The organism is Streptomyces rhizosphaerihabitans, from assembly GCF_025399795.1.
GTDB lineage: Bacteria > Actinomycetota > Actinomycetes > Streptomycetales > Streptomycetaceae > Streptomyces > Streptomyces rhizosphaerihabitans.
The window spans coordinates 1-51,118 of record NZ_JAODTZ010000058.1 but is presented as its reverse complement, the minus strand read 5'-3'; the positions used below and the strand labels follow the sequence as shown (position 1 = coordinate 51,118).

47 protein-coding genes, 7 pseudogenes and 1 riboswitch are annotated in these 51,118 nt (G+C 68.7%); of the genes and pseudogenes, 32 read left to right on the top strand and 22 right to left on the bottom strand.

Translation table 11 applies throughout. The annotated features are described in order from the left end of the window. Positions 1 to 330 precede the first annotated feature (330 nt). Entirely contained in the window at positions 331 to 786 is a 456-nt protein-coding gene (locus tag N4G66_RS38165; protein ID WP_261708883.1) for a transposase, read from the top strand. Between the two features lie 29 nt (positions 787 to 815). Further along, positions 816 to 1,979 carry a transposase gene (locus N4G66_RS38160; protein ID WP_261708882.1) on the top strand — a complete coding sequence of 388 codons (1,164 nt, stop codon included), beginning with the start codon at positions 816 to 818 and terminating at the stop codon, positions 1,977 to 1,979. Between the two features lie 86 nt (positions 1,980 to 2,065). Here the strand turns inward: N4G66_RS38160 and N4G66_RS38155 are convergent, their stop codons facing one another. Further along, positions 2,066 to 2,509: a hypothetical protein gene (locus N4G66_RS38155; RefSeq protein WP_261708881.1), complete on the bottom strand. Its 444-nt coding sequence runs from the start codon at positions 2,507 to 2,509 to the stop codon at positions 2,066 to 2,068. Positions 2,510 to 2,910: 401 nt separating this feature from the next. Between N4G66_RS38155 and N4G66_RS38150 the strand changes: the two genes are divergently transcribed. The 4 genes from N4G66_RS38150 to N4G66_RS38135 all read left to right on the top strand — a co-directional run bounded on the left by N4G66_RS38150 (position 2,911) and on the right by N4G66_RS38135 (position 9,820). Further along, entirely contained in the window at positions 2,911 to 4,167 is a 1,257-nt protein-coding gene (locus tag N4G66_RS38150; protein WP_261708880.1) for a competence protein CoiA family protein, read from the top strand. 874 nt (positions 4,168 to 5,041) lie between these two features. Then, on the top strand, positions 5,042 to 6,469 hold the full coding sequence (locus N4G66_RS38145; protein ID WP_261708879.1) for a hypothetical protein: 1,428 nt from the start codon (positions 5,042 to 5,044) through the stop codon (positions 6,467 to 6,469). 235 nt (positions 6,470 to 6,704) lie between these two features. Next, on the top strand, positions 6,705 to 9,248 hold the full coding sequence (locus N4G66_RS38140; protein ID WP_261708878.1) for a type II toxin-antitoxin system prevent-host-death family antitoxin: 2,544 nt from the start codon (positions 6,705 to 6,707) through the stop codon (positions 9,246 to 9,248). Further along, positions 9,248 to 9,820 (top strand): hypothetical protein, encoded by a 573-nt coding sequence (locus tag N4G66_RS38135; protein WP_261708877.1) that lies wholly within the window; start codon positions 9,248 to 9,250, stop codon positions 9,818 to 9,820. Before N4G66_RS38140 ends, N4G66_RS38135 begins: the two co-directional genes overlap by 1 nt. Positions 9,821 to 9,865: 45 nt before the next feature. Here N4G66_RS38135 and N4G66_RS38130 read toward each other — a convergent pair whose 3' ends face one another. Together N4G66_RS38130 and N4G66_RS38125 are read right to left on the bottom strand one after the other, a co-directional pair. Beyond that, entirely contained in the window at positions 9,866 to 10,114 is a 249-nt protein-coding gene (locus N4G66_RS38130) for a hypothetical protein (protein WP_261708876.1), read from the bottom strand. A 227-nt stretch (positions 10,115 to 10,341) separates the two neighbouring features. After that, on the bottom strand, positions 10,342 to 11,730 hold the full coding sequence (locus N4G66_RS38125) for a YibE/F family protein (RefSeq protein WP_261708885.1): 1,389 nt from the start codon (positions 11,728 to 11,730) through the stop codon (positions 10,342 to 10,344). 908 nt (positions 11,731 to 12,638) lie between these two features. On the opposite strand from N4G66_RS38125, the gene N4G66_RS46290 reads away from it, so the two are divergent. Next, the gene (locus N4G66_RS46290) at positions 12,639 to 13,100 is read left to right on the top strand and encodes a hypothetical protein (RefSeq protein ID WP_449343325.1); all 462 of its coding nucleotides are present in this window, start codon (positions 12,639 to 12,641) and stop codon (positions 13,098 to 13,100) included. 76 nt (positions 13,101 to 13,176) lie between these two features. Then, positions 13,177 to 13,482: pseudogene (locus N4G66_RS46285) on the top strand (hypothetical protein); the annotation flags it as partial. 10 nt (positions 13,483 to 13,492) lie between these two features. Here N4G66_RS46285 and N4G66_RS38115 read toward each other — a convergent pair. Further along, positions 13,493 to 14,758: an IS110 family transposase gene (locus N4G66_RS38115; RefSeq protein ID WP_261708875.1), complete on the bottom strand. Its 1,266-nt coding sequence runs from the start codon at positions 14,756 to 14,758 to the stop codon at positions 13,493 to 13,495. A gap of 761 nt (positions 14,759 to 15,519) precedes the next feature. On the opposite strand from N4G66_RS38115, the gene N4G66_RS38110 reads away from it, so the two are divergent. Both N4G66_RS38110 and N4G66_RS38105 read left to right on the top strand, forming a co-directional pair. Continuing rightward, positions 15,520 to 15,852 carry a hypothetical protein gene (locus N4G66_RS38110; RefSeq protein WP_261708874.1) on the top strand — a complete coding sequence of 111 codons (333 nt, stop codon included), beginning with the start codon at positions 15,520 to 15,522 and terminating at the stop codon, positions 15,850 to 15,852. 313 nt (positions 15,853 to 16,165) lie between these two features. After that, the gene (locus tag N4G66_RS38105; RefSeq protein ID WP_261708873.1) at positions 16,166 to 17,404 is read left to right on the top strand and encodes an IS110 family transposase; all 1,239 of its coding nucleotides are present in this window, start codon (positions 16,166 to 16,168) and stop codon (positions 17,402 to 17,404) included. Positions 17,405 to 17,472: 68 nt separating this feature from the next. On the opposite strand, the pseudogene N4G66_RS38100 reads toward N4G66_RS38105, so the two are convergent. The 7 genes and pseudogenes from N4G66_RS38100 to N4G66_RS38065 form a co-directional block, all read right to left on the bottom strand. Beyond that, positions 17,473 to 18,252: pseudogene (locus N4G66_RS38100) on the bottom strand (GTP-binding protein); the annotation flags it as partial. A 9-nt stretch (positions 18,253 to 18,261) separates the two neighbouring features. Continuing rightward, positions 18,262 to 18,432, bottom strand: coding sequence for a 50S ribosomal protein L32 (gene rpmF / locus N4G66_RS38095; RefSeq protein WP_261708872.1), 171 nt, complete (start codon positions 18,430 to 18,432; stop codon positions 18,262 to 18,264). A 75-nt stretch (positions 18,433 to 18,507) separates the two neighbouring features. Beyond that, on the bottom strand, positions 18,508 to 19,389 hold the full coding sequence (locus N4G66_RS38090; protein WP_261708871.1) for a metal ABC transporter permease: 882 nt from the start codon (positions 19,387 to 19,389) through the stop codon (positions 18,508 to 18,510). After that, positions 19,386 to 20,219 (bottom strand): metal ABC transporter ATP-binding protein, encoded by an 834-nt coding sequence (locus N4G66_RS38085; RefSeq protein WP_261708870.1) that lies wholly within the window; start codon positions 20,217 to 20,219, stop codon positions 19,386 to 19,388. Before N4G66_RS38085 ends, N4G66_RS38090 begins: the two co-directional genes overlap by 4 nt. Positions 20,220 to 20,294: 75 nt before the next feature. Then, the gene (locus N4G66_RS38080) at positions 20,295 to 21,230 is read right to left on the bottom strand and encodes a metal ABC transporter solute-binding protein, Zn/Mn family (protein WP_261708869.1); all 936 of its coding nucleotides are present in this window, start codon (positions 21,228 to 21,230) and stop codon (positions 20,295 to 20,297) included. 649 nt (positions 21,231 to 21,879) lie between these two features. Further along, a complete protein-coding gene (locus tag N4G66_RS38070; protein ID WP_261708868.1) occupies positions 21,880 to 22,272 on the bottom strand; it encodes an SCO5389 family protein in 393 nt (130 codons plus the stop codon). A 44-nt stretch (positions 22,273 to 22,316) separates the two neighbouring features. Then, positions 22,317 to 23,276: an ATP-binding protein gene (locus N4G66_RS38065; RefSeq protein ID WP_261708867.1), complete on the bottom strand. Its 960-nt coding sequence runs from the start codon at positions 23,274 to 23,276 to the stop codon at positions 22,317 to 22,319. Between the two features lie 543 nt (positions 23,277 to 23,819). Between N4G66_RS38065 and N4G66_RS38060 the strand changes: the two are divergent. From N4G66_RS38060 to N4G66_RS38050, 3 genes and pseudogenes are all read left to right on the top strand, one after another. Continuing rightward, positions 23,820 to 23,963: pseudogene (locus tag N4G66_RS38060) on the top strand (30S ribosomal protein S14); the annotation flags it as partial. A gap of 396 nt (positions 23,964 to 24,359) precedes the next feature. After that, positions 24,360 to 25,370, top strand: a complete 1,011-nt coding sequence (locus N4G66_RS38055) for a permease (RefSeq protein ID WP_391858955.1) — start codon at positions 24,360 to 24,362, stop codon at positions 25,368 to 25,370. Continuing rightward, entirely contained in the window at positions 25,367 to 26,134 is a 768-nt protein-coding gene (locus N4G66_RS38050; RefSeq protein WP_261708866.1) for a TIGR03943 family putative permease subunit, read from the top strand. Before N4G66_RS38055 ends, N4G66_RS38050 begins: the two co-directional genes overlap by 4 nt. An 81-nt stretch (positions 26,135 to 26,215) precedes the next feature. On the opposite strand, the gene N4G66_RS38045 is transcribed toward N4G66_RS38050, so the two are convergent. Then, complete coding sequence (locus N4G66_RS38045) at positions 26,216 to 26,575, bottom strand: ArsR/SmtB family transcription factor (RefSeq protein WP_261708865.1); 360 nt, start codon at positions 26,573 to 26,575, stop codon at positions 26,216 to 26,218. A 79-nt stretch (positions 26,576 to 26,654) separates the two neighbouring features. Next, positions 26,655 to 26,865, top strand: a riboswitch (cobalamin riboswitch). A gap of 58 nt (positions 26,866 to 26,923) precedes the next feature. Between N4G66_RS38045 and N4G66_RS38040 the strand changes: the two are divergent. The 4 genes and pseudogenes from N4G66_RS38040 to N4G66_RS38025 all read left to right on the top strand — a co-directional run. Further along, positions 26,924 to 27,800: pseudogene (locus N4G66_RS38040) on the top strand (IS256 family transposase); the annotation flags it as partial. Next, positions 27,797 to 27,964, top strand: a complete 168-nt coding sequence (locus N4G66_RS38035; RefSeq protein ID WP_261708864.1) for a hypothetical protein — start codon at positions 27,797 to 27,799, stop codon at positions 27,962 to 27,964. The pseudogene N4G66_RS38040 and the gene N4G66_RS38035, both read left to right, overlap by 4 nt. Next, positions 27,934 to 28,266, top strand: coding sequence for a hypothetical protein (locus N4G66_RS38030; protein WP_261708863.1), 333 nt, complete (start codon positions 27,934 to 27,936; stop codon positions 28,264 to 28,266). The genes N4G66_RS38035 and N4G66_RS38030 overlap by 31 nt, the downstream gene beginning before the upstream one ends. 24 nt (positions 28,267 to 28,290) lie before the next feature. After that, entirely contained in the window at positions 28,291 to 28,521 is a 231-nt protein-coding gene (locus N4G66_RS38025; protein ID WP_261708862.1) for a hypothetical protein, read from the top strand. A 430-nt stretch (positions 28,522 to 28,951) separates the two neighbouring features. Here the strand turns inward: N4G66_RS38025 and N4G66_RS38020 are convergent, their stop codons facing one another. Further along, a complete protein-coding gene (locus N4G66_RS38020; RefSeq protein ID WP_261708861.1) occupies positions 28,952 to 29,140 on the bottom strand; it encodes a hypothetical protein in 189 nt (62 codons plus the stop codon). Positions 29,141 to 29,242: 102 nt separating this feature from the next. On the opposite strand from N4G66_RS38020, the gene N4G66_RS38015 reads away from it, so the two are divergent. Further along, the gene (locus N4G66_RS38015; RefSeq protein WP_261708860.1) at positions 29,243 to 30,166 is read left to right on the top strand and encodes a hypothetical protein; all 924 of its coding nucleotides are present in this window, start codon (positions 29,243 to 29,245) and stop codon (positions 30,164 to 30,166) included. Here the strand turns inward: N4G66_RS38015 and N4G66_RS38010 are convergent. Beyond that, the gene (locus N4G66_RS38010) at positions 30,145 to 30,735 is read right to left on the bottom strand and encodes a hypothetical protein (protein WP_261708859.1); all 591 of its coding nucleotides are present in this window, start codon (positions 30,733 to 30,735) and stop codon (positions 30,145 to 30,147) included. The two genes, N4G66_RS38015 and N4G66_RS38010, sit on opposite strands and share 22 nt — an antisense overlap. A 143-nt stretch (positions 30,736 to 30,878) precedes the next feature. Here N4G66_RS38010 and N4G66_RS38005 point away from each other — a divergent pair, with 143 nt between their 5' ends. The 5 genes from N4G66_RS38005 to N4G66_RS37985 all read left to right on the top strand — a co-directional run bounded on the left by N4G66_RS38005 (position 30,879) and on the right by N4G66_RS37985 (position 33,430). Then, positions 30,879 to 31,127, top strand: coding sequence for a hypothetical protein (locus tag N4G66_RS38005; RefSeq protein WP_261708858.1), 249 nt, complete (start codon positions 30,879 to 30,881; stop codon positions 31,125 to 31,127). Positions 31,128 to 31,479: 352 nt separating this feature from the next. Beyond that, the gene (locus N4G66_RS38000; RefSeq protein WP_261708857.1) at positions 31,480 to 31,821 is read left to right on the top strand and encodes a PIN domain-containing protein; all 342 of its coding nucleotides are present in this window, start codon (positions 31,480 to 31,482) and stop codon (positions 31,819 to 31,821) included. A gap of 111 nt (positions 31,822 to 31,932) precedes the next feature. Then, a complete protein-coding gene (locus tag N4G66_RS37995; protein WP_261708856.1) occupies positions 31,933 to 32,595 on the top strand; it encodes a competence protein CoiA family protein in 663 nt (220 codons plus the stop codon). Positions 32,596 to 32,819: 224 nt separating this feature from the next. Then, the gene (locus N4G66_RS37990; protein ID WP_261708855.1) at positions 32,820 to 33,113 is read left to right on the top strand and encodes a hypothetical protein; all 294 of its coding nucleotides are present in this window, start codon (positions 32,820 to 32,822) and stop codon (positions 33,111 to 33,113) included. Positions 33,114 to 33,226: 113 nt separating this feature from the next. Next, positions 33,227 to 33,430, top strand: coding sequence for a helix-turn-helix domain-containing protein (locus tag N4G66_RS37985; protein ID WP_261708854.1), 204 nt, complete (start codon positions 33,227 to 33,229; stop codon positions 33,428 to 33,430). Between the two features lie 273 nt (positions 33,431 to 33,703). Here the strand turns inward: N4G66_RS37985 and N4G66_RS37980 are convergent, their stop codons facing one another. After that, on the bottom strand, positions 33,704 to 34,873 hold the full coding sequence (locus tag N4G66_RS37980; RefSeq protein WP_261708853.1) for a hypothetical protein: 1,170 nt from the start codon (positions 34,871 to 34,873) through the stop codon (positions 33,704 to 33,706). 230 nt (positions 34,874 to 35,103) lie between these two features. On the opposite strand from N4G66_RS37980, the gene N4G66_RS37975 reads away from it, so the two are divergent. Continuing rightward, positions 35,104 to 35,328, top strand: coding sequence for a hypothetical protein (locus N4G66_RS37975; RefSeq protein ID WP_261708852.1), 225 nt, complete (start codon positions 35,104 to 35,106; stop codon positions 35,326 to 35,328). Between the two features lie 481 nt (positions 35,329 to 35,809). Continuing rightward, positions 35,810 to 36,505 (top strand): alpha/beta hydrolase, encoded by a 696-nt coding sequence (locus N4G66_RS37970; RefSeq protein WP_261708851.1) that lies wholly within the window; start codon positions 35,810 to 35,812, stop codon positions 36,503 to 36,505. Positions 36,506 to 36,778: 273 nt separating this feature from the next. Here N4G66_RS37970 and N4G66_RS37965 read toward each other — a convergent pair whose 3' ends face one another. Next, on the bottom strand, positions 36,779 to 37,345 hold the full coding sequence (locus N4G66_RS37965; protein ID WP_261708850.1) for a snapalysin family zinc-dependent metalloprotease: 567 nt from the start codon (positions 37,343 to 37,345) through the stop codon (positions 36,779 to 36,781). 1,802 nt (positions 37,346 to 39,147) lie between these two features. On the opposite strand from N4G66_RS37965, the gene N4G66_RS46075 reads away from it, so the two are divergent. Then, positions 39,148 to 40,311 carry a hypothetical protein gene (locus N4G66_RS46075; protein WP_449343324.1) on the top strand — a complete coding sequence of 388 codons (1,164 nt, stop codon included), beginning with the start codon at positions 39,148 to 39,150 and terminating at the stop codon, positions 40,309 to 40,311. Positions 40,312 to 40,576: 265 nt separating this feature from the next. Next, the gene (locus tag N4G66_RS37950) at positions 40,577 to 42,340 is read left to right on the top strand and encodes an amidohydrolase (RefSeq protein ID WP_261708849.1); all 1,764 of its coding nucleotides are present in this window, start codon (positions 40,577 to 40,579) and stop codon (positions 42,338 to 42,340) included. Positions 42,341 to 42,896: 556 nt separating this feature from the next. Here N4G66_RS37950 and N4G66_RS37945 read toward each other — a convergent pair. The 3 genes and pseudogenes from N4G66_RS37945 to N4G66_RS46070 form a co-directional block, all read right to left on the bottom strand. Beyond that, a complete protein-coding gene (locus N4G66_RS37945; protein WP_261708848.1) occupies positions 42,897 to 44,420 on the bottom strand; it encodes a hypothetical protein in 1,524 nt (507 codons plus the stop codon). Positions 44,421 to 45,140: 720 nt separating this feature from the next. Next, a pseudogene (locus N4G66_RS37940) lies at positions 45,141 to 45,432 on the bottom strand (transposase); the annotation flags it as partial. Further along, a complete protein-coding gene (locus N4G66_RS46070; RefSeq protein ID WP_391858953.1) occupies positions 45,410 to 45,640 on the bottom strand; it encodes a hypothetical protein in 231 nt (76 codons plus the stop codon). The gene N4G66_RS46070 and the pseudogene N4G66_RS37940, both read right to left, overlap by 23 nt. Positions 45,641 to 46,275: 635 nt before the next feature. On the opposite strand from N4G66_RS46070, the gene N4G66_RS37935 reads away from it, so the two are divergent. After that, positions 46,276 to 46,479: a hypothetical protein gene (locus tag N4G66_RS37935; RefSeq protein ID WP_261708847.1), complete on the top strand. Its 204-nt coding sequence runs from the start codon at positions 46,276 to 46,278 to the stop codon at positions 46,477 to 46,479. 381 nt (positions 46,480 to 46,860) lie between these two features. On the opposite strand, the gene N4G66_RS37930 is transcribed toward N4G66_RS37935, so the two are convergent. Next, complete coding sequence (locus N4G66_RS37930) at positions 46,861 to 47,502, bottom strand: uridine kinase family protein (protein ID WP_261708846.1); 642 nt, start codon at positions 47,500 to 47,502, stop codon at positions 46,861 to 46,863. Positions 47,503 to 47,851: 349 nt separating this feature from the next. On the opposite strand from N4G66_RS37930, the pseudogene N4G66_RS45750 reads away from it, so the two are divergent. Continuing rightward, positions 47,852 to 48,166: pseudogene (locus N4G66_RS45750) on the top strand (transposase); the annotation flags it as partial. On the opposite strand, the pseudogene N4G66_RS46280 reads toward N4G66_RS45750, so the two are convergent. Further along, positions 48,129 to 48,242 (bottom strand): annotated as a pseudogene (locus N4G66_RS46280) (IS630 family transposase); the annotation flags it as partial. The pseudogenes N4G66_RS45750 and N4G66_RS46280 overlap by 38 nt on opposite strands. A 274-nt stretch (positions 48,243 to 48,516) precedes the next feature. On the opposite strand from N4G66_RS46280, the gene N4G66_RS37920 reads away from it, so the two are divergent. The 3 genes from N4G66_RS37920 to N4G66_RS37910 all read left to right on the top strand — a co-directional run bounded on the left by N4G66_RS37920 (position 48,517) and on the right by N4G66_RS37910 (position 50,234). Continuing rightward, positions 48,517 to 48,807: a hypothetical protein gene (locus N4G66_RS37920; RefSeq protein WP_261708844.1), complete on the top strand. Its 291-nt coding sequence runs from the start codon at positions 48,517 to 48,519 to the stop codon at positions 48,805 to 48,807. Positions 48,808 to 48,885: 78 nt separating this feature from the next. Further along, positions 48,886 to 49,827, top strand: coding sequence for an FHA domain-containing protein (locus N4G66_RS37915; protein ID WP_261708843.1), 942 nt, complete (start codon positions 48,886 to 48,888; stop codon positions 49,825 to 49,827). Positions 49,828 to 49,841: 14 nt separating this feature from the next. Then, entirely contained in the window at positions 49,842 to 50,234 is a 393-nt protein-coding gene (locus N4G66_RS37910; RefSeq protein ID WP_261708842.1) for a hypothetical protein, read from the top strand. A 680-nt stretch (positions 50,235 to 50,914) separates the two neighbouring features. On the opposite strand, the gene N4G66_RS37905 is transcribed toward N4G66_RS37910, so the two are convergent. Then, a partial coding sequence (locus N4G66_RS37905) for a GNAT family N-acetyltransferase (RefSeq protein ID WP_261708841.1) occupies positions 50,915 to 51,118 on the bottom strand: 204 nt, incomplete at its 5' end.

Below are 51,118 nucleotides of genomic sequence, written 5' to 3'. Positions count from 1 at the left end.
AGTTGTTTCTGAACCTGAGTAGTTGACGCTGTCGGGGATCTTGGAGATTGGCAGGTCGGGTGCATGGGTGGCCGTCGGATCCCGTCTTCCCTCACAGAGCCTTTTCTGCAGCTCAACGCGGTGTTCGTGGTTTCCGTGAACCCGTGATCACGCCCCCTGTAACGGTTTCGCGAACGCCAGAACTGTGCCCTGCGATGTTGCAGTGGCGGGTGGTGCTTACGTCAACCCGCACCAGGGCGTAGCCCTTGCGGTGTCAGTTCGAGCGAACTGTGCTCTGCGTTGTGGGTGCGGCTGCGACGGTGAGTCTCCGTCCCACCGGAGGAGACCGAGTTGTGCATTCAGCCCCGTTCCGGCTCAGAGGTCCCGGAGCTGACCGTGAAGGTCGCCCGCGCCAGCAACCCCCACGGCACCACCGCCATGGCCATCCGCGACCATCTCGACGGTCTTTGGCGGGACGAGGACTTCGTCGAGTGGTACCCGCGGGACGGCAAGCCGGGGCTCTCACCGGCCCAGCTGGCGACCGTGTCGGTCCTCCAGTTCCTCCTGAAACTCTCCGACCGCCAGGCGGCCGAGACCGTCCGCTGCCGGATCGACTTCAAGTACGCGATGGGCATGGAACTGGACGACCCCGGCTTCCACCACAGCGTCCTGACGGACTTCCGTGAGCGCCTGGCCGAAGACGGCAGGGCGGACAAGCTGCTCGACCTCGTCTCCTTGAACGGATCAAAGCCGCCGAACTGGTCAGGGAACGAGGAAGACAACGGACCGACTCCACCCACATCCTGAGTGCCGTCCGGGACCTGACACGCCTTGAGATGGTCACCGAGGCCATGCGGGCCGCCCTGGAGGAAATCGCACGTCAGGCACCACAGGAGCTGGTCGGGCTGGTCACGGACGAATGGGGCGAAGGCTACGGACGAGCAGCCCGGCTCGGCAAAACCCCGACCAGGCCGAAGACCCGCATCAAGAACACCGGGGACGACGTCTACCTCCTGCTGCGCTACGTCCGCACCTACCTACGCGTTCTGTGGCAGGGGCCGCAGGTCCAGGCACTGCGGCAGGTCTTTCTCCAGAACTACTGCGTCGACGAGCGAGCACGAGTCCAGTGGCGTGAACCCGACGAGGCGCCCTACGACCTGACCGCCCGGTACTCCCGCCGGAACGACACACGCTGGAAGGGGTTCCTGGCCCATGTCACGGAGACCTGCGACGACGACGCGGTGAACATCATCACGAACGTGACCACCACCCCGGCCACGCTCTACGACATCAGGGCCCTGCCCACCATCCATGACCGGCTGGCCCAGCGAGACCTGCTGCCCGACGAGCACCTGGTCGACGGCGGCTACACCTCGATCGTCCAACAGGACCAATCCGCCCGCGAGCACGGGATCACGCTGATGGGACCAGTCCGGAAGAAGCGCACCCGCCAGTCACGCCAGGGCAACGTGTTCGACCGCGACGCCTTCACCATCGACTGGGACCGACAGCAGGTCGTCTGCCCGCAGGGCAAGCAAAGCCGGGAATGGTCGACGCCGCTGTCGATCGCCCCCTATACCCGGGTCAGGTTCGCCAAGGAGGACTGCGGCCAGTGCCCTGTCAAGTCCAGCTGCACCCGCGGCGACCGACGGCAACTGAACTTCCTGCCCCTGCAGCTCTACGAACGGCAGGCTGCCGCGCGAGCCGCACAGCAGACGACTCCCTGGAAGGCGAACTACGCGATGCGCGCCGGCATCGAGAGCACCGTCAACGAGTTCGTCAACGGCCACGGCATGCGACAAGCCCGCTACCGCAGTCAGACCAAAACCCACGTCCAGCACATCCTCACTGCCATCGCCGTCAACATCGAGCGCGTCAACGCGGAACTCACTACACCAGCGGCTGAACGGCGACCTCGAACACCCACCGCCCTCCAGAACTTCCTGGACTGGCAACGCATCCCACGGCCGACCGCATGGCGCACCGCAGGGAAACCCTGACCCCAAAATCACCGACAGCGTCACCTACTTAGAGCCAAAACCGGCACTAAAAGCCTCGCGGTGGGGCACGCAGCCCCGCCCCCCAGTCAGTCGTGGATCGACGGGACGGGTTTCGTGATCCGCATTGGTACGAACAAAGCCATGTAGTACCCGACGAGCACGAACACGGTGAATCCCACCTGCATCGCTACACCGCTCCCGTTGAAGGGACCCGCAGGCCACCACACGAGGCCCAGCGCAGCCGCCAGGCAGCCAATCCACCACCACATCAGCCTCCACCAGGCCTGCAACTTCTTCCGGTGCTCCCGCCCCTCGGCGGCCCGCCTCTCTGGGGTGTCGGACCAGATGCGGGCGTTCCAGTCGAGATAGACCATGCGCTGTTCGCGCTCCATGTCGTCCCAGTCCGCCGGGCGCAGTGGTACCTGGAAGCCGTGCTCTTCCAGGTACGCCCTACGGCGTGCGCTGCTCATCTCGCGCCAGCCGTCGGGCGGCTGCCACGCCATGAGTTCCCTGCTGCTCTTGGGCGTCATGGCTGGATACGGTACTGACCGGCTGTTCGCCCGTGGGCTCGTTCACCCCGAACCGGTTTCGGGGGAGGAACATCGACGTCAAAACCACAGGTCGCGCCTCTGGGTACCGCTCCTGGTCCCCGTTCTGGTCGCAGCGGAGCTCCGCCACCAAACGGCCGCGCGGCCCTGCGACCTGCGCCATTGTGCCGCCTCCCAGCGACGTCGCGCGCCGACTACTTGTCTGCAGCGCCCTCTCTCCGGCGGACTGGAGTGCCTGGCGCGCGAGGTTTCTAGACTTTCTGGACCGTCCTTCGCACGCACGCGCGTGCGGCAAGTGCTCACACGTCCGAGTTCCGCGGCGTGCGATGTCAGTGCCCGGGCGCATCATGACCGCGGAACCGGAGGCGGTGGGGGAGGGGCCAGTGCAGTTGACTGCCGAGCACGCCGAGTGGGGGCGGCTGGACGTCACCTTGGACGATCTGGGCTGCGACAGGTCGTGGGAGGAGATCCACCGGGTGCGTGGTGTGGAGCTGACGTGCCCGGAGTGCGGCGGTCAGGTACACGCCCGTCTCTCCAAGTTGGACACCCGGCACTTCTACCACCGGACCAAGCCGCCCTCGTGTTCACTGGCGAACGAGTCGCTGGAGCATCACTTGCTCAAGTTGGAGCTGGTGACCTGTGCGCGCGCTGCGGGCTTCCAGGCCGAACTGGAGGTCGCCGCACCCACCGGGGAATGGCGTGCGGATGTGATGGTCTTTGGCTCCGACGGCACCCGGCTGATGGCGTTGGAGGCGCAGCTGTCGCCCATCACCGTGGAGGACATCGCAGCACGCACCGGTCTGTACGAGCGGGACGGGGTGCGGGTGTGCTGGTTCGGCTTCAGGCCGCGCCCGTGGGTGGGCACCGTGCCCACGCTCCTGGTCCAAGCCCCCGAGGACCGGGGCCAGGTGTGGACGGTGACCGCCGGCCTGGCTCGCTTATCAACGCGGCCGATGAGCTGGTCGCCAGTCAGTACGGCACTGAGCGACGCGGTGTCCTGGATGCTGACGGGCCAGATCGTGCCGCACAAGCCCCTCTCCAGCGCCCGGCAGGTCACCGCCGAAGACAACGGGTACGAGTGGGCACAGGGCTGGACCAGGTCCTGGAACGACGTATGGCGTCTGTGGTGGACGGCCTCCACCTACGCGGCCTTGGACGCCGAGTGCGCCCGGGAAGAGGCGGAGGCCAGGCGTCGGCAGCAGGCGGAAGAGGAGGACGCGGCGCGGCGGTGGGCAGTCGAGGAAGAGGAAAAGGCCAGGAAGAAGGCGGTCAAGGACCAGGCGTATGCCACGTTCTGGGGCCGCACGGGTCTGGACCAGCGGCAGTGGAAGTACTTCTGGGCTCTGGCCGAGTTGTTCTTGGACCGGAACCTGGTCTTCGGCGCTCCGGATTCCCGGTACGGCGACGGCAGGCCGGTCTACGAACGCGGCGGACCCGACGGCAAGCAGTGGACGCTGGTGGGAGTCGCCTGCCCTGATCCACGTCGGCTGAGGGCCTGGGCGGAAGAACTGCCCCTGCTAGTCGCCTCCTACAGGGAACTGGACACCCTTGCTGGCCGGGCGTGGGCGCCTTTTCAGGTCTATGTCTTCGACCCGGACACCGGCGAGATGGACCAGGAGCGCGTGCTGCCGACAGAGTGACCACCCCCGTACCAGCCGGTCCGCGGTTACAGCGGGTCTTCACGCTTCCCGAGGCTCGGGGCGGGCTCCTTGCCAGCCCGTTCGCTGGTAGCGGCTGACCGGGCCGCGGTCGGTCTCATGGACGACGCGGCGGCCTTCCAGCAGCTGGTCGATCCGGTCGAGCACCGCCCCTCGCTCCGGGGTGCCGTACGTCGTGGCCGGGCCCGCGTGCAGCAGTTCCTGGTCGTGGGTGCAAAGGACCGCGACGGTCTCGGGCTACACGTACTCGCCGGGGGCGGCCGCGACAACGAGGAGTGTCGCGGCGGGCCGCTGACGAGTTCGCGAGCGAACCGCCGGGCTTTCGCGGCACCGACGGCAAGTTGACCAATAACACCCTTTGGCGAGAGGTCAGCGTCAGCCGAGCCCGAGTGGCAACCGGCAAGCCAACGACTCCAGCAGCAGGTTGACGCCGCAGCGAGCGTCATCGCGACCCTTCTCGCTGAGAACGCCGCCCACCGTGAGCAACTCGCCAAGTGCTCTGGCGTCATCGTCCCACTGCCGCTCGAACCGTCGAAGGTGACCGGATTTGAGGGACGGGACAGGCGGGTGTCAGCCCAACGCGGGCAGTTTCAGTCCTCGGCTTCGGAGGTGGTGGCGGGCCGGTAGGCTGCGGTGCAGAGGCCGACGTATCGGCCCAAGCCAGTGCCTTGGCCCATGACCGGGGCGCATCACGGCAGAGGTGCCCGCGGGCTCCCGAAGACGGGGTTCGGACTGTGAGCATCAGTGCGGGGCGTACACCAACTCCGGACAGCCGTAACGCTGTTGAAGCCTTCCGCATGCTGCTCTTTGTCGCGCATCGGGTCATGGGGCCGGGCGCGGGAAATGCGAGAGCCGTATGACCAGCAGCCACGGCCGAAAGAGCCGGGCGAGAAACAAGAGCCGGAGCCGGAGCGCCGCGTACGCCGCCGCCAACGCCGGCACCCTCCACCGGCACGACAGCGGCCCGTCCGGCAAGGACCTCCAGCCGGCCGACCCCACCCGGTGGGGAGTGGCGAGCACGCCGGACATGCGGACCGCGGCCGCGCTGATCGGCGCGTGCATCGAGCGGTGCGCACCGTGCCGGGAATCCCTTACGGCGAAGCTCCTCGACGGCGAGGCCCCGGTCGCGCTCGCGATGGCAGCCGGGGCCGTCTACAACCTGCGGGTGATCCACGAGCCGGACGCGGAGGATCCTGCCGCCAGGCCCCGCCGGATCTTCTACCTCCTCGTCCAACATGCCCGCCTGCACGCGGGCGACGCCCGGCTGTTGACGGAGACGGTCGAGAGGATGCCCCGCGCGGACCGCGGGGTGCTTCTGGAGGCCGCGCTGGAGCGGTGGACCTACTACGGGCCCGAGGGCCTCGGCCTCATGCGTGGGCCGGGGGGCTTGTCGGACCTCACCGCCATCAGCGATCCGGCCACGGCGCGACCCGGCGCTGAAGCAGATGTCCACCACGCGAGCGGAGACCGCCCAAAGGCGGAGACGGATCCTGCTGATCAGGCCGCCGTTCGGCGCGAGCGGGACAGCGCCGGGCCCTGCGCCACTTCGCCTGTCAGTCCGGCCCAGCTGCCTGTTCACCGGCCGTCCGTGAGCCGCCACCCCAGCAAGGAGATCCGGATCCACATGAGCGAGAACACCGAGGACATCGCCCAGAACGCGGAGAACGCGGCCCGCTCCCTCGCCGAGCTCGTCTGCGACCTCCAGCACCAGGGGATCGCGCACCCGCTGCAGGCCCACCACCTCTACAGCCTCCTTGGCCGCTGCGCGGGAGAGATGAAGACGACTCTCATCCTGCTCAGAACCTTCGTGGAGGAACTCCGGGACCAGGGTCTTCTGATGACCGACTACCGGGGTGAGCTGCTCGGCGATGTGCTCCAGCGCTATGCCGAGTCCTCCGCCGCGGCGGAGCAACTCGCGGGAGTGCTGGGCGAGGCCGGCTCCGTCGGCGAGGTGCCCGCCGGGAACGGGTCGACGACTGCGGACCACTTCTTGGCCGTGCTCGCTGCCGACCTCCAGCACCGGGGGATCGAGTATCCGCTGGAGGCCTATCGGATCTACAGCTTCCTAACCCGCTGCGCGGGGGAGATGCGGACCGCTCTGGCACTGCTCGAGGCCTCCGGGGAGGTGCTTCAGAGCGACGACGAAGTCCAGCGGTATGCCGAGTCGTCCTTGACGGCCGTGCAGCTCGCGGGAGTGCTGGGCAAGGCCTACTCCGCCGTCGGACACCTCGCGTACAAGGAGACGTCCAGCGAACGAGAGCCGGCACCACAGGCCTTGGCCTGACCGTTCGACGGGTGGCGATCGTTCGTCTGCGGACGCGGTGATCGCAGGCCGGGGCCAGGAGGTGGCTTCGGCCTCCGCTGTGTCTCACGGCTGGTGGCCCGAGAGTGTCCGGACTGTCAATCCACTCCGAGAAGTCACACTAGTGAGTGAGACTGATTCGAAGAATGTGTGACTTTGGCCTAACGGATGAGTGGAGTCGGGTATTCTGGAGGGGAGTTGAGTATCGGGAGGGTGAGTGAGCCAGCCACCGCAGGCAGAGAACATGATGAACGTCAGTGAAGCCCGCAGCGATCTGTACGGCCTGGTCAAGAGCGCCGAGGACGACGGGATCACGACGCTGATCCACAAGCACAAAGAACGCGTTCTTCTGGCCCCGCTGGACCGGTTCCCTGCCGCACGGAAGGCCGGCACCTTCCCCACCTGGACGCTGAGCGCGGCGCAGAAGGACCTCGGCACCCTCATCAGCCGGGCGGCCAGCGGCGAGCCTCAAGTCCTCCGCCGGAACAGCACGCCCGTCGCGGTACTGCTCCCCGCCGACCCCAACTCGATTGCCCTCTCATCCGACACGGCCGCGCACCCCGGCGCGGCGCCCGCAGGAGGTGCGGTGAACAGCCAGCCCACTCCCACCCGTGAGCGCGGCCGTCGCCTCGCCACCCTGGGCGACGCCATCGGCGACGTCCTCTCCTCCGGATCCGCCCCGGGCCTCTCCTTCGGCCTGGCGGGCCTGGACGAAGCCACCGGCGGCCTGCACCCCGGCCGTCTGGTCCTGGTCGCGGCCGAACCGCAGGTAGGCGGCAGTCTGATCGGTCTTGCCGCCGCCCGCACCGCGCTCGCCCGCAACGCCCGCGTCCTGTACGCCGCATCGGGCCCCAGCAGCGCCGACATCACCCGCCGGATCATCGCCGCGGAGGCCGACGGCGACTACGCCCGCCTCAAGACCGGCATGCTGACCCCGCACGAGCAGGACGTCGTCGAACGGCTGCGCCACGCACCGCTGCTCATCGACGACGGCAGCGACCTGACCGCCGAAGCCATCGCCGACACCGCGCCCCTCGCCGACAACCTGGCGCTCGTGGTCGTGGACCGGCTGCAGCGGGCCCGCAACCCGCGCCTGCCGCTGTCCGGCGAACACCTTCCCGAGGCCAGCCAGATCCTGCGGGAACTGGCCCGCACCCAGCAGGTACCGGTCATCGCGGTCCTGGACACCGACGACCCGGCCATCGTGAACCTTCTGGACGCCGACGTCATCCTCACCCTCACCACCGCGCCCGGCCAGCAGGTGACGACCGTGACCGTCGCCGAACGCGACCTGGGCATCATCGCCAGCACACAGCTGTGGCCCGACCTCGCCCACGCTCGTTTCCTCGACATCACGCCCGCGCCCCCGGGGACCACCACTCCTGAGGCCGGCAGTGGTCTGCCGGACAGCGTGGGCACTGCGGCTGACCGTGAACTGGCCGACGCCGCTCTGCCCTTCACCTCCGGGGCCGTCAAGGGACTGGCCGCAGAGGCCGCCCACCTGCTCGCAGCCCTGCGCACGGCGCTCGCAGGCGGCCACGTGAAGGACCTGGACGAACTCCACACCCAGCTCAAGGCGATGGCCGCGGCCGGAGTGCAGACACCCGACAGTACTGAGGGCCGTCGTCTCACCGCAGCACTGCACGCCTATAACGCCCCCGTCCCGGCCGCTGCACTCACACAGTCGCTGGCCGAAGCCACGGTCAACGGCACCCCGTCGGCCGGGGTCGACACCGACGCCGAAGACGACGACGAAGACGCGGACGACGATGACGGCCTGGCCCCGGGCGATGAGGAAGACGAGCCCGAGGGTGCCGTCTTCCCCGGTCTGAAGATCCTCAAGGACGCGGTGAAGCGTTCGAAGATGCACCCGATCCCGGTCATCCGCGCCGAAGACCGAGACAGCGGGCCGTGGCCGCTGATCAGTGAGGACATGTCCGGCGAACCGAAGTGGGTCCACCCGGATGTCACCAGCACCCGCGTCGCGCACATCCGGGACAACGGCAAGCGGGTACGCCGCGACAAGTTCGATGTACCCGCCTCCTTCGGGGACGGGCTGATGTGCCTGATCGACCGCAACGGCTCCTTCCCCTCCGCCTGCTCAGCCGTTCCGCTCGCCCCGAACAAGCTCCTGCACACCGGCCCCCTCGACGCCTTCGACAAGAGCCAGGCCGGCATCTACCTCATCGACATCCCGGACTGGAACTTCCCCGGCATGCCGCACCCGCTCGGACGGCTCATCGATCAGCCGGACGACAAGGGCCGGGTGTGGGTGACCACCTCGCACATCAAGCAGCTCGAACGCCTGCACCGCGAAGGCCACCTCACCAAGCGGGTCACAATCCACGACTCGTGGACCGGCCGGGCCAACGAGAGCCTGTTCAAGCCCTTCTACACTGCGGCCCGCGAGGCCCGCACCGAACTCGTCCAGGTCGGCGGCGAGTCGTACGCGAACTACAAGACGCGCGTGTCCATCGCCTTGCGTCTGCTGTGGCCGAAGAGTGAGGAACAGCGGTCGCCGTTCTGGCGGCCGGACTGGCGCATGAGCATGGTCGCCGAAGCCTCCGTCCGCCACTGGACCGTGGCCTTCAAGGCCGTCCAGGAAGGCCACACCCTCATCGCCCTGCGCAAGGTCGACGCCGCGATCTTCTGGACCCCGGACCAGACCCCGCCCGACACGTACCGGATCGGAACCGGCTTCGGCGAAGTCAAGGCCAAGTTCATCCAGCCCGGCACGTTCATCCCCGAAGGTGACGACTGATGGCCGGACCCACAGGCCGCGGAGACTCCTTCGGCGCCGCACTCAACGACCTCCTGCGCGCCCAGGTCACCCCACGCCACCGACTGTCCACCTACAACGCCAAACACTGGCACGCCCAGCTCAGCCAGCTCACCGGAACCCACCGCGGCTACCAGGCCCTCGAAAGCGCCGGCCTCGACGTCCAGCCCGACACCCTCTTCAAGTGGCTGTCGGATCCGGAGTACAACGTCCGCCGCAGCTACCGGGACCTCATCCACACCGCCTACGAGAACGTCGCCATCGTCCCCGCCGAACCCCTCCCCGATCTCGTCAAGGACGGCCAGTTCGAGATCAGCGGCAAGGTCAAAACCGGCAACGACGAACGCGACCGCGGCACCCGCCGAGCCGCCCCCCTGCGCATCGACGGACGCCGCGGAGACTGGAGCGAGATCGAGACGCTCTGGCTGGCCGGCGACCTGCGTGATGACGACTTCGAGGACCGCTTCATCGACGACGTCATCGTCGCCGACATCGGCGAAGGCACCGACGGCTGGGAATTCAGCGGCAGCTCGTACTCCGTCGAGCTCCGGTAACGCCAGAAAGGAGCGCGTACGAGCACCGGCCCGGAACGTCCCGTGTCACCACCGATCGTCGTGCACGCAGTGGCGGCCGCGAGCGCCCGGCAGCGTGTGGCCGCTCTCCTTGAAACCGCAGGCGCAACTCCGGGAGAGGCGCAGCACCTCCTGGCGGTGATTGAGGCCGGCGCTGTGGAAGGCGCCCATGGCGAAGTCACCGAGCTGGACGCGCGGTCGCCCGTCGGCAGCAGCGACGAGTTCGGGGCGGGCTGGCTCGGTGCCGTGCATGCGGTCGCGAGCAGACTCACCCATATCGCCGACCGCACCGTGCATCAGGCCCGCGCGGCCGCCGCGGCGGAACCGCAGCCGGCCGTATCAAGCCCGACTCGGCGCCTTACGTCCACGGCGGTCGACGCTGTGGGGGAGGAGCAGGTGAACCGGGTACTCGAGGCAGCCTCCAGGACGAGTGCCGCCTCTCCATGCCGCGGCGGACCAGGCGATGGACTACGCGGCCCGGGCCCACCTTGAAGAGATCGATCTCAACGCTTCCGTCGACGTCCGCCCCGGCCCGCAGTCGCGCCGTCGGCCGCCGCCGCGCCCGCAGTCGCTGATTCCGTCTGCGGCCCGGGCCGGTCCGCCGAGACCACCAGTGCCGCAAGGGCTGTGGTGACCGGCACCGAGGCGACCAGGCCGATGGATCCGACGAGCGTGCGCACGATCTCCTCGGCGACCAGCTCGCTGTTGGCCACCGTGCCGACCCCGCTCTGGGCGATGGAGAAGAGCAGCAGCAGCGGCAGCGCGGCGCCGGCGTAGGCGAGGACGAGGGTGTTGACGACGGAGGCGATGTGGTCGCGGCCGATGCGGATGCCCGCCCGGTACAGCTCGCGCCAGCCCATTGTCGGGTTGGCCTCGTGCAGCTCCCAGACCGCCGATGTCTGGGTCACTGTGACGTCGTCGAGCACGCCGAGGGAGCCGATGATGACGCCGGCGAGCAGCAGTCCGCTCATGTCGATCGATGGATACAGGCCGTGGATCAGGCCGGTGCTGTCGTCCGTGTTGCCGGTGAGGGCGGCCCAGTCGATGAACTGTGAGCCGAGGATGCCGATCAGCAGCAGCGAGACCAGTGTGCCGAGCACCGCCACCGAGGTGCGGGCCGACAGGCCGTGGCACACGTAGAGGGCGATCAGCATGATGGCGCTCGATCCGATCACGGCCACGAGCAGCGGATTCGCGCCCTGCAGGATCGCCGGCAGGATGAAGAAGTTGAGCACCCTGAAGCTGATGGCCAGTGCGACCAATGCCATCACGCCGCGCAGCCGGCCGACGACCACGACGGCGAGTGCGAAGATGCCGGCCAGCAGACCCATCGGGAATCGGCGGTTCACGTCGGCGACCGAGTACTGCAGGTCCTTGGGCGCGGAGGGCTCGTAGGCGGCCACGACCTTCTCGCCCTGGTGCAGCTGCCGCGACTGGTCGGGCTGCACGATCTCGTTGAACGTACGGCCCTTGTCCTTGCCCGTGTCGACCTGGATCGTGGCCTTGTGGCAGGTGCCGTTCGCCTCCGCCACCGCCGAGTTGCCCTCGGCGGTGGCGGTGTCGCCGGTCGGGGTCTCGCCGGAGGCGTTCACCGACTCGCAGCTCACCTCGAGGACCTTGGTGACCGTCGCCTGCTGCGTCTGGCGGTCGAAGCCGACCCCCGTGCGCGCGTGGGACGGGGCGCCGCCGGGCCAGAGCACGACGAGCCCCACCACGACCGCGGCGGTGAAGGGGATCAGGATCGCCGCGATGACCTTGCGCAGGTGCCGCGAGACGGGGGCGGCAGGCCCGTGACTGTGACTGTGCGCGTGTCCGTGGCTGGTGGCGCCAGCTTCGGGGCCGTGGTCGGAGCCATGCCCGGTGCCAGTCACCGCGGCGCGCCCGTTGCCCATCACAGGGGTGTGCTCGTGGCCGACAGCCGGAGAGGGGATATGGCCCGCGCCGCGATGGGGTCCGTAGCCGGGGGAAGCCGCCGACTCGGGCAGATCCCCGTACTCGTAGTCATGGCCGTACTCGCTTTCGCGACCACCCCTGGCTATGGGCCGGTTGCCTGCCCCGTTCCAGTCGCCGGCAGTCTGCCGGTCAGCGGCTCCCATGCTGTCTCCCTCGCGGTTGTCCGTGCCCCCTCCGGACCGGGCCTGCGCGGCGGCTCTGGGGAAGGGTACGGGAACGGCTGTGTCGTAGTCTCAGCCCGATCTCCGCGAGACCGTCGGGACCCTCTTTGCATCGCGTGTGGATCACGAACCTGTTCACCGGCCGCATTGTCCGCACCACCCACGGGTGTGTGCTGCGAGACTTCCCGTCGCCATGGTCGCGATGCCGGTCCCGAGGTGGCGCGGCGGTGCGGGACGGCTGACGTCGTCCGGCTCGTCGAGGGTGCCCAGGCGCTGACACGTCGGTGAAAAGAGCGCTTGCGGTTGCTTTACGGCCGCGAGGGGTGTTCAGGCTCGTCGGCGGACTGAGCCACCACGGAAGAGGGCCATCGAGACGCCGCAGGGTCAGCCTCCGGGGTCCGGTTCGGTTTCACTCTTCCTCTGTGCTGCGTCAAGCACGCCTCGGTTCCCCCCAATGAAGTGGCCAATCTCATCCTATGGAGGGGCAAAGAAATCCCTTGCGGCACTGCCGGTTCTCGCGCCTCGGAATTACGTTCCTCCCGCACCCTGTCATGTCGCGTTCACTCGGCATGTGGGGCCAATTGAATGTCATGCTCGTGACTGCTCGGTTCCACCACCGCTACGCGCGTCACGGGCCTGCCCATCCAGTGCGCATCCCCACGTCAACCGGAGGCAGAACCCCATGCGTGAGTCGCACCAGAGCAAGCGGAGACGGAGTCTACGAAGAACTTCTCGCCGTCTCCTTCCCCGCCCTCACCCTCACCGTCGCCGGACTCGTTACGGCACCGACGGCCGGCGCCGAGCCCGCAGTGGCCCACCCGCACACCACCAAGGTCGCGCGGAACGACAAGGCGCTGATCGCACCCGAGCGCCAGACGTTCCACTCCACCGGCAAGGCCGGTCAGGAGGTCCCCACGACCCGCCTCTGCGCCACCGCCGAGCCGGGCCACGCGTCCTGTTTCGCCCAGCGGCGCACGGACATCAAGCAGCGCCTCGCCTCGGCGCTCGCCGCCGCGGCCCCCTCCGGCCTTCCCCCGGCCAACCTGCACAGCGCCTACAACCTGCCCTCGACGGGCGGCTCCGGTCTGACGGTCGCCGTGGTCGACGCCTACAACGACCCCAACGCCGCCGCCGACCTGGCCACCTAACGAACCCAGTTCGGCCTGTCCGCCTGCACCAAGCACGGCGTCCACCGCGGGCACCTATCAGGTCACGGTCACCGCGAAGGACTCGACCGGAGCCTCCGGCTCGACCTCCTTCACCTGGACGGTCGGCTCCGGCGGGGGCGGCGGCTGCACCTCGTCCCAGCTGCTGGCCAACCCGGGCTTCGAGTCGGGCAGTACCGGCTGGAGCGCGACCAGCGGTGTCATCACGACCGACAGTGGTGAGGCCGTGCATAGTGGCTCGTACAAGGCGTGGCTGGACGGCTACGGCTCCTCGCACACCGACACGCTGTCCCAGTCGGTGACCGTCCCGTCCGGCTGCAAGGCAACGCTCACGTCTACCGGGTCTGACACGAAAATAGAGTGAGTCGTGCAGGTCAGCTCGCTGTGATGGGATCGAAGCGGAGGGTCAGTCCGAGGCTGTTGGCTTCCTTGATCATGCGGCGCATGGCGTGTTGCGGGTCGCGTCTGGTGAAGTGCTCGGCGCCGAGTTCTCGGTAGGTGGTTTGGTCGTGCAGGACGTGCCAGGCGGCGATGGTCAGCTTGTGCATGACGGCGACGAGGGCACGTCTGCTGTCGCGCCGTGATGCCAGACGGCGGAAGAAGACGCCGAGGTAGGTGTCCTTTTTCTTGACCGCGACCATGGCTGCGATGCCAAGAAGGCGCTTGAGGTTGCTGTTGCCCGGGCGGGTGCGACCGGACTTGCTGACCCCGGCTGACTCGTTCTGGCCGGGACAGACGCCGGCCCAGGAAGCAAGATGGTGGGCGGACGCGAACTGGGCCATGTCGCCACCAGTTTCGGCAAGGATGATCTGAGCACCCAGGCGGCCGATCCCGGGGATGCTCTCCAGGTTGATCAGGTCCTGCTCTCGGCCGGCCACGAGCGTCGCAATGCGCGCGTCGAAAGTGGCGATCACGCTCTTCCAGCGGTCGATCTCATCAAGGTAGTGCCGGTCCATGAACGCGTGGTGGCTGGTGAACTCGCCGTCCAGAGCATTGATGAGGGCGGGGATCTTGTTTCGGGCCCTGCCGCGGGCGAGATCGGCCAGTACTTCGGGATCTCTCTCGCCGCCGATGAGGGCTTCCAGGATGGCTCGTCCGCTGGCGCCTGTGATGTCGGTGAGGACTGCGGAGAGTTTCATCCCGGTGTCCTCGAGTTCCTTCTCCAGCCGCTGGGCTTCCCAGCCCGCGGCCCGGACCAGTTCGGTGCGGCGCCGCGTCAGATCCCGCAGTTCGCGGATGTCCCGCTGGGGAACGAAGGAGGCCATCACCATCCCGGAGGCGCCGGCCCGGGCAAGGAAGGCCGCGTCACTGGGGTCGGTCTTGCGTCCCCGGATCCCTTTCAGATGGGCGGGGTTGACCAGCATCAGGTTCAGATGCGGCTGCAGCAGATAGTAGACACCGCGCCAGTAGTCCGACGTCGCTTCCATGACCACTACCTCGACCCGGTGTTCGAGCAGCCAGGCCAGCAGACGCCGGACCTCGGCCGTGGTGGTGCCGAACCGCTCGGTCTCCAACGCCCAGCTTCCGGCCCGTTTCGTGGAGGGAGCACGGACGCAGGCCAGCAGGAATCGCTTGCCCAAGTCCACCCCTGCGGCGCGTAAGTGGATGACCTCGTCCTTCACGTTCTGCATCCGGGGCATCGCGCGGTCTCCTCCCTCTTGGCACGTTCCTGCCCGGCGGGCGCCCCGGAGGAGCCAAGGGTGATGGCGGAGTCTGACACGCGTGCTCCGGGAAGCGGGAGCAATCCGCCGCCCTGACAACAATCCGTGGTCCCCTCGTCGGCCCCCATCGCCATCCTGTAAAACAAGCTCGCCCGCATCGCAGGCCCATCGGCTGACCGGGACACCCAAGGCCCATTTTCCCGTACCCGAGATGATCAGCGCAGCGATCCCGCCCACCTGTAAAGCAGTCTTCTCTCTTCGATCGAAAGGGCCGCGCACAGCGCGGCGGCGCCGGCCGTCGCCCGGCGCGGCCTCGCCTCCATGTCTGCGCCACCGGCGGACGCGCCGGTCGCCGTCCGCGCCCACACGGTGGGGGAATCACAGGTCCGGGCTGGGTCAGGGGCGGTTGCGCGGATTGCCAGCGGAGAAGGCACAGACAGCCTCCGGCGGGGGCGCTCAGACTCTGGGATGGCGGCAACCCGGACGGCGACCGCGGGCCGTGCGTGGCCGAGGTGGGGAGCTGCCATCGGGGCCGCTATGGTTCCTGCCGGAGGCCAGTTTCCGCCCCAAAGCCTCGAATCGCCGGGCGCGTTGGTGAGCCGGCCCGCGTCAGGGCAGCTCCTCACCTGTGGCCAGGGCATTGGCAGCCGGCCGCTATGCGGCAGGCCGATGGTTGCGTCGCTGGTCAGTATGATGCGGGAGCGCGCAGGGGGCGCGTGACCGGAGGTCAGGGGAGCGGGATGGCGGAGGCCGAGTGGCGCAGATTCGGGCCGGGGCGGGTGTGGCTGGCCGTGCTCGCGCTGGACCTGGCCATGAGCGCGGAGGCCTCGTACATCTACCTCGAAGTAGTCACGGACGGTGGGGTATCGGGGGCGTTCACCGGCCCCTACCTGTCGTGGACTGCGCTCGACGTGCTGCTGATCGGCTCGGTGCTGGGGACGTGGTGGGCAGTGGGGCGGCGGGCAAACCATCCGCAGACGGTACGGGCGGGGATCGCCGTGGCGGTAATCCGGCTCATCCTGATGAGCTTCCCTGTCGCTCTGCAGCTGTCGATGGAACGCTGCGGTTGCTGACCCCGGGCAGTCCCGGGTGTGCGACCAGAAGCGCGCCCCGATGGACGGTCCCCCGTCGACTCAACTCGGTCATTGAGTAATCCGATCTCCGGACGGCGATACCCCAAAGGGGAGAAAATCGGGTCACGGCTGTCCGGCTGACGTCGCGGAGTCTTGGCGCCACCGGAGCCCGACATTGAGTAGGACGCTGGGGACCCTTCGTCAGGCACCCGGAAGTGTTGCTTCGAGCATGTGAATCAGATTCTTCTGCCTGCTCGGTCCCCGTCGGACGGCTGCTGCACGACAGCCCACCGCACGAGGGGAGGACCGGGGCATGGACGTGGTCCACGAACGATGCGCCGGAATCGACATCGGCAAGGCGGACGTGAAGGTCTGCGTCCGAGTCCCGGGACCGGGCAAACGCCGCCGCAAAGAGATCCGTACGTTCTCCACCATGACCCGCGATCTGCTGGCGATGCGGGACTGGCTGCTCGCCGAACAGGTCACCGTGGTCGGCATGGAAGCCACCGGCTCGTACTGGAAACCCGTGTTCTACCTGCTGGAGAACGACATCACCTGCTGGCTGCTTAACGCCCGGCACATGAAGAACGTGCCCGGCCGCAAGACCGACGTTGCGGACTCCGAGTGGATCTGCAAGATGGTCGAACACGGCCTGGTTCGACCCTCGTTCGTCCCGCCGCCGGCCATCCGCCAGCTCCGCGACCTGACCCGCTACCGCACCGAGGTCATCCGTGAACGGACCCGCGAGGCCCAGCGGCTGGAGAAGCTGCTGGAGGACGCGGGGATCAAACTGTCCGCGGTCGTCTCGGACCTGCTCGGCAAGTCGGCCCGTGCCATGCTGGAGGCCCTGATCGCCGGAGAGCGCGACCCGGAAGTCCTCGCCGAGATGTCCCTGGCCAGTATGCGAGCCAAACGCCAGATCCTTGCCCAGGCTCTGACCGGCCAGTTCACCGACCATCATGCCTTCCTCGCGCGCACCATGCTCGACCGAATCGACGCGATCAAGGCGACCGAGGCCCAGCTGAGCGAGGAGATCGCCCGCCAACTCGTCCCGTTTCGCCGCCAGATCGAGCTGCTGATCACCATCCCCGGCGTCAGCACTCGCTCGGCGGAGATGATCCTGGCCGAGATCGGCGCGGACATGGCGCGCTTCCCGTCGGCCGCCCATCTGGCCTCGTGGGCCGGGATGTGTCCGGGCAACTACGAGTCCGCCGACAAGCACACCTCCGGCAAGTCCCGGCCCGGCGATCCATGGCTGAAGAATGCGCTCGGGCTCGCCGCCACAGCCGCGGCCCGCAGCAAGAACACCTACCTCGCGTCCCGCTACAAACGCATCGCGATCCGCCGCGGGAAGAAGCGCGCCCTGGTCGCTGTCGGCCACACGATCCTGACCTCGATCTGGCACATGCTCACCAATGACGCCGAGTACACCGACCTCGGAGCGGACTACTTCCTCCAGCGAACCGGCCGCACGCGGCAGACACGGCGCCTGGTCAGCCAGCTCAACATGCTCGGCTATCAAGTGTCCCTCCAATCAGCGGAAGCGGGGTGACCTGCAGGAAGGTTGGATTTTCGAATCAGACTCCAACCGCCCCGACCGTGCCCGTGGCGTGCCCGACCTGAGGAGATCCCGTACTCCTCCGTCTCGGGGACGTGGTCGCCGTTAAGTTCCCTCACCCAGCCGGGGGCCTGTTGGGCACGTTCCAGGTCGAACAGCCTGGTGCCCAGTACGTCGTCGAGTTTCACGCGGCCGTGGACGGCTGGGACGACGCGCGCGGCCGGGTTGAGGCGGGTGAGGGTCGCCCGCAGTCGGTCGGCCAGCTCCTTGTCGACGAGGTCGAGCTTGTTGAGGACGATGACGTCGGCGAACTCGATCTGGTCCATCAGCAGGTCGCTGACGGTACGTTCGTCGTCCTGGTACTGATCCAGGCCGCGCTCGACGAGCTCGTCGCCGCTTTCCAGCTCGGGCAGGAAGCCCGCGGCGTCGACGACCGTGACCATGGTGTCCAGGCGGGCGATCTCGCCGAGGGTGGCGCCGTCGTCGCGGGTGAAGGCGAAAGTCGCGGCCACCGGCATGGGCTCGGAGATGCCGGACGACTCGATGAGCAGGTAGTCGAAGCGGTCCTCGCGGGCCAGCCGGTCGACCTCTTCGAGCAGGTCGTCGCGCAGGGTGCAGCAGATGCAGCCGTTGGTCATCTCAACCAGGCGTTCCTCGGTACGCGACAAGGCTGCCTCGCCGCCGCGCACCAGGGCGGCGTCGATGTTGACCTCGCTCATGTCGTTGACGATGACCGCGACGCGCAGTCCTTCGCGGTTGCCGAGGAGGTGGTTGAGGAGGGTGGTCTTGCCCGCGCCGAGGAATCCGGACAGGACGGTGACGGGCAGTCGGTCGGAAGCCATCAACGATCATCAGTCCTCGGGGCGCAGCAGCCCGCGCTCGTACGCCTTCACCAGCCGCTGCGGCACCAGGTACGGGACGCCGTCGACGGTGATCGGCACGAGTGTCGGCGTGGCCGCCTTCCACTGGGCGCGGCGGTGGCGGGTGTTGCTGCGGGACATCTTCCGCTTGGGAACGGCCATGGGGTCCTCCTGGATAGGTGAGCACCAGAAGGCTGCATGAAAATGAATCCCATTTGTAATTGGCTGCCCTGGTGTTCAGGCAGGTTGCGGGGTTGACCTCCTGGCCCCCCACCGTCGGGTGCGGTAGCTGCCCGCCAGTCGGCAGGCGGCGTAGATGGTGAAGGAGATCGTGGTGACGTAGGGGCTGATGGGGATGCTGCTGCCCAGGGCGAGCAGGATGCCGCCCTCGATGGAGGCGACGGCGAAGACCACGCTGAGCAGTGGAAGCAGCACCGGAGACGCGGTGACGCGGGCGGCGGCCGCGGCGGGAGTGACGAGGAGGCTGAGGACCAGCAGGGCACCGACGACCTGGATCGAGAGGGCCACCGCGAGGCCGAGCGTCAGCATGAACGCGAACGACAGGGCGCGCACCGGCACGCCGCGGGCCTCGGCGACGTCCGGGTCGGAGCTGGCGAAGGTGAGCGGTCGCCACATGGCCATCAGGGCGATGAGTACGACCGCGGAAGTGCCGAGCAGCCAGGTTGTCTGCGGGGTGTCGACGGCGACGATCTGGCCGGTGAGCAGGCCGAACTTGTTGGCGGCACGGCCCTTGTAGAGGGCGAGGAAGAGCACGCCGAGGCCGAGGCCGAAGGGCATGAGGATGCCGATCACCGAGTTGCGGTCCCGGGCGCGCACGCCGAGCACGCCGATCGTGCCGGCCGCGAGGAGCGAGCCGGCGATGGAGCCCACCACGACGTTCGTCTCCAGCAGCAGCGCGGCCGAGGCGCCCGCGAAGGACAGCTCGCTGATGCCGTGCACCGCGAAGGGCAGGTCGCGCATGATGACGAAGACGCCTGCCAGGCCGCCGATCAGGCCCAGTGCGGCCCCGGCGATGAGGGAGTTGCGGACCAGTGCCAGCAGTTCGCCGTAGTTGTCGAAGCTGAAGATCTGGTGCCAGATCCCGTCGGCGAGCGTCATGGCCGTGCTCCGTCGATCTCGTGGACTTCAAGGGGGTCGCGGGTTTCGTGGGGGTGGTGCGGTTCGACCGCCGGCTCGTCGGGTGCGCCGACGACCACAACGCGGCCGTGGACGCGGACGACGTCGACCTGGGTGCCGTACAACTGGGACAGCGACTCGGAGGTCAGGACCTCCTCCGGTGTGCCGACCCGGTAGCCGCCCGGGGCCAGGTACAGCACCCGGTCGACCAGGCCGAGTACGGGGTTGATCTCGTGGGTCACGAAGACCACGGCCGTGCGGTGGGAGCGGCGGCGGGCGTCCACCAGCTCGGTGACGGCGCGCTGGTGGTTGAGGTCGAGGGAGAGCAGCGGCTCGTCACACAGCAGGATGCGCGGATCGGTCGCCAGGGCCTGGCCGATGCGTACGCGCTGGCGTTCCCCGCCGGACAGCAGGTTGATGGGCACGTCGGCGTAGCCGGAGGCCCCTACCGACTCGAGGATCTCGTCCACGCGGCGGCGGACCGCCGCCGTGCGCAGTCGCAGACCGAAGCGGTGCCCGTCGATCCCGAAGCGCACGAGGTCGCGGGCGCGCAGCATGGCGTGCGCGGACAGCGCTGCTTGCTGGGGGACGTAGCCGATGTGCCGGCTCGCTTCGCGGGGCGGCCGTCCGAGGACGGTCAGCGTGCCCGCGGACAGCTGCTGCCGGCCCAGCAGGGCCTTGACGAAGCTGGTCTTGCCCGATCCGTTCGGGCCGAGCACCGCGAGGAACTCCCGGGCTCGTACGTCGAGTTCGAGGTCCCGCCACACCACGCGCGGGCCGTAGGACAGTGCTGCGCCGCGCAGGCTGATCACCGCGGGGGCGTCGGCACCGCTGGCCGTCGGCCTGTCCTGACGTGCCCTGGGGTACGGGGGCCATGGTCGGCCGCCTCACTTGTCCAGCGCGCCGGCGAGCGCGTCGACGTTGGCGGTCATCCAGCCGAGGTAGTCCTTGCCCTTGGGCAGGGTCTCGGTGACGGGGACGACGGGGGTACCGGCCGCCTTGGCCGCGTCCTCGACCTTCTGGGTCTGGGGTCCGGACGTCTGGGCGTTGTAGACCAGCGCCTTGACCTGCTTGCCGCTGTACAGCGCGAGGGTCTCCTGCAGGATCTTCGGGGAGACGTCGTCGCCCTCCTCGATCGCCGCGCTGTACTCCTTGGGTGTCTTGTTGACCAGGCCGCTCGCCTCGGTCATGTACAGCGGTACGGGCTCGGTGATGCCGATGGCCTCGCCGCCGTGCTTCTTCTTGATGTCCGCTTCCTTCGTCTGAAGCGGCGTCAGCTTCGCCTTGAAGATGTCCGCGTTCCTGGTGAAGGTGGCCGCGTCCGCGGAGTCGGCCTTGCGCAGGGCGGCGGCGATGCTGTCGGCGATCTTGGCGACGGTGGGGAAGTCGTACCAGACGTGCTCGTTGAGCTCGCCGCCCTTCGGGGCGCTCTTGCCGGAGACCTTGACCGCGTTGATCACCTCGGCGGAGGAGTTGCTGCTCTTGAGCATCCGGTCGACGAAGTCGTCGTAGCCGCCGCCGTTCTCGATGACGACCTTCGCCTTGGACAGCGTGAGCTGGTTCTGGGTGTTGGCCTCGTAGGAGTGCGGGTCCTGGTCGGGGTTGCTCATGATCGACGTGACGTCGACCTTGTCGCCGCCTACCTGCTTGGCGATGTCGCCGTACACGTTCGTCGAGGCGACCACCGGGATCGCGGACGAGGACTTCGCGCCCTGCGAGGTGCTCCCGTCGCTTGAAGAGTCCGACGAGCTGCCGCAGCCGGCCAGCACGGCCAAGGAGGCCCCGGCTATCAGCGCGAGAGGTCGGGACGAGGGCGTGCGCATGGATCCTCCACGGCGGGTGTGAACAGGAAGGTCTTCGAGTGTGGGCAAGTCGCCTCAGTCCGGTCCGGACCGGCTACGCGCACCACGCTAGATGAAAACGAATGTCAACACCATGGCCGGATCTAGCTGATATGAAAATCGTTGCCAACACTTGACCGGCGCCGCGAGCCCGCTGCGGACGGGCGGCGCGATCGCGTGACGGGCAACCGTCACAGACGCCCGTGAGCTCGACGGCATGTTCCACCTCGGCGAAGCCGGTGGCCGCTGCCGTGCCGTCCGCCCAGTGCTCGACGGCCTCCGCCTCCACGACCCGGCTGAGGCCGAAGCGGTGGCACACCCGGTGGTGCCGGCGGCCGTGGGCACCACCGGGTGTGCCCGACAGGGCCGTTCGCCGGTCCGGTCGCGTACGACGTCGACGCGCCCGCCCCGCTCCAGCGCCCGGAAGGTCCGGTAGACGGTGGTCAGCCCCACCGTGGTGCCCTCGGCGGCGAGGGCCTCGTGCAGCTCTCGCGCGGAGACGAGCGGGCGGATCGCACGCGGACTGCCGTCCTGCGTGTGGTCACCCCAGGCGCCCACGCCGGCAGACCGCCGCGCTGCCCGGCGGGTTGGCGTGGTGCCATGCCCGCCGGACAACGCGGGAGCCCCGCACTCAGCAGTCGCGGAACTCCGGTGACTGGTTGAGGATCTGGGCGCGCAGCGAGGTGAAGCGGGTGTACGTCTCGCCGCCGCGTGCCTCAGGGGAGAAGGCAGCGACACGGTGGCAGTTCTGGAAGGCCAGGGCGACGCCGAAGTGCCGTTCCAGGCTGCCCCGGATCGCCTCGCTGGACAGCGCCCGCAGCAGCTGCCCACGCTCCTTCTCGGAGGGCGGCGGGGTCTGGTTGTCGGCGAACTCCGCGGTGCCGGAGCGTAGTTCGGCAGCCAGGCGGGCGATGAGGTCGTAGGCGTACGGCAGGGACGTGCGGACCGTTTCGACGAAGTCCTGCTCCCGCACCTCACCGTTCTCGGCTTGGGCGAGCAGCCGCGGGGATACGTCAAGCGACATGAAGGGCTGTCCTGTTCTGTGGTCGGATCTTGAGGGGGTGGTGATCAGACCAGTGCGGTCAGTGCTTCGGGGCCGTGCCGGAAGTCGGGGTCTACCTGGCCGGCGAGGTCCTGGCCGGTGGCCTCGTCGGCCCAGGCGCCGGCGTTGCGCAGGTGGAAGTCGACGGCGTGCTTCTGGAAGGCCGCCCAGTCCTTGGTGCGCGCATCCACGGCGGCGCGCAGCCGGTCCAGCGTGCGGGCGTTGTGCGGTTCCAGCTCGCTGTGGCCGCGGCCCTGCTCCTGGGCGCGGACGTACGAGGACTGTTCGCAGTGGGCGACGAGGTCATTGCCGACGTGGCCGCGGAGGAAGTCGAGGTCGTCCTCGCCGGTGACCTTGTTGCCGACGACGCCGACCGGGATGCCGAACTCGGCCGCGTGGTCGCGGTACTGGCGGTACACGGAGACGCTCTTACGGGTCGGCTCCACGACCAGGAACGTCATGTCGAAGCGGGTGAACAGACCGGAGGCGAAGGCGTCGGCGCCGGCGGTCATGTCGACGACGACGTACTCGCCGGGGCCGTCGACGAGATGGTTGAGGTAGAGCTCGACGGCGCCGAGTTTGGAGTGGTAGCAGGCCACACCCAGATCGCTCTCGTCGAAGGCCCCGGTGACCATCAGCGGGACGTCGCCGACCTCCTGGACGTGGTGGGCATGGACCTCATCGTCGCCGAGCAGGCGCAGCAGGCGGGAGCCGCGACCGGGCGGGGTCGTCTTGACCATGGCGTCACGGGACGGGATCCGCGGGTTGGCGCCCCGCAGGTAGTCCTTGATCTCACCGGTCCGCGCGCTGAGCGGCGGCGCGGTGAAGAGCTCGTCCTCGTCGAGGCCGAGTGCGTACGCCAGGTGCTGGTTGATGTCGCCGTCGATGGCGACGACCGGCGCGCCCGCGCGCGCCAGGCGGCGGGAGAAGAGGGCGGAGAGGGTGGTCTTGCCGCTGCCGCCCTTGCCCACGAACGCAACACGCATCTAGCCACTCCTATTGGAAATGGATGTCATGAGCATAGGCTGGTGGTGCGCCAGGGCGGAGTCAAATCACACACGCCCCAAATTGCTGGTCGTGGAGACGGGTTGGGGTGCGCGTGGCGCAAACATGGGATCTCTTTGAACATCGGGAAGGAGACGCGGAGACGAGCGATGCTGCAGGCGGCTCTCACGGCTGTCGCGGCGCCGCGACCGGGCAGGTGATGGACGGGCTGCGCCGCGCTGCCCGCGGCTGCTCTCGCGGGGTCATGGTCTCCACCGACTGCCTGGAGAGGGTGCTGCACTGCCGGAGCGGCCGCGGACTGCATGCCGCCGTGCAACCCTCGGGCGCACCGTCGGCGGCCAGCCAGAAGCGGGTGTCGTCGAAGGCGAGGCGGGAGACCTTCTCCGGGTAGCCGGACGTGGTCAGTTCGCCGCCGTCCCGTGCCCGCCAGATGTGGATGGATCCTCGGGCTCGGGGTGAGCGGTTGCGTCGAAGGCCGTCTGGTCGAAGTCCGCTGGTCTGACGACGAGTTGCCCGAACCGCTTGCCGGCGCGACGCGAGTCCGCAACCGCGACAGCATTGACGGCCGTCCACGCGGGTACCTGCGCAAGTCCGGCCTCTTCCGGGTGTGGATGCGCGAACAGGCGCACGCGGGGTTTCTGTCCGGCGGGACCAAGTCCTCGTGGTAAGACCACGGTGAGAACAAGACCCGCCAGCCCGATGGAGAGAGTTCGGTTGAGGGCACAGGACGCAAGTGCACCTGAAGGTCGGCCGCGAGCGCGACTGGATCCAGACCAGCCCTGCCCGCCGCAGGCTTCAGCTCCTCGCCCAACCGCGGATCCACCCATTTCCCCGGGCCCGCACAGCTCGTTGCCTCCGCTGCTCGCCCCTGACTTGTCCTGCAGAGCAGTGGGGGACAGGAGTGGACGGTGAGAAGGGGGGCAGTTCGGACACTAGGGTGTCCCGTCGAACGGATCTCGCTGCAGGGCCGTGTGCTGAAGCGCGAGGTGCCTGATACCCGGCAGGTCCCACGACCTCTCATCCTCGGAGCTGGTGTGCAGAAGACCGACGAACCAGCGACAGGGATGGAGGCGGCTGGCGCGGCCGCCCCGGTCCCGCAGGCTGCTGCCCCGCTTACCGCACGGCTTCGTCCCGTGATTTTCGTGCTGAACTGCGCGGTCGTCCTCCTCAACCTGGTCCTCCTCGTCGTTCACGGGTGGCTGGACGACCCAGTGGTTCAGGCGTGGCGGACCGTGTGCCTCGCCGTCACCGTGCAGGCTCTGCCCTTCCTGCTTCTGGGAACAGCCCTGTCCGGGGCGATCAACGCGTTCGTACCCGCACGGGTGTTCAGCAGCGTGCTGCCCAAGCGGCCTGCTCTCGCCGTCCCGGTCGCCGGACTGGCCGGGGTCGTGCTGCCGGGCTGCGAATGCGCGTCGGTCCCGGTCGCCAACAGCCTGATCGGCCGCGGTGTCACCCCAGCAGCCGCTTTCGCGTTCCTGCTCTCGGCGCCCGCCGTCAACCCCGTCGTGCTCACCGCGACGGCCATCGCCTTCCCTGGCAATCCCGCGATGGTCCTGGCCCGGCTGCTCGCTTCATTCGCCACCGCTGCCGTGATGGGCTGGCTGTGGCTCTGGCTGGGCCGCGAGGAGTGGCTCCGGCCTGCTGCGCGGCACACCGGTCATCAGCCGGGGCACAGCCGCTGGCGGGAGTTCCGGCGCGGCTTTCAGCACGACTTCCTGCACGCGGGAGGCTTCTTGGTCCTCGGAGCAATGGCAGCGGCCACCTTCAACGTAGCTGTTCCGCGTTCGGTCCTCGACGCCTTCACCGGTTCACCCTGGCTGTCCGTCGTTTTCCTTGCCGGGCTGGCCATCCTTCTCGCGGTCTGCTCGGAAGCCGACGCGTTCGTGGCGGCCTCACTGACCGGGTTCTCACCCGTGGCCCGGCTGACGTTCATGGTGGTCGGCCCGATGGTCGACCTCAAGCTGATCGCCCTGCAGGCGGGCACCTTCGGACGTGCCTTCGCAGCCCGGTTCTCCACCGCCACAACCGTCGTGGCGGTCCTGTGCAGTGTCCTGGTCGGAGGAGTACTGCTGTGAAACGGCCTTTCCAGATCGTCGTGCTCGTCCTCGGCGGAGTCGGTCTGTTGCACGCTTCCCTCTTCACCGACCTGTATCTCAACTACGTCAAGGCCGGCATGAGGCCATTGCTGATCGCCTCGGGAGCACTGTTGCTCCTGCTGGGTGTAGCCGAGGCGTGGTCACACCGAAAGCCGGACGAGGGCAGCGCACACGCCGAACAACATGGCCACGAACCCGCAGGCGAGACCGGCCATGGTCACAGCCACGCTTCCGTCCCGCGCGTCGCCTGGCTGTTGTTCCTTCCCGTGCTGAGCCTGCTCTTCTACGCACCACCCGCCCTCGGCGCGTACACCGCCTCCCGGGAGACGCCCCAAGAGGTCACGCAGCAGGAACACTTCGACGCACTGCCGCCGACCTCACCTGTCCCGATCACACTCACCGATTTCACCCGCCGGGTGCAGCAGGACCGTAAGCGGGCGATCAAGGGCCGCACTGTCGAGATGACCGGATTCGTCACGCCCGACAAAGAGGGCAGCGGCTGGTATCTGACCCGGATCATCATCTCGTGCTGTGCCGCGGACGCCCAGTCCGTGAAGGTGCGCATGTACGGAGCTGTGGCCCTGCCGGCCAACACCTGGGTGTCTGTCCTGGGGACCTGGCACCCTGCCGGGGTGCTGGGTACATCGACCGCCTCTGCTGCGCTCGACGTCGGCTCGGTCAGGAAGGTCGCCCGGCCGGTCAACGGCTACACGGATGCTCTTCCGCTGCCGACCACCAGGTGAACCGGTCGCAGACGGTTCGCAGCCTCACGGTTGAGGGCATCGGATCATGATTTGGATACAGCCACCTGATCGGCGCATCGCTCAGTCATTCCTGCTGACGCAGTGCTTCAGCAGGTCGGCGGTGATCGGATCGATGATCCGGTAGCGGACCACCCGCCCGTCCTTCTCGCCCGCCACGACGCCGGCGGCGCGCAGGAGTCGCAGGGCCTGGGATACGGCGGGGTCGTTTATTCCGGTCGTGATGGCGAGGTCCGAGACAGCGAGCGGACCCGCCTGGCGCAGGGCCATCAGGAGGGCGAGGCGCCCGGGATCGGAGAGAAGGGAGAACCGCTCCGCCCAGGCGCGGACCTGGTGGGGCTCGCCGATGGCGGCGACGGCGTCGCAGACCCGGTGGTCGTCGATGGCGCGACGGTCGGCGCGTTCGGCGGGGACGAGATGCATAGGAGGCATCCTCGCAGGTGGCAGTGTGATCTTGCATACCTGCGCAGCTGTGCAGGTATGCAGGCGTGAGTGGTCGCCCGTACGGTGGACGGGCCGTGGTGTTCGGGAAGACCGGTGACAGCCCTTCGTGGTTCGAGGGGGTCAGGCCGGAGCGGCCCTCGCCACTGTGATCGGGGAGTTTCCGTCCCAGTTGTGCATGGTCACTGTTCGCCCCCGGGCGGACGGGAAGGCCGGGACGAAAGACGCGCGCACCCGTAAGCCAGGAGACCGGCCACGGCACTTCACGAAGTGATCCACGAGGTGCTGGAGCGTGACCGTATGACCCTGCCCATCGGGCCTGACGTGCCCACGGACTTCGTTCCGGCGCTGGGGCAGTTCCTCGGCTCGGCCGCCGGGCTGTCGCCGGCAACGGTGACGCGGCTGACGAAGCAGTGGAGTGATGGCCATGCCGTCTTCCAGGCCCGCGATCTGTCGGAGTGCGACTTCGTCTACGTGTGGGCCGACGGTGTGCACCCCAAGGTCCGCCTCGGCCAGGCCCACTCGTGCGTCCTGGTCCTGCTCGGGGTCCGCCTCGACGGCACGAAGGAGTTGATCGCGCCGGCGGAGGGGCTGCGGGAGTCCACGGAGTCGTGGGCGGACCTGCTGCGGGACTGCCGTCGCCGGGGCATGCGCGATCCCGAACTCGTCGTCGGCGACGGCGCGATGGGGCTGTGGCGGGCCCTGGCGGAGGTGTTCCCCGCAGCCAGGCAGCAGAGGTGCTGGGTTCACAAATCCCGGAACGTCACGCATGCCTTGCCGAAGTCCGCCCAGCCGGGCGCGACCAGGGCGATGCAGGAGATCTGCAACGCCGAGGACCGCGCCCATGCGGAGAAGGCGATCGAGGCGTTCGTACGGACCTACGGCGCGAAGTTCCCGAAGGCTGTCGCGAGAATCACCGACGACGCCGAGGAGCTGTTGGCGTTCTACGACTTCCCGGCCGAGCACTGGATTCACCTGCGGACCACCGACCCGATCGAGTCGACGTTCTCCACGGTCAAGTTGCGGACCGAGGTCACCCGCGGCGCCGGCAGTCCGGCCGCGGCCCTCGCGATGGTGTTCAAGCTCGTCGAGTCCGCCCAGGAACGCCGGCGCGCGATCACCGGCGCCCACCCTCGTCGCCCTGGTCCGCTTCGGCGCCGGCTTCGAGAACGGCATCCTGGTCGAACGACAGGATCAGGCCGCGTGAACCACCACGACACAGCGCAGGACGAGCCGGACGAGCACGTCCGCTTCTGGGCCTACCTGAGCGAACTGGAGCAGGTCACTGAGGCCGACGAGGCGACCAGATCCGCGAAGTCCTCACCGACCCAGTCCAGACGATGGCCCAGTCCGCCGTCCTGCGACACCTAGACCGCCGAGCCGCCGAACTCCACGCCGGACCCGCCTACGAGTCCTGGCTCGAGATGATGACCCGGGCCACGACGCGCTATCCGTTTCTGGCCCAGCGCCTGCGCGAGTGGTCCCTCATCCGAGCCGTCACGCTGGGGCAGCCGTGGCATCCGGACGCTTTGCTCGAGTCGTCAAACTGGCTCCAACTCAAAATGGCCGAAGCGTCGAACGCCGCCGCCCTTGAGATCCTCGCAGACGGCGGTCGCACCAAACGGATCCGCAACACCGCCCGGACCAGCCTGAAGCAGCAGAGCCGACGCTGAACCGCACACCAACATCCACAAGTCTTGACTATTACTCTTCGGTTTCTCTGCGTGGGCTGCGGGCTGACCGGCAGCGCGTCGACGACGACCAGGCGGTCAGCGGCGACGTGCACCCGCTGCTCCGTGCCGCTGCTGTACGACCGCCGCACGATCCGCACCCAGATGCGGCCCGACGGTGTCAGCGACACCTCACCGTCCTTCTCTTCGATGACGCCTTCCGCCATGGCGACGGACCGCCCGACGCCGAAGCCGTAGACGACGGTCGCCCCGGGCTTGACGTCGACTCCCCGTGCGTCAGTGATCGTCACGACACCACCTCTATGTATTGGTCGGTCGTCGGTCCGCCGTCGCCGGGGATGACGATCTGGACGTTGCCGCAGCCGACGCGAGGTACCAGCCGCGCGCGGTCAGTTCCTCCGCGAGCCGGCGCCATATCTCGCGGGCGTCGTCGCCGCTCATGACCACTCCGCATTGCACTTGAGGCAGATCAGGACGGGGATCTGACTGCCGTCACCAAGCTGCCGGGAGACGGTCACCGTGTCGTGCGGCTTGCCGTCGGTGCACATCAGTCGCTCTCCTTGATCCATGCGGCGCGTACCGGGGTCAGCCGTCCGTCCGGCTCCCGGTCCCACCAGTACGCCTTGCCGAACAGCCACACGACGCGCAGGCGGTCATACATCGCCTGTCACCATCCTTCGTTGAAGTGGGGCGCGTCCGCGCTGAGATAGATGGTGTCGTCCAGGGCGCGGGCTACGACCCAGCCGGCCCGCGGGTGCAGAACCTTCGGGGCGTGGCAGTGGCGGCAGAGCCAGAAGCGCCACCCCTTGCGTGCCCAGTCGTGCGGGGCGACGTTGACGCCGTCGCTGTCTCTCATGGTCAAGGCGCCTTCCAGGGTTGCGGGTTGCGTTGAAGGCCCGGCGGCTGTCAGTGGCGCGGGCTAGGCTGCCGGGCCTGAACGTGAGCAGGGGGACGAGAGATGAAGACAGTGGATCTGAGCGACGAAGAGCCCGGCCCTAAGAGCAACCCGATCTTCATAGACGAGGCGGCCGGTTTCCGGCGGGAGAACTGGCTTGAAAAACTGGCCATGACTGGGACAGTCCTCGCCCTTGGCGCGGGGCTGTCTGGGGCTATCGCGGTCCTTGGTGACTCCGGCAAAAGCGCGACAAAGGAAACTCAGGATCCGCTCGACACCTCCTGGGTGCCATGGGTGGCTTTTGCGCTCGGGCTCCTGCTGATCGTCGCCCTCGTCGCTTACCTGGTCGTGCGCCGGCAGTACATGGCCAATCAGAACAAGGGATACGCGGCGAAGCTGAAGGCGCAGGCGCAGTACCACAAAGAGGCTCTGGAGAAGCTGCGCAGGGCTACGGAGCTGAACACCCTGATGGAACTGAATCAGGATCAGATCGGCGACTATCACAAGATCGTCACCGATCAGGCGGACAAGGCGTTCAAGTCATCCCGTACGGCGATGTGGGTCGGGCTGGTCCTGCTTGTCGCCGCCGCCATCGGCGGGGTGAAGGTCCCGCTCGAAGAGATGCGCTGGTTCCTCGGTGCTCTCGCGGCGTTCAGTACACTGCTGTCCGGCTACCTCAGTAGCACGTACATGGTGCTGTACCGGGAGTCGATCAGTCAGCTGAACCGGTACTTCGATCAGCCGGTACTCAACAGCTACTTCCTCACCGCTGAACGGCTTGTAGCCGGAGCCAGCGCCGATCCCGCTTTCGCGCAGGCGGTGCGGCAGCAGATCGTCAACGAGGTTCTGGCGTCCAGCTCGCGCCTGACCGAGAAGCCCGCAGTGGCTGCGCCGGCCGTCGACAGCGAGAAGCCGAAGAAGAAGCAGAAGCGCATTCCCAAGCAGGCGCAGGCCTCCGTGAACGGTCAGTCGCTTTCCGGGACTTGATCGAGTAGCCCCGCGTCGTCCAGTGCTGCGAGCGCCCGCGCTGCGGTGGCGTCGGGAAGCACGATGTGCCGCCCCTGAGCGGCCAGCCGTTCCCGCTCCGACGCTGCCCACCGGGCCACATGCACGAGGTCGCTCAGCGCCGCCGCGGGGACGCTGACGGCGGGCTCGGGCGGGCAGCCGCACCCTTCGCCCTCCGTGTGTCCGCAGCCCTCGCCGCGGGTCGTCCACCGCGCCCCGTTGGCGTCTTCGTGCCAGTCCTTGTGCCGCTCGCGCTTGATGCACGGCCCGAAGGTCATGTCCGCGGTGGCTGCGGTCGCCCCGCAGTCGCTGGGACCGCAGCCGGGCCCCTCGCAGTCGTCGCCGCAGAACGCGTGCTCTCCGGCGTCGTGCGCCTCGCCGATGCTGTAGTAGGCGGGCCCGTAGTCGACGGGCAGCTTGTCACCGACGTCGTCCCGGCCGCGGCCGGCCCGCGTGCACGCGGGGCAGATGCCCTTGACGATGCCGGGCGTGTCCGGGGCGGGGATGTGCGACACCAAGCCGCCGATGTCGCGCCACTCGTGCCCGCCCATGTAGCTGCCGCACAGCGGGAGCGGTCGGCCGTGCTCCTGGCCGACGGCACGGTCCCGCCTCCTGTCTTCTTCGACATGATCTCCGGTGGCGGCGGAGGGTCGGTATCCCAGTGGAACGTCTACGACGGGCGAACCGGGCAGCCATGCGCGCGGTGTGCTCCTGCGGCTGGAACGGCCCGGAACAGCGCCTGGACTGGGAAGTGATCGGCAAGCAGGAGCTGCAGGACCGGGAGTTGTTGCGGCGGATGCCTGCGTGCAGGACTGGGATGCGCACACCGCCGAGGTGGAGCGGTCGGCTGTTCACGGCTCTGGTCGCCCAGCTGGAGGCGGAGATCGAGACGCTGGCGAAGTCGTCGCCGCTGGCGGCGGTGCGGGCGGCCCGCCGTCTTTAGGTGATCGCGATGCAGTCCGCGTGATGGCCGGCCCGCGAGGCCCGGCAGGACGGGGACCCCGAGCAGGTGGCGGCAGCGGTGGGCCTGGACGAGGGCGCGGCGCGGAAACTGCTGGCCCGATTCGGCCGCTGGAGCCCCTACCGCGGAGAGTGAAGTCGCGCCGTCCGGAGGCGGCTTGTGTCATCGTGGGCTCCACGTCTGGTCCGTCGCTCCCCCCGTGGTGACGGACCAGACGCGCTGGTTGCCGGTCGCCGAGATCGATGCGGCTGCGGGGACGGTCGGAGGACCTGCGCCGGATGTGAGAGGAACCATGCCAGAGAGCTGATAGGACCTCTACGATGGGTGACCACTCGTGCTGCGCGAGCTCGACGAGCTGAAGCGCGCCGGCCGGATCGACGTGCTGCGCGATGCGGCCAAGAAGGCCGACCGGCGTCTGAAGGGGCTGCGCAACAACGGGGACGTCACCCTCGGTGTCCGGGTCGCCGGCGACGTCCACGCCGTCTTCGAGTACATCGAGCCCAAGTCCGACGCGATGCCGGACTGGCTCGACCTGGACGTGCCGGACGACCGGTTCATCGCCTCGACCCTGCTCCTGCAGTCCCGGCACCCCGGCTCCGCGTGGTACGTCGCCACCAGCGATATCAACCTCCAGACCAAGCTGCACGCCATCGCACTGCCGTTCATCGAACCCTGAGCACCTATCGGCGGGGCTGCGGGGACTGGAGTGAGTATCAGAAACTGCTGCTCAACGCTTTCCGGACGCTTTGGATGCGTGCCCAGGGGATCCGGCGGGCAGTGCGCAGGGGTGCCGTTCACCGCGCAGCATGCCGAGTTGGGGAGACTGGATGCGACCCGCCCCGATCTGGGGTGCGCCCTCAGCTGGGAGGCGATCTACCGGGCCCGGGCACCTCTTCGCTGTCCAGCCTGCGAAGGCCAGATGATTGCCCGGGTATCTGTATTGGGGCTGCGGCACTTCGCCCATCGGCGCCGCTCTCCGGACTGTCCCCTCGCCGGAGAGAGTCCGGGACATCTACTGCTGAAGGCCGACCTCGCGGCCGCAGCCCGCGCTGCCGGCTGGCACTCCGCTTTGGAGGTTGCTGCTCCGCACGGCGGGTGGCGGGCTGATGTGCTGGCGGTCTGTGCGGACGGTCGCCGTTTCGCGCTGGAGGCACAGCTCTCGCCGATCACCGAACGTGAGGTGCGTGAGCGCACCGACCGGTACGCCGCGGACGGTGTGGAGGTCTGCTGGTTTGACGACCGAGACCGGCAGCGGCCGTGGATGACTACGGTGCCGTCCCTGCATCTGACCGGTCCTTCGGAGGCCCCACGCACGGTGCGCGGCGTCATCGCCCGCTACAAGGCGGAAAGCGGCTGGCAAGCAGTCGACAGTGTCAGCCTGAACGACGCAGTCCAGTGGATCCTCGATCGCCGCTTGATCCAGTGCGCGGACGGCCATGTCCACGGTTGAGACGAAGACCACCCGGGGGGCTACAGCGGTGTGTTCTGGACCGCGGCGTCCTATGCGGCTGCGGCGCTCGAGGAGCAGCGGCGCATGCCCGTTGGGAGGAACAGCGTCAGGCAGAGATCGCCCTCTGGGAGAGGCAGGAAGCGGCGAAACAGGCGAAGGCCGCGGCGTACGAGCGGTTCTGGGCGCGGACCGGGATCGGCCCCGGATGGTGGTGGTCCTTCGAGATGATCGTGCGCGGCGCGATGGGCTTCGACACGTTCTTCGGGGCGCCCTCGCCCAAGTACGGAGACGGCCGGCCCCTGTACGAGAGGAAGAGGGGCGGCACGGCCCAGGTCGTGGCGGTGGCGCTCCCGGCGCGGCTGGGCGCCTGGGCGGAGACGACGCCAGTCGTCGTTGACGACCTCGCAGGCCTTGCGCGCATGGCGCAGCTCGCATTCTGCGACGTGAAGGTGCTCCTCGCGGCCCCCGGGACCAACCTCTTCGAGCTGTACTGGGTCGGCCCCGGCACCGTCTACTGACGCACCGTCCTGAGGCGACTTGTCATGGCAGCCCGAAGTCGCGGATCCGCCCCGCGTGACCAGACCCGTGCGGGATGATCCTTATTCCTGAACGCGGCGAAGGAGTACAGCTCATGGACAAGGGGAGGAAGGTCACCGGCGAGTCGCGGGACAAGCTCGGCGCCGACCTGAAGAAGGCCTACGAGAGCGGGGCGTCCATCCGTACGCTCGCGGAAGGCACCGGACGTTCGTACGGATTCATCCACCGCGTCCTCACAGAGGCGGGCACCCTTCTCCGCAGCAGGGGCGGAGACAACCGCAGTCAGCCCGACGTGTGAGGCGCCGCACCGCTCAAGACGGGAACGCCAGCTGAGTAACGGCGTTCATCAGCAAGGGCGAAGCGTGTGAAGTCGTGCGTGGTCACTCCCGTCTTGACCACGGCGTCGAGCGGCCAGTACGACGCGATCACAAATTGTCAGCTCCTGCTGACAACCCTGCACGTGATCAGCTCTTGAGGCCAAAGCGAGTCGATGAACCTGGCCAGCCGCCGCGGGATCCGGAGCTCACGCCTGGGCTTGCTGCGGACCGTGGTCAGCCGTCAGCACGGTGCGTCAGTCGGCAGCCTCTTGGGCCGGGGTCGTCTCCGGCCGGACGGCTGTCAGGATCAGGTCGCGGACGGGTGGCGCCAGCACCCCCGGCATCTTCAGGACCGGCCACTGACAGCCGGGCACCAGCCCGTCGAGCACGACGTACATCTGACACTGGAACAGCAACAGCAGCGTCGAGAGGGCGCCGCCGGAAGGTGTCCAGCGGCGCTCGCGCAGGGTCTCCAGGACAGACACCCCCGACGGCAGCCCCCTCCCGGTCAGCCACATTGTGACGGCTTCGGCGGGCTGGCCGGCATCCAGCTCGGCCTCGACCCGCTCACACAGGTCCAGGGCCCACGCACGCACCTGCTGGTCCGTGCGCCAGCTGGCGCGGAGGTCTTCCAGCGAGGCGGTGTCGGCCAGACCGCGGAGCCGGTCGCGGGCGTCGCCTTCGGCGAGGAAGGAGAGCGAGCCGTCGTCGGCCATCACCAGGTCCGCGGCTTCCGGGGCGTCCTGCTGGGTGGTCTCGACGAGCGAGGCGAACGGATGAGCCGTCATGCCCGGGTTCATCCCGCGCAGCAAGTCCCCGATCTCCTGCACGGGCATGGTGCCGCCGAGGACGGTGGTCACGGCGGCCAGCGACGCGTCGGACGGAGTCATCGGCGTGGGCTCGGTGTTCTTGTCCAGCTCGGCCAGTTCTTCGGGGAGTTCGCCCAGGATGCGGGCGATGCGCTCGTCGATACGCCTGGCCCGGGCGGGAACGAGGACGAAGGTCTGGCCGGCCTCGGCAAGGCGGCTCGCGACATGGTCCACGTGCTCTTCCAGCTCCAGATCATCGCCCAGGCTGTCGCCCTCGCCAGGCAGGGCGACGGAGTCCACCGCGGCGCGGAAGGCGGCCCGCACCGTCGTCTCCGGCACCGGGTGCCCGTCGGCGAACAGGAGCAGCGCCAGGTCGGTGGGCCGTTTGCCTCGGCCGGCGCGGCGGGCGAGGGCGAGGACCAGGTCGAAGCTCTCGGTCGGCGGGGTGGATGTGCTGCCCCGGCCGCGGCCGAGGCCTCCGCCGGGGATGTTGCCCGGGAGTAGTCCGGCACGCCGCCAGACTTCGAGCTGCTTGGCCGTGATGGTGAGGCTGTGACGCGCCGCGTGGTCGATGAGCTGCTGGTCGGCCGCGCTGGGACCGTCGTTGGAAGGCATGACGCGAAGCTAGCGATGCCCTCATCGGCTGCAGGCCGGTTTTGGAGACCCCCCACCTTTGTCCGGTCGCTCTGCTATCCGTCCTCTGGAATGGCAGTCACACGGCATACGGACGGCATACCGACGCTGTGGCGGTTCCGCCACTGTTGAAGCCATCCGGCCTGCTGCCCGCACAGCGCGCCCGCCCCTGGGCGCTTCCGCGCCGTGCCCGATCCGCAAAGGACTCAACGATGACCACGGACACGGACGGATCCCGTCCTCAGGACCGCAGCCTCCGGGAGCTGCGCCTGGTGCTCCTCCTGCTCACCCTGCTGGTGGGGCTGCTCATCACCACGGCGGCCGTCTACGTGGCCCGTGTGCACCCGGGTCTCGCGCAGCCTTTGGGGGTAGGAGCCGCCGTCATGAGCGCGCTCGCCGCTATCGCAGGTGTCGTCGCCCGCGCCATCCGTAGGTGATCGTCTCTGGTTCGACCGGCAGACTGGCGCCGGACGGGCCGCGGGTGCTGGACTTCGGCATCGCCCACGCCCTGGACGGCACCTCGGTCACCCGGACCGGCGCTGCGCCGTACCCCTTCGTATCGACGGAAGCTGCGGCGACCGGAGCGAAACTGAGACGCTCTGACTGGCCAGCGACCTGCGCGACGACGACTTTGAGGACCGCTTCATCGACGACATCATCGGCGAAGGCACCGACGGCTGGGCGTTCAGCGGCGCCTCCTACGTTGTTGAGCTCAGGTGACCTACCTGCCCCCGGGGCAGCCGATGCGGGACGGCTCCCGGTCCCGGAGCAGTGCGGCGATGGCGGCCGGCACCGCGATGAGTACCCAGTTGATCACCGCCATGACCGGCCGTCCCTGTGTCCCAGATGCGACCGGATCAGCCGGAGTTGTAGCCCTATCGTCGGCAGGGGGCAGTCAAGGCAGACGTGGAGGTAGCGATGAGGGTCGTGTTCGTGCATGGGGCGTGCGTGCGCGACGGGTCGTGGTGGTGGCACCGCACCGCCGAGCTGCTGCAGGAGCGAGGGGTGCCGAGCGTGGCCCCGGCGCTGCCGAGCTGTGGCGAGGCGGGCCTGCCCGGCGGCGTCGGCGGTCCGGGACTGCCCGAGGATGTTGCCGCGGTGCGGCAGGTGCTGCAGGACAGCGACGAGTCGACCATCGTGGTCGCCCACAGCTACGGCGGCATCATCACCGCGGAAGCCGCCGCGGGAATCGGGTCAGTACGCCACCTGCTGCTGGTCTCCAGCTACCTGCCCGAGGTCGGGCAGAGCCTGTCGGAGTTCGGGGACGGCAGCCCCGCCCCGTTTCTCGACGTCGACCCCGACGCCGGCACATTCGGGGTCCGCCCCGAGCTGCTCGTGGATACATTCCTGCAGGACTGCGACCCCGAGGTCCAGGCGCAGGCGGCGGCCCACCTCACCCAGCAGAGCGTGCAGGTGACCGGGCAGCCGGTCGGGGCGGCCGCATGGCAGCAGTTGCCCTCGACGTACCTCATCTGCGCCCAGGACCAGGGCACCCCGCCGCGGCTGCAGCGCGAGTTCGCCCGCCGGGCCGGCAGCGTCGTCGAACTCGCCGCCGGCCACCACCCGTTCCTGTCCCAGCCCGTCGCGGTCAGGGACCTGCTTCTGAGCCTGTGACGGCAGCTGCGGACGAGCCGGGCCGGCGTCCGATGGCCAGCCGTCGTGGGTGCCGATGCTGTCGAGGGCCTACCTGGCCTACAACGGGTAGGACGTCGACGGCCTGCTACTCAGCCGTATCCGCCCGATTTCCGGGCTGAGCGCAGTCGGCTGGGGGCGTGCGTGCGGCGCACCCAGGCCTGAGGCTTCGCCCGGGTAGGGTGCCCGCCGGGAGGACCGGCGGGCACCCTACCTGACGCGCGTTCAGGCGTCGTCGTGCCGCCGCGCCGCGTGTCAGTCCACGATCACGACGCCACGGGGCGCGGTCGCGGCCGGTCCCGCGAGGGCGCCGCCGAAGTCCGCCTCGACCTCGGCCTTCTCTGCCGCGTTCGGGTACGGGTTCGTGCAGGCGACGCCCGCGCTGGAACCGGACATCAGACTGGAGCAGGGCCCGGGCTTGCGGTCCGGGAGGCCCAGGATGTGGCCGAGTTCATGGGCGGAGATGCGGACCGTGTTGTAGCCCTGGTCCACCGCCTGTCGGCCGATGTAGACGGTTCCGTTGCCGAGCGACCCGGGCAGGGCCCGGGGCCAGCCGTTGTCGGCCAGGACCCTTATGTTGGCGCGCTGCCCGGCGGTGACCGGCCGTAGTTCGACCGCGTCGACGCTCTCGTTCCAGATCGCCGCGCCGCGGTCGACCGCGGACTTGAACTCCGCGGCACCGCTCGCGTCGTAGGTGACGACGCGTGCGGCCAGGGTGTGGTCCGCGACCGACGACGGGGCGGCCACGGCCTGGCCGCCCAGCAGGGGGAAGGTCACCGCGAGAACCGCGGCGACGGTGGTGGTCAAGGTACGGACGTGCATGGTCGACCTCCTTGTGGGGGAAGGTAGTCGTGCTCATGACATTCGCAGGCTCCCTTCCCACCGGGGCCGGACCCCAATCCGTCATTCCGGCCGTGCCCGCGCCGGGCGCTCCCCGCCGGTTGGGAGGCGACGATTCAGAAGCGACTGGACCACGACCCACCGGCCCAAGGGAACGGAGAGGGAACGTGCCGTGGTCGTCGGCATCGTCGCCGGCAACCGGGTAACGCCCTCCGCCTATTCGCGCAAGTGATCACGAGCCAAGGCCGGATGCGCCCGCCCCATCGTCACGGAGTTCTTCCGTACCCTCCTCCTGGACTCGTCACCCGGTAGGTCCTTCTCTGTCGGGTGATCACCTCAGCGAAGCCGTAACAGCCGGTCGCGGCGGCGGTTGTCCGTGCATGACGCCACGACGACGCATGACCTCATGGGCAGTTGCGGCCGCGGTCGTACTCGCCGGCGTGCTGGCGGCCCCGGGAGCAGCGGCCGCCTCGTCCTCGCGCTCCCCGGCTGAGGCTGCGTGTGCGACGAAGTACAGGGTGACGGGGCGGGTGGTCGCGGTGCGGCGGCCGGCGTGGAACGACGGCCCGGTGGCCAAGCCGAACAGCCCGGTTGACCACTACGTGCACCGCGGCGACGTCCTCGTGTCGTGCATCGACGCGATCGCGCGAACCCAGAGCGGTCCGGCGTACCGCAAGTGCGGTCGCGCCGGTTCCGTCTGGCGTGTGGTGCGAGGCGGGCAGATCCCGGCCACGTGCATGAAACGCGTGTAGCCGCCAATTGCCTGAGATGCCATCGTGGCAGCTCCCCACTCGGTACCCCACCCATGGCGGTAGTGCCTGTACGCAAGTGTTCGACCAAGTCGTCCTGGTCAAAATAGATGCGGGTGGAGCCCGCGCCTACCCCGCGGGCAAAGGTGGGCAAACGGCGCACTGTTGACCGAGTAGGGGGCCGGGGTGGGCCCTTTCCTGCGGCTTGTCCGTGGCTCTACTCTCGTTCGGTGTCCGGAATTTCGCAGCCAGTTGACGTCTGCGCCATCACCCGGGGGAGCGTGTGGATGTCCCAACGTTGATTCTGTGCGGGGCAGCCGGCGGTCTCGCGCGCGGGGCCCTGGACCTGTACGCCCGGTTCGCGGCCTGGACCACCGATCGCCACGCCCACCAGCGGGCGATCAGGACAGAGATGGCGCAGGGAGAGGCTCCCCGGTTCCAGGGATACTTTGATCTTCCCGTCGATATCGCCGCGGCCGCCGTTCACGCTCTGATGGGAGCCTGTGCTGCGGTGCTGTTCGGCACTACGGGGCAGATCAGCGGCAAGTACGCCGCCATCGTGGTCGGCATGTCAGCGCCTGTCCTGCTCACTCAACTCATCCGCATCCAGACGGTGAACGAGGCCGTTACAGGCGACCGGCAACCGGCGTTGCAGGAGACGGTCACGGAGGCAGGGATGCCGTCGGCCGCCAGCACCGCGGCGGGTAGCCACGGCTTGGGCGACGTATCTGCCCCAGAGGCAGGAGCCGTCGCAGTGCCCTCGGCTCCCCCCCGAGCCGAGCCCCTGCCCGCATCACCCGCAGACCCGGTTGAACCCCCCGCCGCTGCCGAACGCCCCCCGCCCCTCCCACACCCGAGACCGTCGCCCAGATCGAATCCCGCGGCCGCAGACACCCGCACGCCGGAACCCGCACCGGACGAGCACCCTGCGGACCGATCACCCTCCCCAGATCCCGCACGCCTCGCGGACACCCCCTTCACCCCGGACCCGTCCAACGGATCGGGATCTGGCCGCGACGGTCGAAGCGGGCGACGATGGCAGAGAACGGAGTTCGGGGAGGAGGGGCCGTGGTAAGCGTTCCGCAGCACCTGCTGAGCGAGGACCGCCAGGAATACGAGCGGATCCTCGATGAGGCGCTGCGCTCCGCATCACACCGACCGGAACTCGCTGCCGTGGGCCAGCGGCTCAACCTCGAGCAGCTACGTACCATGGCGCTCAACGCCACAGCCCTCATCACGGCGGCTGCGGCGGACGAGTATGCGCACTATGTGCAGGTCCGCGAGGAGCTACGCCGTCCGGTGTCCCCGCAAACGTCCTTGCGCGCGACCTCCGCGGGCTCGCGTTCGGAACCGTCGTCCGCCGCCGTCCCGTCTTCCGACAGCCGTGGAGAGGTCCCCGAACGGCCTTACCTGACAGGTCTGGGCCGCCGTCTGTGGGCCGCTATTCTGGGCGCCGGACGACCGGGGGGCAACCGGACCGGAAACGGAGTCCCTGCGCAGCGGTGGGCTCGTATGTCCTACGGTCGCCGCTTCCTGGCAGCGGTGCTCGGCTTGCACGTAGTCCCACCGGTGTCAACGACTCGGGGAACAGGGGAGGCAGGGCCAGGTACTCCCGGGCAGCCGACGGCAGTCCACACTCCCGTTCGTACGTCGTCGACTAATGGCGAGGTACTGGAATTCAACTTGGTCTCCGGCGCCACGGTCCTTGCTTCCGTCCTCGCCGGTATCACCGCAGCGATCTTGCTGCTCGTGGGCTACAGCCTCAAGCTGCTCGATCCCGCACCGGCCATCGCCCAGACCCTCCTGACCACCGGATGGGTCCTCGGCGCAGTTACCGCAGCAGCGGTCATCGTTGGCACGGCCGGACTGCTGCTGACGGCGCTGCGCGACAGCTCGTCCTCGCTCCGGGCCGGAGTTGGCGGCGAGCTGTCCGAACAGGTCGCCCGGGCCAAGCAGGCCTGGCTCGATGCCCTGCTGGAGCGCGGCATCCTGCCGTTCCTGCGGGAGGTTCTCGCGGGTCCGGGCTCGGTGGCGCTGGGCCGCCCGGCACCGGCTCCGAGCCGGATCCCCCACCTCGGCTACGGCCGGCCGGGGTTCAGCAGTCCCGACGGCGGACCCGCGGCGGACCCGCGGCGGAGCTTCTCCAGCCCGGACTTCACCAACCCGGACTTCGGAGGGCCGGAACACCAGCCGGAGTGACTGGCAGGCCTGAACCTGCGCCGTGACGACTTCGGCAGGTTCGGCATCGAGGGGGTTCTCAGGTGAACGGGGCCGATTCGCTCGCGTCTCAGATGATCCGGCCCGCTGGTGTTCCTAACCGATGAAGGTCCGTAAGTCTCGTGCGCGTGTGCCGAGTCGGCTTCATCCTGCGCCACTGGCCGGCGTCGCTCGCTCGCGATTCGTACGCAAACGACTACCCTTCGTAATGAAGGCTGGTCATCCGCAGGAGAACAGGTGGTGTGTGATGTCTCAGGCAATCTCACCGGGAGCGCGGTCTGGAGATGCCGACATCATCTTCTCCGGCGGTTCCATCGTGACGGTCACCGACGACAAGTCGGCAGCGCCTGAGGCGGTGGCGGTCAAGGACGGCCGGATCGTCTTCGTCGGCAACCTGTCCCGGGCGCAGGCCGCGTGGCAGGGACCAGAGACGCGGATGCACGCCCTGCTGCCCGATCAGGCTCTGCTGCCGGGTTTCATCGATGCGCACGGCCACGTCACAGGCACCGGCCTGCAGGCCACGATCGCCAATCTCCTGGCCGCTCCCGACGGCGACGTCACCGACATCGCGTCCCTCCAGGACAAACTGCGCGAGTTCGCCGAGAGCGAGGTGGGGAAACGCTCGGATTGGATCATCGGTTTCGGTTACGACGACTCCATGCTCGCCGAGGGCAAGCACCCCACCCGCCACGACCTGGACGTGGTGTCCACCGAGAAGCCCGTGCTGGCGATCCACCAGTCCTTCCATCTGGGAGCGGTCAACAGCCTGGGGCTCGAACGACTCGGGTACACCGCCATGACACCGGACCCGGAGGGCGGGGTGATCCGGCGGACGCTGGAGCGCGCAACCGAATCCGGGCTCGTGTACGGGGAGCCGAACGGGGTGCTGGAAGAGACCGCGTTCAACCCCGCCGCCGACCTGGCCGTCGCCGGGATGGACCCCGTCGACAGCGGGCAGTTCCTGCCCGTGGGCCTCCTGTCGGCGGCGAGCTTCGGCTTCACGACCGTGCAGGAGGGGGCAGCGAGCCTGGAGGTCCTGGGCCTCATGCGGCAGGTCGCGGACGCCTACCCCTCCGGCCTGCCCACCGACGTGGTCGTCTACGTGAAGGCCGGCCAGGCCATGAAATCCCCTGCCACGGTCCAGGCGAGCCAGGAGTACACCAAGGGCCTGCGCGTGGCCGGGGTGAAGCTGGTCCTGGATGGCTCGCCCCAGGGGCGCACCGCCTGGCTCACCGAGCCCTACCTCACCCCGCCCGAGGACCAGGACGAGGAGTACTGCGGCTATGCGACCCTGCCGGACGAGGACGTCCTGGCCCAGGTCAGGGCGGGTTTCGCCAACAACTGGCATGTCATCGCGCATGTGAACGGCGACGCCGCCATCGACCAGCTCATTCGGTGCGTGCGCTCGGCCACCAAGGAAGCCGGACAGGACCGGCGTACGACGGCGATCCACTGCCAGACGGCCCGCGAGGACCAGATCGAGGCGTTCCGGGAACTCGGGATCATCCCGTCGTTCTTTTCCATGCACACCTACTACTGGGGCGACTGGTACGGCAAGACCGTGCTCGGCCCCGAACGCGCTGTCGACATCTCGCCGGCCCGATGGGCAGTGGACCGCGACATGGCCTACACCTCGCACCACGACGCACCCGTCGCCCTGCCCAACTCGATCGCCATCCTGTCCAGCCAGGTCACCCGTGTCACCCGCACCTCAGGAAGCGTCCTGGGCCCGGACCAATGTGTGTCGGCCCTGGACGCGGTGAAGTCCATCACCATCAACGCCGCCCGCCAGTACTTCGAAGAGGACACCAAGGGCAGCATCGAGGTCGGCAAGCTCGCCGACTTCGTGATCCTCAGCCACAACCCGCTCACGATCCCCGAGCGGAAGATCAAGGACATCACCGTCGTGGAGACCATCAAAGAGGGCAGGACCGTCTACCCGCCCTCTCCCACACGCCCCGCCCCCGTCCTGCGAAAGGCCACGCCCGCAGCCTTTGCCCACCACTGCTGACGCCCCGAAGGTCACCCAGTCGAGGGGAAGGGTACGGGCCTGCCGATTGCGAACACCCTGAACCCCACAGACCACGCACGCCTCTCAGCGTAGGAAAACGGGAGACTGCTCCCCGGCACCAACAGACCAGATCGGCTGAGACGGCGTACAGCATCCTCACGCACCGGATCAGTTGAGATTCCGAGCCACTGCTTGTCTCAGCTGACCTGGTCACCGCAGGTCACGAGCACTGCTTCGGGCCAGATCATCCAAGAAGGGACAGCATCGCCCGCCCGCACAACCTGCTCCAGGCCGCGTTGCATTTCCCGTTGCCGAGTGGCGTACCACCTCGCGCTCTGGCTCCGCAGCCCCGTGGCCAGCACGGAAGGCTTCGAATTCGACTCGATGCATGCAGAACCTGGATTGATCCGCATCGTGGGTTCCGATGAGGGCTAGCGGATCGGCTCCACTCTCACGCCTGACTTCTTGACCTTGCCTGTCTCCTGGGATGACCTCGTTGCAGAGCTGTAGCGGTCGGGCAGTTGGGCGTACGGCTCAAGGCGGTGGGGAGTTGCGGTCACGGGCGTGTCTCCTGGGGATTGTCCGGCTGAGGTGTCTGGGTGGTGCGCAGGTGGTCGGCGGCCTCCTGCGTGAGGGTGTCGGCGGGCCATCCGGCGAGGGTGGTCAACGCGGTGCGGCGCGCTTCGGGCGTACTGCTGGTGAGTGCGGACCGCAGCAGGGGCCAGCCGTGTTCAGGATGGCGTCGCAGGAAATGTGCAAACAGCAGTAGAGCGTGGTCGCGTTCGGGGCGGGGGGTAGTGGCAAGGCGTCGTTCGGCCAGGTCGAGGATGTGTGCGGCGTGCTGGCGGTCGCTGTTGCGCAGCGCATGGACCCAGGTCGGGTCGAGCAGGGACGGTCCGGTTTCCAGACGTGCCAAGAGTTGGGCCGTCGGGCTCAGGTGCAGGACTTCGGCAGGTCGCAGAGCGAGGTGGAAGTCAGGGCGCCGGGGGTCGGCGAGGTGGTCCAAGACAAGCGCAGGCCACCGGGGTTCTTGGAGCAGGCCCTCGTAGCGTGCTGTCAGGTACTCGATGTCGGCGGCTGTCCAGGGCAGTTCCTGGGGCGGGTGGCGGAAGAACATGGTGATACTGATCAGGTCGAGAAGCATGGCGATGGTGGGCGTCCGGGCCTGGACCAAGTCGGCGTAGCGGTGCAGCACGGGTACGGCGTGCGAGTAGTCGGCCAGGCCGGGTGCGGGACCTCCCTGGCCGTCGGCCATTGCGGCCAGGATGCCCCCGCCGCCGTTCAGGAGCGGAGTGTCGACGTGGGGGTGACTCAGTGCGCTGTACAGGTCGCCGGTGGTCGCGGCGAGGTGGGCTAGGTACTCGTCCATGATGGTGTTGCGGAAGCCCTCGCGCAGCAGCCACGCCCTGATACAGGGATCGGTGGTGTGGCGCAGCGTTCGGACCGCCTGGATGCGTCCCCATCCCGCGACCTCTTGAGCGAGGGCATGGACGGCCAGGTCTCCGTCGGGCTGGGAACGGTGGAGTGCGACGGCTGCGTAGAGGGTGAGCTCATCCAGGGTGCCGAGCAGGAGCAGCAGTTCTCGGTCGCGGATGTCCCCGCCCAGGCCCAGGAGCACCAGACCGATCTTGACCGGGGCTCGGTGGGTACCGTGCTCTGCCAACTGCCGGCCTAGTCGGCGCAGGCCGTCGGACGGCAGACCGCGGCGGTGGACCTCGGCGCTGAGCTCGTCAGCGACCTCGATCGGCGAGCAAGTAGCGAGGAGGTCGTGGAGGCCCCTGAGCTTGTCGCCGCTGAGGCTGGGCGCCAATGCCAGCAGCAGGTGTTCGATGTGGTTGGCGAGTTCGACGCCGGTGGGAGGAACGACACCGTCGCCGTCCGGGGTACGTCGTACCAGAGCGTCTTCACCGCCGCCGACGAAGACGAGGCGAGTGCTGTCCGGGCGTGCATCGGGAAGCGGATCGCCAAACCCGGGCCACGGACCGGGACCGTAGCGACCACGGAGGGTCCGTGCATGGTCGAAAAGGGTGGGACTCTCGCCGACGGCATCGCCGTTGCGCACCCACCACGAGCCGGTCAACAGCCGGAGGGTCGGCTGCCCTTTCGTGTAGTCATGACGTGGATAGTGCCCAATACGGCTCGTCTTGGCAACCGAGCCCCTCGCCGGCGGACCTCGCTGCGCCAGGCATCGCGCTCATCCGACGCACCACCCAGCGCCTCCCATCTCTGCCCAACCGGTCGCTCGCTCCTTGATCCGCGCCGGGAATGGAGACGCCCACGGTCCTGGTTGGTGTGGAGTCGCTGACCAAACCGGACAGATCCCCTGAACGGCACCGCCCTGGCCCGCAACCGTGCGGTCGTCATCGCCTGCGCCGTCGGCGTACGTTCGGACTTTTTTTCCTGCCGTCTCAGCCGATACTGGGCCTCGACGTGTTCATCTGACCAGGTTCTGTGAGCTCAGGACCGACAGGAGGCGGCCTCCTGGCCGGTGGGTGCTGCGGCCCGTCGGCCGAGAGCCTGTGCGTGGACATCTTTTGAGGCCATGAGGCCCGGCTTGGGGTGCAACGGGTAGATCCTCGCCGGGATGCTTCCCCCTGCTCCCCCGTACGCCCGGCGCGACCTGGAGTTCCTGCTCGCGGAATCGACCGGGAACTGCTGCGCAGGACCCTGCCAGACGTGTTCGCACACCGCGAGCCCTGGCGCAGGGGCGCCTGGTGGTACGCACGCCTGTACGACACGAGCGATCTGCTGTGAACCCGGCTCGAAACACCCCTCGTCCGCCCCGCCCAGAAGTTGGGCTGTGGGCCGGGGAACAGGTCGTGGACGGGGTGGTCGATGGACCAGCGGGTGACGACCGTGTCGTGCCGGGTGGTGGCCATGACGTGGAAGATGTCCGCCTGTTCCAGCTCGAACCGCCAGCTCTTGCTGAAGCCATAGGCGGCGTCCGCCGTCACCCAGCCGAACGGGATCTTCTCGGCGATGGCCCGGCCGACCATCGCCTTGGCCATTGCCACCTTCGTCTCGAAGGCGACACTGTCGTCGATGCCTGCCCGTCGGCATCGCTCGCGGTCATCCGTCCAGGACGTGGGCACTGCGATCGACTACCGGCTGCGTCTGGCGTTCACCACCGCCGAGCCCGTAGACCCCGCCACGCGCGACGGCATCACCCTCACCGGCACCTACGACTCCCAAGCCGGCCGGCGGATGCGGCGCGTCGGCGAGGAACTCCTCGCGCGCCTGGAGGAAACCGTGCTCGGCCTGCAGCTCGATGACCGGGCTCTGCCCATGGACCGGGCCCACGACAAGGAGGAGGACCTGGCCCGCCTGTTGATCGCCACAGCCTGGTACCAGGTCAACTACCGCACCCCGATCGGCGCTTCTCCTGCACCCCGCTGTCCCTCACCGCCCACGAGGACCCCGCTGCCTTCACCCTGGAGCGGCTGCTCCAGCTCCCCGAACGCGGACATGGTGGCCGACGTCGTCACCCAGCTCTACAAGGCCGCCAACAGCCCGCTGGACGCCCTACGGGCCCGCACCCGACCCGAGGATTGCACGCCAGGACCCACCTTCCCCACCCGCAGGATCAGCGCGGACGCCGACCTCGCCGTCGACGGGCTGCTCCTGGACTTCAAGAGCACCCGCCACCCCCGCACGCTCCGCCAGGCCGAAGCCCGGCTACCTGCTCCTCGACACCGCCGACCAGTACCGGATCGACACCGTCGGCCTGTACCTGACGCGTTCCGGCACACTCGCCGCCTGGCCGGTGAGAGGAGTACCTGGAACTCCTCGGCGCCTGCCGCCGCGACCTTGCCGCCTTCACCGAACTCATCGAGGGCTGCACGGCCGACGCCGAACCGTACAAGCCGGAGGAGAAAGGCCAGGTCCGGCTGCTGCTGCGGCGCCTGGCCCCCGTCACCACCCTGGGCCACTGCACGGTGTGCACGCAGCCCTGCCCCGACTCCGCCCGCTGTCCCCGGGAGTTCTGCTCCACCTGGTGTCGCAGCCGCGCCCAGACACTGCGCACCAAGGGCCTGCTGCCCGGAGGCCGCGACCTGCTGCTCCCACGCCCCCGCAGACAGCGCCTGGACCTCCCCGACGACGCGAAGATCGTGGATCTCACGGTCCGGTCTCCCGGGTGAGTGGGGTTCGGTGGCAGACCGCCGGATCGACGTGCCTGGTTGACTGACGCCGTAATGGGGGAGGGCCCGCGTTGCCGACAAGACAGAGCGGGCCCTCGGGACGTTACCTGGTGCTCCGGGTCCAGTCAGCCAGTGTTCTGACCATGTCGAGGACGGCCTGTTGGCGCCGTTCTGACAGGAAAGGCCAGGTCAGCCATGCCGGTGCGGAAAGCACGACGACAAGGAGGACGGGGAGGATCTTCAGCACGCCCCCTGCAGTTCGCCTGGCTGCAGGTGAACTGGATCGGTCGTGATTCGCCTGAGAGCCCGCCGGGGGTTGGACTGTGTTGCCGGAAGCGTGATCACGCGGTGTCCCTCGCCGGGGCCGGTGCCCCGGGCACGTCACAGCGCGAACGCCGGGACCCCGGGGGCACGGGTCACACCGCACACCCCCCGTGCCCGCGAGGGCGCCGCGGGCGGCGGCGCGAGGGCCGGCCCGATCAGCGGTATGACGGCCGCCAGCATCTCCGCCTCGCTCGCGGTCCCGTCCACGACCAGATCGGCCGCTGCCCGGGAGGGCGCGACGTGGGCTGCGTGGCGGTCCCTGCCGGTCTGCAGATAGTTGCGCAGGGACAGTCGGGGGTCCTGCCGCTGCACCTCGATCTTCCGGAGGATCTTGCGGGCCAGGCGTATGTCGTCGGGGGTGTCGACGTACACCCGCCACGCCGCCCGCCGGACCACGGACGGCAGTGACAGCGCGAACAGGCCCTCGACCACCACCAGCAGCACGCCGGGGCGCAGCAGCGCCGCGTCGATGGCGTGTGCCACCGCTGTCTCGTCGATCGACCCCGGATGGTTCCAGTCGAGGACGGCGTGCTCGTCGGCACTGACCGTCCACACACCCCTCAGGGGGTCGTGCGCGGGCACGTAGTAGTCGTCCAGATGGACCAGCGCCACGCTCTCGGGGCACTGCAGCGACAGGGCTTCGGCAAGGGTGGACTTGCCGGATGCGGTGCCGCCTGCGACCGCCAGTACACCCGTCATACGGGCGCTCCTCATGTGCTCAAAGGGGATAGACGAAGCGGCCGGACAAGCCGGGTGCAGGGAATGTACGGCGGCGTGATCGCCTATGGCAAGCAGGGAAACGCGGCCCGGTTCAGTGGAGGCCAGGGCCGCGACCTTCGGTCGACCTGCCCAGGTCCGCAGGATCCTGCTGGCCGAGGGGGTGCGCTGGCGCCGCACCCGGTCCTGGACTCGCTCGAGGACACCGACTTCGAGGGAAAAGGACCAGGATCATCGAGCTCTACACCTGCCCGCCCGAAGGCGCGACGGTCGTCTGCGCCGACGAGCTCGGACCGGTGATCCCCCGCACGTTCCCGCCAGCGCCGGGCAGGGAATCGACGCAGGGAAGAAGATCGCAGGCCGAAAGCGTCACCTCGGCGTCGACACTCTCGGCCTGCTCCTCGCCGTCCGGGTCACCGCCGCCAATGTCTCCGACAACGTCGGCGGCATCCACCTGCTGTCTTGGATCTCTACCTCAAACCAGCAGGTCAGAAAGGCCTGGACCGACACCGGATACCGCACCAAAGCCATCGATCACGGCGCCCGCCTCGGCATCGACGTCGAAGCCGTCCGCCGGGATCCGGCCGTGAAAGGATTCAAGGTGATCCCGCGGCGCTGGGTCGTCGAGCGGACCTTCGGCTGGCTTCGGCAGTCTCGAACCGCACTTGCTCCCCCTGAGCTCGTTGTTTCGCGGTCAGGCCACCCCCATCGGGATACCGCATGAGACCGGGATAGACCCATAGCGGGATCACCGTGGTGGCGGGTGTGCGGATCGGGGGTGGTGTCCCCGAGTGCCGTGCACGGCCTGCGGCCGGGGGATGAGGGGCGGTTTCATGTCTGGTCGGCGAAGTCGCGGACGGGCGGATGCCCGGAGCGGACGATGTAGATGCCGCTTCCGGGAGGGGTTTCCTGGGATTGGTTCTTGAGGCTTTGGACGTCGATCGTCAGTGGCCACCAGGTTCGCTCCGACCAGCGCACTCCTGACAGGTCGGTTGCGTGCAGATCGGCATCGTGAAGGTCTGCGGTGGTGAAGTCGTCCAGGAGTTCGTTGATGGCGGCCTCGTCGAGGAGGGACAGATCCCGGCCCAGGAGCTCGTCGAGGATCTGCTGGACCTTACCGAGCCGAAACCGGACGAGAGCGTCATGGACGACGCGGACGGCGGCGTCGGCAGCAGCGCGGGCGGCAGCGGCGGCTTCATCGGCGGCCTCGCCGGTCGGCCGAACGCACTGCCGAGTTCCGGCCGTCCGGGATGCTGTGGCAGGACGGGGCCGATCGGCCTTTACTAGAAGGTGAGGATCACCAAAACAGGCGACCGAATCGTTTCGCCCGACGCCGGATGCTTCGCCAAGGCAGGAGGTCGTGCCATGGACCCGCCTCTGCGAGAGCGCGACCTACCGCACCTCGTGGTCGACCGCCCGGACCGGCTGCGCGGCCGGGTCTTCGTCCTCGACGACCAGCCGATGCTGGTCGGGCGGGACTCCGACTGCCAGATCCAGGTGGGCGATCCGGGCGTCAGCCGACGGCACGCGGTGGTGTGGCGGGCCTCGGGCCGGACCACCGTCGAGGATCTCGCCTCCACCAACGGCACCATGCTGAACGGTCACCCGGTGCTCGGGCAGCAGGTGCTGCACTCGGGCGACGTGCTGGATTTTGGGCCCTTAGAGGTGCATTACGAAGAGCTGCGCCCCGCCGACCGGACCGTTCAGGCCCCGAAGCCCGGAGCCGGCGGTACCTCGGACACCATGCCGGGCTGGGGCCCCGCCCCTGAGCCCGGGCCCACGCCTCACGGCGCTCCCGCCGCAGGGCCGCCACCCGCCGGCCCGCCGGGCCGCCCGGCACCGCGCGAGGCTGACCGTACGCCGCCCGGCGGCGAGCGGCGGTTCGACATCGGGGAGCAGCAGGCCGACCGGCTGAGCAACGTCGCCGGGGACCAGTACAACTACGTTCAGCAGGCGCAGCGCGAGAGCTTTTTCAAGGAGATCGCCGCGACCCGTACCAGGGCGCGACACCTGATCATGCTCGGCTTCCTGCTCTTTCTGGTCGGGGGCGGGATCTACGGCTGGATGATCATTCGATTCATTGCCAGGACCAACGACGATATTTCGTCGGGGAGTTCGAACTTCGACTCCTCCCCGGAGCTGCTCGGACCGAAGGTGGCCGGGGTGCCGGTAGGGGCGGTCGGGTTCGCGATGGCGGCTATCGGGACGGCTCTGACGGTCATCGGGATCGTTCTGCACATCGTGACGACGTCCCGGCGCCGCCGCTTCGAGGATGCCGAGCGGCAGGCGTCCTGGCGGCAGCGGTGAGGAGATGGGGAGCCATGGCCTTCAACATCGGCAACCAGCAGGGCGGCGTGGTCAACAACGTCGCCGGGAACCAGACCGTTCACGGGGGCCAGTCGGCCGTCTTCACGGCGGGCGGGCAGGAGGTGCGCGGCCTGGTCCGGGAACTGAGGGCGTCGATCGAGCAGACGGCGCTACCGCCGGCAATCGAGCCCGAGGTGCGGGCCGAGCTGGACTCGCTGGACAAGGAGGTCGCCCGGCCGGAGCCGGACCGGGAGGCAGTGGCGGGCCGGCTCGGCCGGATCACCCGGCTGCTGTCCTCGGCGGGTGCGCTGGCCACGGCCAGCACCGGGCTGATCGGGCCGCTCGGAGCGCTCGCGGGCTGGCTCGGCGCACTCGGCCAGCCGATCTTGCGGGCGATCGCAGGCTGATGGGAGGAGGCTGACGGAGAGGGCCTTGACCCCGGATGTTGGACACGGGCCACGCGGGTCCGACAAGACCGGCCTCAGCCGCTCACCACAGGAATACGGCCGTTTCCGCCTTTCCACCTACGGATTCAGGGGCTGCCAAGCGGGGGGAAGGACAACTGTCCCAGAGGCAGTGTTGAAGGCAGCGAGCAGCCCATCAGGAGCTGGACCCGTCGCGTCGACGAACGACACCTCGCCGCCGGCGAACGTCCCGCGGACGAAGAACACCGCGCCGTCGGAGAACGCTGCGCCACCGAAGGACACCCTGCCGCCGGAGAATGCCGCGCGGCCAAAGACGGCTCCAAGAGCGGTCATCGGGCAGGCCGGGGCGAACGCCCCCGTGGAGCCCGCGAACTTCTCCGGGAGGTGTGCGAGCGCAGGCTGAGGGCAAGCATCAGGGCGTCGCGCATCACGGCTGACCGTATTTCGCCGGGCGGCTCGGTGCCGGTGCGTCGGCCGGTGCGCGGCTCGCCGTCGGTGCCCTCCAACGCAGTACGGCTCGGGCTTGAGCAGGGGCGGTCCTCGCAGTCGGCGCTCTGAGAGGGCGAGATGTGAGCTTTTACCCGGTTCGTCGTTGAGTTTGGATGAGGCGCAGTGATCAGTGGTTCGGGGGTTGGTCGATACCAGGTGCCGGGCGATGGGACTCAGCGGGCGGGAGCCGGCTCGGACGACGGCCGCCACTCCCGCCTGAGCAGCCCGTAGACCCACGAGTCAGAGACCTCGCCGTTGACAACGCAGTCTTCCCGCAACGTCCCCTCACGCACGAAGCCGAGCTTCTCCAGCACGCGGGCAGAAGCCACGTTGCGCGTATCGGCCTCAGCCTGGACACGATTCAGATCCAGCGTGTC

Coding starts and splice junctions, on each gene's coding strand:
- N4G66_RS38015 (WP_261708860.1), top strand. CDS start 29,243: ATGAAGACAGTGGATCTGAGCGACGAAGAGCCCGGCCCTAAGAGCAAC.
- N4G66_RS38045 (WP_261708865.1), bottom strand. CDS start 26,575: ATGCATCTCGTCCCCGCCGAACGCGCCGACCGTCGCGCCATCGACGAC.
- N4G66_RS38020 (WP_261708861.1), bottom strand. CDS start 29,140: ATGAGAGACAGCGACGGCGTCAACGTCGCCCCGCACGACTGGGCACGC.
- N4G66_RS37930 (WP_261708846.1), bottom strand. CDS start 47,502: ATGACGGGTGTACTGGCGGTCGCAGGCGGCACCGCATCCGGCAAGTCC.
- N4G66_RS38065 (WP_261708867.1), bottom strand. CDS start 23,276: ATGCGTGTTGCGTTCGTGGGCAAGGGCGGCAGCGGCAAGACCACCCTC.
- N4G66_RS38090 (WP_261708871.1), bottom strand. CDS start 19,389: ATGACGCTCGCCGACGGGATCTGGCACCAGATCTTCAGCTTCGACAAC.
- N4G66_RS38070 (WP_261708868.1), bottom strand. CDS start 22,272: ATGTCGCTTGACGTATCCCCGCGGCTGCTCGCCCAAGCCGAGAACGGT.
- N4G66_RS37970 (WP_261708851.1), top strand. CDS start 35,810: ATGAGGGTCGTGTTCGTGCATGGGGCGTGCGTGCGCGACGGGTCGTGG.
- N4G66_RS38130 (WP_261708876.1), bottom strand. CDS start 10,114: ATGGGTGAGTCTGCTCGCGACCGCATGCACGGCACCGAGCCAGCCCGC.
- N4G66_RS37915 (WP_261708843.1), top strand. CDS start 48,886: ATGGACCCGCCTCTGCGAGAGCGCGACCTACCGCACCTCGTGGTCGAC.
- N4G66_RS38145 (WP_261708879.1), top strand. CDS start 5,042: ATGACCAGCAGCCACGGCCGAAAGAGCCGGGCGAGAAACAAGAGCCGG.
- N4G66_RS38110 (WP_261708874.1), top strand. CDS start 15,520: ATGGCGGAGGCCGAGTGGCGCAGATTCGGGCCGGGGCGGGTGTGGCTG.
- N4G66_RS38160 (WP_261708882.1), top strand. CDS start 816: ATGGTCACCGAGGCCATGCGGGCCGCCCTGGAGGAAATCGCACGTCAG.
- rpmF (WP_261708872.1), bottom strand. CDS start 18,432: ATGGCCGTTCCCAAGCGGAAGATGTCCCGCAGCAACACCCGCCACCGC.
- N4G66_RS38005 (WP_261708858.1), top strand. CDS start 30,879: ATGCGCGCGGTGTGCTCCTGCGGCTGGAACGGCCCGGAACAGCGCCTG.
- N4G66_RS38080 (WP_261708869.1), bottom strand. CDS start 21,230: ATGCGCACGCCCTCGTCCCGACCTCTCGCGCTGATAGCCGGGGCCTCC.
- N4G66_RS37980 (WP_261708853.1), bottom strand. CDS start 34,873: ATGCCTTCCAACGACGGTCCCAGCGCGGCCGACCAGCAGCTCATCGAC.
- N4G66_RS46075 (WP_449343324.1), top strand. CDS start 39,148: ATGGCAGAGAACGGAGTTCGGGGAGGAGGGGCCGTGGTAAGCGTTCCG.
- N4G66_RS37965 (WP_261708850.1), bottom strand. CDS start 37,345: ATGCACGTCCGTACCTTGACCACCACCGTCGCCGCGGTTCTCGCGGTG.
- N4G66_RS38125 (WP_261708885.1), bottom strand. CDS start 11,730: ATGGGCAACGGGCGCGCCGCGGTGACTGGCACCGGGCATGGCTCCGAC.
- N4G66_RS38105 (WP_261708873.1), top strand. CDS start 16,166: ATGGACGTGGTCCACGAACGATGCGCCGGAATCGACATCGGCAAGGCG.
- N4G66_RS37910 (WP_261708842.1), top strand. CDS start 49,842: ATGGCCTTCAACATCGGCAACCAGCAGGGCGGCGTGGTCAACAACGTC.
- N4G66_RS38115 (WP_261708875.1), bottom strand. CDS start 14,758: ATGCCCCGGATGCAGAACGTGAAGGACGAGGTCATCCACTTACGCGCC.
- N4G66_RS37990 (WP_261708855.1), top strand. CDS start 32,820: ATGATCGTGCGCGGCGCGATGGGCTTCGACACGTTCTTCGGGGCGCCC.
- N4G66_RS38030 (WP_261708863.1), top strand. CDS start 27,934: ATGGCCCAGTCCGCCGTCCTGCGACACCTAGACCGCCGAGCCGCCGAA.
- N4G66_RS37985 (WP_261708854.1), top strand. CDS start 33,227: ATGGACAAGGGGAGGAAGGTCACCGGCGAGTCGCGGGACAAGCTCGGC.
- N4G66_RS38010 (WP_261708859.1), bottom strand. CDS start 30,735: ATGGGCGGGCACGAGTGGCGCGACATCGGCGGCTTGGTGTCGCACATC.
- N4G66_RS37975 (WP_261708852.1), top strand. CDS start 35,104: ATGACCACGGACACGGACGGATCCCGTCCTCAGGACCGCAGCCTCCGG.
- N4G66_RS37950 (WP_261708849.1), top strand. CDS start 40,577: ATGTCTCAGGCAATCTCACCGGGAGCGCGGTCTGGAGATGCCGACATC.
- N4G66_RS38155 (WP_261708881.1), bottom strand. CDS start 2,509: ATGACGCCCAAGAGCAGCAGGGAACTCATGGCGTGGCAGCCGCCCGAC.
- N4G66_RS38135 (WP_261708877.1), top strand. CDS start 9,248: ATGGCCGGACCCACAGGCCGCGGAGACTCCTTCGGCGCCGCACTCAAC.
- N4G66_RS38055 (WP_391858955.1), top strand. CDS start 24,360: ATGGAGGCGGCTGGCGCGGCCGCCCCGGTCCCGCAGGCTGCTGCCCCG.